The sequence below is a fragment of the Microbispora sp. H10670 genome (assembly GCF_014161385.1).
Classification (GTDB): Bacteria; Actinomycetota; Actinomycetes; order Streptosporangiales; family Streptosporangiaceae; genus Microbispora; species Microbispora triticiradicis.
The window spans coordinates 173,015-230,685 of record NZ_JABBWW010000009.1 but is presented as its reverse complement, the minus strand read 5'-3'; the positions used below and the strand labels follow the sequence as shown (position 1 = coordinate 230,685).

Genomic DNA, 57,671 nt, shown 5'->3' with positions numbered 1-57,671 from the left:
ACGCTCCCGCCCCGGACCAGGAACACGGCCAGGGCTGCTACAACGACGAGCGCGTGCGGCAGGCCAGGGCCGTGCTCGGGCTGATCGACAGCATGCACCTGACCAGCCCGCTGGTGATCGGCGACCTCAACGCGTACGGCGAGGAGGACCCGATCCACACTCTGGAGCAGGGTGGGCTGGTCAGCCTCACCAAGCGGTTCGTCCCCGAGGCCCTGCGCTACAGCTACCTGTTCGACGGGCTGTCGGGCGAGCTCGACCACGCCCTCGCCGGCGGCGAACTGGCGAGCCGGGTCACCGGGGCGACGATCTGGCACGTCAACTCCGACGAGTCCCGCATCCTCGACTACAACACGGAGTTCAACCCGCCGGGGCTGTACCAGCCCGACGCGTTCCGCTCCTCCGACCACGACCCGCTGCTCATCGGGCTGGACCTGCCCGGCGGCAAGGGCTGACGGTCCGCACGTGAAGGAAGGGGCCCCCGGAGACGGGGGCCCCTTTCCATGCCGCCGCGGGACCTGCGACGCCGCGGGACCTGCGACGCCCCAGGACGGGCCCGGCGCAGTGGGCGGCTCACGCGTTGGGATCGACGAAGTCCCGCTTGGTCTCCGGCGGCTCGCCCGGCTTGCCGCCGGCCCTCGGGTAGCGCAGGTCGAAGGCGGGCCGCTCGGAGCGGATCGGCGGGATCGACACGAAGTTGTGCCGCGGCGGCGGGCAGGAGGTGGCCCACTCCAGCGAGTTGGCGTGCCCCCACGGGTCGTCGACCGTCACCCTCTCCCCGTGCCGCCAGGTCCAGAAGAGGTTGTAGATGAACGGCAGGGTCGAGAGCCCGAGCAGGAACGCCCCGACGCTCGACACCTGGTGCATCCAGGTGAAGCCGTCGTTGGCCGAGTAGTCGCCGTACCGCCGGGGCATGCCCTGCGCGCCGAGCCAGTGCTGGATGAGGAACGTCAGGTGGAACCCGATGAACAGCATCCAGAAGTGGATCTTCCCGAGGGGTTCGTTCAGCATCCGCCCGGTGAACTTGGGCCACCAGAAGTAGAAGCCGGAGAACATCGCGAAAACCACCGTGCCGAACACCACGTAATGGAAGTGGGCGACCACGAAGTAGGTGTCGGTCACGTGGAAGTCCAGCGGCGGAGAGGCCAGGATCACCCCGGTCAGCCCGCCGAGCAGGAACGTCACGAGGAACCCCACCGCCCACAGCATGGGCGTCTCGAACGTGAGATGGCCCCGCCACATCGTGCCCGTCCAGTTGAAGAACTTCACCCCGGTCGGCACGGCGATCAGGAACGTCATCAGCGAGAAGAACGGCAGCAGCACGCGCCCGGTGGCGAACATGTGGTGGGCCCACACGGTCACCGACAACGCCGTGATCGCGATCGTCGCGCCGACCATCCCGACGTACCCGAACAGCGGCTTGCGGCTGAACACCGGGATGACCTCGGTGATGATGCCGAAGAACGGGATCGCGATGATGTAGACCTCGGGGTGGCCGAAGAACCAGAACAGGTGCTGCCAGAGCAGCGGGCCGCCCGTCTGCGGGTCGTAGATGTGCGCGCCGAGCTTGCGGTCGATCTCCAGCGCCAGCAGCGCGGCGGCGAGCACCGGAAAGGCGAGCAGGACGAGGATCGAGGTGAAGAAGACGTTCCACGTGAAGATCGGCATCCGGAACATGGTCATGCCCGGCGCGCGCATGCACATGATCGTCGTGATGAAGTTGACCGAGCCGAGGATCGTCCCGAGGCCGGACAGCGCCAGCCCCATGATCCACAGGTCTCCGCCGAGCTGCGGGGTGAAGGGCGCGGTCGACAGCGGCGTGTAGGCCGTCCACCCGAAGGTCGGCGCCCCGCCCGCCAGCGACGACCCCACCACCATCAGCCCGCCGAACAGGAACAGCCAGTAGCTCGCCATGTTCAGCCGGGGGAACGCCACGTCCGGAGCGCCGATCTGCAGCGGCATGATCGCGTTCGCGAACCCGGCGAACAGCGGGGTGGCGAACAGCAGCAGCATGACGCTGCCGTGCAGCGTGAACATCATGTTGTACTGCTGCAGGGTGACGAACTGCATCCCCGGCTCGAAGAGCTCCGCGCGGATGATCATCGCTTCGATGCCGCCGACCAGGAAGAAGCAGAACGCGGTGACCATGTACAGGTTGCCGATGACCTTGTGGTCGGTGGTCGACAGCCACGAGGTGAGACGGGCGCCGGGGCCCCGGTGAGGCACCAGATCACTCGGCCGTACGGCGTGGGTCGTCATCCGCCTGCTCCTTCGGACGTCAGCTCAAGGGGGTCTCCTGCCCGGTGACATGAGGCTCACTGCGAATGGAATGCTTGAATCGTCCGGCTGGTTATGCCCGCTGAAGACCGACTGAAAGGAGTCGCCCATGGCAACCGTCGAGGTGACCGAGAAGAACTTCAACGACATCGCCGACAACGGCATCGTACTGCTCGATTTCTGGGCGTCCTGGTGTGGCCCCTGCCGATCGTTCGCACCGATCTTCGAAAAGGCGTCGGAAGAGCACGCGGACATCACGTTCGGCAAGATCGACACTGAGGCGCAGCCGGGCCTGTCGGAGGGGTTCGAGATCACCGCGATCCCCACGATCATGGCGATCCGGGACGGCATCGTGGTGTTCGCGCAGCCGGGCGCGCTTCCCAAGCCCGCGCTCGAGGACCTGATCAGTCAGCTCCGCGCGCTGGACATGGACTCCATCCGTGCCCAGATCGAGGCGGAGGCCAAGAACGGCTGAGGCGCCGGGCCGCGCCGGGCCGTGTCGGCCCGGCCCTCCCGTCACCCCGGACGCGGACCGGCCGGGGCGACGGTGCCGGTCTCAGCCGGACGTCAGCTCCGGACTTCAGCTGGAGCGGTAGAGCTCCGCGACGCGGAAGGCGAGGTCGAGCGACTGACCGCGGTTGAGGCGGGGGTCGCAGGCCGTCTCGTACCGCAGCGCCAGGTCCTCCTCCACGATCGCGTGCCCGCCGCCGACGCACTCGGTCACGTCGTCGCCGGTGAACTCGATGTGGATGCCGCCGGGGTGCGTGCCGAGGGCGTGGTGGACCTCGAAGAAGCCCGCGACCTCGTCGAGCACGTCGTCGAGCCGGCGGGTCTTGTGGCCGCTCGGCGCCTCGAACGTGTTGCCGTGCATGGGGTCGCACACCCAGGCCACGGTCGCGCCGCTCGCGTTGACCTTCTCGACGAGCGTCGGCAGCGCGTCGCGCACCTTCCCGGCGCCCATCCGCGTGATGAAGGTGAGCCGCCCCGGCTCGTTGTCCGGGTTGAGCTTGTCGATGAGCGCGATGGCCTCTTCCGGCGTGGTCGTCGGGCCGAGCTTCACGCCGATCGGGTTGCGGATGCGGCTGAAGAACTCCACGTGCGCCCCGTCGAGCTGCCGGGTGCGCTCACCGATCCACACCATGTGCGCCGACACGTCGTACGGCAGGCCCGTACGCGAGTCGATCCGGGTGAGCGCCCGGTCGTAGTCGAGGATAAGGGACTCGTGGGAGGAGTAGAACTCGACGGTGTGGAACTCCTCGGGGTCGGCCCCGCAGGCCCGCATGAACGCGAGCGCCTGGTCGATCTCCCGCGCGAGCTGCTCGTAGCGCCGCCCGGCCGGGGACTCGGCGACGAAGTCCTGGTTCCACGCGTGCACCTGGCGGAGGTCGGCGTACCCGCCCTTGGTGAAGGCCCGCGCGAGGTTCAGCGTGACGGCCGAGGAGTGGTAGGCGCGCAGCAGCCGGTTCGGGTCGGGGCGGCGGGCCTCGGGGGTGAAGTCGAACCCGTTGACCATGTCACCCCGGTAGGCGGGCAGCTCGACGCCGTCGCGCACCTCGGTGGGCTTGGAGCGCGGCTTGGCGAACTGGCCCGCCAGCCGGCCGATCTTGACGACCGGGACGCGGCCGGCGTAGGTCAGCACGATCGCCATCTGCAACAGCGTCTTGAGCTTGTTGCGCACGTTCTCGGCCGTGGCGCCCGCGAAGGTCTCGGCGCAGTCGCCGCCCTGCAGGACGAACGCCTCGCCGCGGGCGACCGCGGCCATGCTGTCCTTGAGCTGGTCGCACTCGCCCGCGAAGACCAGCGGAGGCAGGCCGGCCAGCTCCGCGACGACCTTGTCGAGCTCACCGCGGTCGGGCCAGTCGGGCTGCTGGGCCGCGGACAGGTCACGCCAGGTGTCGAGGTTCGATGCGCTCACGGACACCAAGGTTATTGCACCGCGTCCCCTGTGGCCCCCTCCTTGTCCATCTGCTGAGATCCTTTCACTCGTGGCGGAAGACGGACGTGCTCGGGAAGCACGCCGAGGCCGATGAATCTGGGCAGCAGCGAGCGGACCACCGGCACGCGGGTGAGATCGGGAATCGTCCGTACGGAACCGGAGGCGAGGGCGGGCCGGACGAACCGGTCCTGCACCACCCGCTGCGCGGTCTGGACGACGACCGTGGGTATCCGGCGGCGGCGCTGCACCTTCGCCAGCAGCGCCGACGGCGCCCGGCCGTGCAGCAGGGCCGGTCCGACGATGTTGGCCGTCGCCACGGCGTCCTGCACCGCGAGGTTGATCCCGACGCCGAAGACCGGCGACATCGCGTGGGCCGCGTCGCCGATCAGCAGCAGGCCGGGCAGGTGCCAGCGGGAGATCCGGTTCACCTCCACGCGCAGCACGCCGGCCTCGTCGATGGAGCGCAGTTCGTCCACCCGGCCGCCGAGGAAGGGCAGCAGCCGCCGCACCCGGTCGCGCAGTTCCGCGACCCCCTGCGCCCGCAGCGCCTCGAAGCCGCCCTTGGGGATGACGTAGGCGAGCTGCCAGTGCGTCTCCCTCACGATGGCGACCATGAGCTCGCCGGCCGACGCCCGCAGGAACGGCTGCCCCGGATCGCCGGCCTCGCGCGACAGCCGGAACCAGACGACGTCCATCGGCGCGCCGAACCGCCGGGGCGCGAGACCGGCCGCCTGCCGCAGGACGGAGTTCCGGCCGTCCGCCGCCACCGTCAGCGTGGCCCGGATCTCGTGCTCCGCGCCGTGCTCGTCGCGGTAGCGCACCCCCCGGACGGCGCCGTCGTCCCGTACGAGGTCGGTGACCGTGGCGTTCATCAGCAGGCGGAAGTTGGGGTAGCGGCGCGCCTCGCCGGTCACGAGGTCGAGGAAGTCCCACTGCGGGACGAAGGCGATGTACTTGTACCTGCCGGGCAGCCTGCTCAGGTCGGCGATGCGCACCCGGCCCTCGTCGGTCTCCAGGGACATGGTGTGCGCCTCGAAGTGCGGCAGCCGGTGGAACGCCTCGGCCAGCCCGATCTCGTGCAGCACCTGAAGGGTGGAGGGATGGATCGTGTCGCCGCGGAAGTCGCGCAGGAAGTCCGCGTGTTTCTCCAGGAGCGTGACGTCGACGCCCGCACGGGCCAGCAGCAGCCCGAGCACGGCCCCCGCGGGCCCGCCGCCCGCGATCACACATGTCGTGTCCATAATTCATCACCCGTTGAGATTGTCGCACGAGCGGCTCGGGGACTCCATACCCGGCAGGCCACCAGATGGTGACCCGCCGGGGAGCGGGAGAGGTGTGAGGGGAAGCGGACCTACCGGAGCGGACCCCGGCACGCTATTTTGTGATCAGTAGAGTCGGCTGTGAGGAGTCGTCGTGATTGCTCGTGTCCCCCGCGCGCCGCGTGTCGCGGCCGGAGCGATGGTCCTGGCCTTCGTGGCCTCGGTGACCGTCGGCGCCCCCGCGGCCGTCGCGGCGACCGGCGACGCCGAACCGCACACCGGCACCGGCTGCGGCTCGCAGTCCCTCGTGCTGGACGCCTGACCCGGAACGGACCACACCCCCGTGACCCTGGGTGGTCACGGGGGTGTGGCGTGCCCGTCGGACGGTGTGACGGGCCGGGCGGGAGCCCGGTTCAGACGCGGGCGTGTGGCCCGTGCTGTCGCAGGCCGGCCCTCAGGGTGTCGAGGCAGCTCGCGAGTGATCGGGTGGACAGGTCGCGGATGCGGCCGTAGGACTCCTCCGGGTACTGCCGGGGGCCGTCCTCCACGAGCATGATCAGGTAGAGGTAGACCCGGTAGAGGGCGAGCCGGATCCGGGCTCCGTCGCCGAGGTCCGCTTCACCGCCCTCCGCCCGGTAGCCGACGAGCAGCGGGTCGTCCTCGCGTAACTCGCCGAACAGGGTGGGAGTGACGAAGTCGGCCAGGGGATCGCCCCAGAAGGCCCTCTCGAAGTCGATGACCGCCTGGATGCGCCGGTCGCCGTCGAGGAACACGTTGCCGGGCCACACGTCGAAGTGGACCAGCGCCGGGGTGACCACCTCGTCGAGGACGTGCGTGTTCCTGTGGACGAGCCCGGCGATCTCCACGATCGTCGTGGGGAGCCGGGTGTTGTAGTGGACGGCGTCGTCCAGCACCGCGCCCATCATGACGAGGAACGCGTCCCGCCACGTCCGGCCGGTCAGCCCCGCGTACGGGTAGCCGAAGACGCCGGTGCCCGGGATCGCGTGCAGCCGGGCGAGATGGCGGCCCAGCTCGAACCGGACCGCGTTCTCCTCCGCCGGGCCGAGAGGGGTGTCGCTCCACGAGTTGCCGTCGAGGGCGGACAGGACGAGGTAGTCGCCGCCGAGCGCCGGGTCGTCGAACGAGGCGCGCAGCAGGTCGGGCATCGGCAGCCCCGCGGGCTTGGCCAGGTGGTAGACCATCGCCTCGGTGCGCAGCAGATGCCGTTCGTAGGTCAGCATCCGGAGGTCCGGCGGCGGCCCCACCTTGAGCACCACCTGGCGCCCGTCGTCCAGCCGGAGCCGCCACACGGCGTTGGCGAAGCCGTCGGTGAGCTCTTCCGAAGAGGTCAGCCCGCAGCCCAGCGCGTCACGGGCGATCTCGCCGAGCTGCGCGGGGGACAGTCGTCTCTTGGTCCTGCTGTCCATCAGCCTTCCTCGTTGACGGCCGCGATGGTCCACGTGGCCTCGTGCTTGTCCCCCGGCTGCAGGACGATCAGATCGGTGCCCGAGTTGAACGCGTCGGGCGGGCAGGTCATGGGCTCCACGGCCAGCCCCTGGTGGCCGAGCCCCGTACCGGTGCAGATCTGCACCCACGGCATGACCGCCGGGTCCCAGGTCAGGTCCACCCCGCCCTCCGGGCCGCGCACGCGCACCCGGCCGTCCGCCACGCCGGTGAAGGCGTGGTCGACGGCGGTCTCCCCGATGACACGCGGGGCCCTGAAGTCGTACGGCGTGCCCGCCACGTCCACCAGGTCGGTGGGGGCGAGCAGCTCGTCGGTGAGCAGCACCCGGCCGGCCGGAAGCTCCAGCTCGTACGTGGTCACGTCCGGCCCGGCGAGCAGCCAGGGGTGCGGCCCGCAGCCGTACGGCGCGGCGTTCTCGCCGACGTTCTGCGCGGTGAGGGTGGTGGACAGGCCCTCCTCGGAGAGCGCGTGCCGCACCTCCAGGGCGATCCTGTGGGGATAGCCCTCGACCGGCTCCACGATGTACGTCAGCCGGACGTGGCCGTGGTGGTCCTCCACCACGAGCAGTTCCGCGCACTCCCAGTCGCGGTCGGAGACCAGGCCGTGCAGGGCGTGACCGCGGTCGGGCTCGTTCACCGGCAGATGGTGACGCCGTCCGTCGAAGGCGTACTCGGCCCCGACCACCCGGTTCGGCCAGGGAGCGAGCATCGTGCCGCTGTAGTAGGGGACCGGCCCGCCCTCCGGCCAGCTCGTCACCAGGTCGCGGTCTCCGTGACGCAGCACCCGGAGCGCGCCGCCCCGCTCGCTGATCGTGGCCTGGTAGCCGCCGCCGGTGATCGTGTAATCAGGCACGGGGGGAGTCCTTTCGCTGACGCGAGGTCAAGAAACGGGTCATCTGCCGGTGTGCAGGGACTTTATCCCAGCTCATCGCCCTTGATCCAAGCGGGGTGGGGGATGAGTGGGAGCGCTCCCACCGGAGGTAAAGCTAAGTCTTTCCGACGAACGCGTCAACTTATTCCGGGATTGTGGTGTAGATCGGTATAACGGCTTTGAATTTGCCGTTCGACGGCGTCTTGCTGCACGTGCATGGGAAACCGCCCACCTGACCGGGCTGAAAGTTTCAGCCGCTCACGGCACGTGTCGCCGCCCCTCGCCGGGCGAGGGCCGGCGGGCGGGCGCGGGACACGCGGGCGTGCGCGCCGTGCTCTCCGGGCCGGGCGGCCCGGAGCGATGGGCAGGGCATGCCGAGCCCGTGGGCCCGGCAGTGGACGGGCGGCCCGGAGTCAGGGCCCGCCGAGCCGAGCCGGATCCGGCGAGGGCCGGCCGGCCGGGGCGGAACCGGCCGGGTGGATGGCACAGCCCTGCGGGGCGGGCTGCGGGGTGGGTCCGCGGGGCGCGGGTGGCACGGCCCTGCGAGGCGGGTGGCACGGGTTGCGGGGCGGGTGCCGGGCGGGTGCCGCCGCAACCGCGCGGAGCGCGGCCCTCGCGCCCTCGCGTCAGCGCAGTTCGCCGCTCTTCACGACGTCGCGGTACCAGAGCGCGCTGTCCTTGGGGGTGCGCTTCTGCGTCGAGTAGTCCACGTAGACGATGCCGAAGCGCTGGCTGTAGCCCTGCGCCCACTCGAAGTTGTCGAGCAGCGACCACACGTGGTAGCCCTCGACCTGCGCGCCGTCCTCCATGGCGCGGTGCATGGCGGCCAGGTGGTCGCGCAGGAACGTGATGCGCCGCTCGTCGCGGACGCGGCCGTCGGGGCCGGGCACGTCCTCCGTGGGCAGGCCGTTCTCCGTGATGATCATCGGTACGCCGGGGTAGTCGCGCTGCACCCGCACCAGGATGTCGTGGAAGCCCTCGGGGTAGATTTCCAGCCATTCGGCCTGGGTCCGCTCGTGCAGGAAGACCCGCTCGCCCTTGGCGTCCACGAAGATCGGCGTGTAGTACTGCACGCCGAGGATGTCGATGGGCTCGCTGATGACGGCGAGGTCGCCGTCCAGGATGTGATCGGCCATCGGGCCGCGCTCGGAGATCCAGCGCAGCGTGTCCTCGGGGTAGGAGCCCTTGAAGATGGGGTCGAGGTAGAGCCGGTTCTCCAGGCCGTCCTGGTGGCGGGCCGCCTCAAGCGCCTCGGGAGTGTCGTCGGCCGGGTACGTCGGGTGGAGGTTGAGCGCCGGCCCGATCCGGCGTCCCGCGTGCCGCTCGTGCAGCACCCGCGAGGCGAGGCCGTGGGCGAGCAGCAGGTGGTGGCAGGCGACGAAGGCGCGCGCGTCGTCCTTGAAGCCCGGCGCGTGCTGGCCTTCCCGGTAGCCGCAGTCGACGACCGTCTTGGGCTCGTTGATCGTCAGCCAGTCCCTGATCTCCAGGGCGTCGAAGCAGATCTCGGCGTACTCGGCGAAGCGCTCGGCGGTGTCCCTGTTCTCCCAGCCCCCTCGGTCCTGCAGCTCCTGCGGCAGGTCCCAGTGGAAGAGCGTGGCCATCGGCCGGATGCCGCGTTCGACGAGCCCGTCGACGAGCCTGCGGTAGAAGTCGAGGCCCTTCTGGTTGGCCTTGCCCGAGCCGGTCGGCTGGATCCGCGGCCACGCGATCGAGAAGCGGTAGCTGCCCAGACCGAGATCGGCGATCAGGTCCAAGTCGTCGTTGTAGCGATGGTAGTGGTCGGCGGCCTGGTCACCGTTGTCGCCGCCGAGCACGTTCCCGGGAACCGCGCAGAACGTGTCCCACACCGAGGGCCCGCGGCCGTCCTCCGTGGTCGCGCCTTCGACCTGGTACGCCGCGGTCGACGCACCCCAGACGAAGTCGGTCGGAAACCGTGCGGGTGAGTTCATGAGAACCTCCGGTGGATACCCCCGCCTTCGGGCGGGAGCGGAATCGGACCCCTTGCGGAGCGGGGCATGTGCAGGCGGTTGTCTGCCAGGCGGAACGCCGTACGAACAATCGTGCGAACCTTGGCCGGGCGGGTGGCATGATGTGCGGCGTGGCGCAGATCGTGAGGCGGGCTTAGCGGTACCGCTTCTACCCGACTCCGGAGCAGGCGTGCGAGCTTGCCCGGACGTTCGGGTGTGTGCGCTTCGTCTACAACAAGGCGCTGGAGGAACGGAGTCGCGCTTACACCTTGGAGGGCCGCGGCGTCTCCTACGCGGAGTCCTCGGCCATGCTCACGGTCTGGAAGCGCACCGAAGAGTTGGCGTTCCTGGGTGAGGTGTCCTGTGTGCCGTTGCAGCAGGCCCTGCGGCACCTGCAGGCAGCGTTCGCGAACTTCTTCGCCAGGCGGGCCATGTACCCCACCTTCAAGTCGCGGAAGAAGTCGCGGGCGTCGGCCGAGTACACCCGCTCGGCGTTCCGTTACCGGGACGGCCGGCTCACGCTGGCGAAGATGGACGGTCCGCTGGACATCGTGTGGTCGCGTCCGCTCCCGCAGGGGGCGGAGCCGTCCACGGTGACCGTGAGCAGGGACCCGGCCGGGCGGTGGTTCGTGTCCCTCCTGGTCGAGGAGACGATCCACCCCCTCGCCCCCGCAGGGGACGTGGTGGGTGTGGATGCGGGGATCACCAGCCTGGTGACCCTGTCCCGCCCGATCCCCGGTCTGACCGACGAGAACGGAAAGGTCGCCAATCCCCGGTATGAGCGGGCCGGTCGCAGGCGCCTGGCCAAGGCCCAGCGCTCGCTCGCGCGTAAAGCGGCGAACAGTGCGAACCGGGCCAGGGCCCGGCTGAAGGTCGCCCGCGCCCACGCCCGGATCGCCGACCGGCGCCGGGACTTCCTGCACAAACTCAGCACTCGGCTCGTCCGCGAGAACCAAACGGTCGTGATCGAGGACGTCACCGTCCGCGCCATGGTCAAGAACCACTCGCTGGCCCGCGCCATCTCCGATGCGAGCTGGCGGGAGCTGCGATCGATGCTTGAGTACAAAGCACAGTGGAACGGGCGGGAACTGGTCGTGATCGACCGGTGGTTCCCCTCCTCCAAGCTGTGCTCGGCCTGCGGGGCACTGCAGAAGTCGATGCCGCTGAACGTCCGCACCTGGAAATGTGCCTGCGGCGCGGTTCATGACCGGGACGTCAACGCCGCCAAGAATGTCCTCGCCGCCGGGCTGGCGGAGAGGTGAAACGCCTGTGGAGCTGGTGTGAGACCTCGACGAGAGCCCTCTCGGACGAGGCGACCGGCGGTGAAGCAGGAAGCCCGCCCGGTGACGGTCGGAATGCCCTCCCTTCAGGGAGGGGATGAGGTCAACCATTCTCGGTGAGGAAACGCGCGGGGGATTCGAGCGCCGACCGGAGTTCGCCGAGGAACTCCGCGGCGTCGCGGCCGTTGACGAAACGGTGGTCGTACGCGAGGCCGATCGCGGCGGTCTTCCGTACGGCGAAGCCCGAGCCGTCGGGGACGACTTCCGGGCGGGGCGCGGTCAGCGAAAGCGCGCACGTCTGGCCGGGGAAGACGATCGGGACGGCGTGCACGATGCCGTCGCTGGTGTGGAGGGTGAGCGTGATATTGCCTCCTTCGAGGTCGCTTTCCCGGAAGGACCCGGTGAGGGCCGTCTTGCGGAAATCGACCAGGTCGCGGGCGATCTCGGCGAGCGGCCGGTCGGCCACGTCACGGACGACCGGGATGAACAGCCCCCGGCCCACGTCGACGGTCACGCCCACGTTGGCGGCGGTGGCCCGCCGCAGGCGCGGGCGAGGGCCGGGGCCGGGCTGGGCGAAGAACACCGGGAAGCGGTCGAGCAGCCCACCCGTCGCCTTCACCACCATCTCGGGCAGGCCGACCAGGGCGCGCAGCCGCCGGGTGAGGTCGCGTGCGAGCGACAGCACCTCGGTCACGTCGACGCTCATCACGGTGAAGGCCGCGGGGATCTCGCGCCGGGACCGCTCGACGACCTCGGCCGTCCGCTGCTGCGCCCGGGACAGCGTGATCCACTCCGCGTCGTCGTCCCGGCCCGCGCCGTCGGGCGCCGCCTCGGCCAGGGTGAACCCGGCCCGGCCCGCACCGTTCGGGGTCGAGCCGGCCGTGGCCGAGAGGCCGTCCACGTGCCCCGGCGCACTGGGCCGGTCGCTCCCGGACGCGCCTCCGCTCGTGGCGGTGATCCCGGTCCCGGCGGTGCTCCCGGTGGGGGAGGGGCGCGCCGGGGCGCCGAGCAGTTCCTCGACGTCGGCCCGCCTGATCACCTTGCGGCCCAGGGCGTACACCCGCTCCATGGCGACGCCGTGCGCCTCGATCAGCTCGCGGGCGGGCATGGTGACGACGACGCCGGAGCCGTCGCCCGCGCCGCCGGGACCGACAGGAACGCCCGGAACGGAGTCGCCGGGCGCCGCCGGGAGGCCCGGCCCGCGCGGGTCGCCGCCCGCGCTCTCCGCGCTTCCCGTACTCCTCACGGTGCCTGCCGGGTCTTCCGGGGCGGCCTCGTCACCCGGCCCGAGCAGCTGGGCGATCACCTGCCCCGGCTCGCACTCGGCGCCCTCGGCGAGCAGCCGCCGCAGGACGCCGTCCCGCGGGGCGACGACCTCCTCGGTGGCCTTCGACGTCTCCAGCAGCACGACCGGATCGCCGTCGCGCACCGCCTGGCCGTCCTCGGCCAGCCACTCGACCAGGACGTACGTCGTGTCGTTGTTGTTGAGCTTGGGCACGGGGAAGCCGGTCACGACAGGGCCTCCCGAACCGCGGCCCGGATGTGGCCGGCCTGCACGAGCACCTCGCGTTCGAGATGGGGGGCGGCGGGAATCACGCTGTCCGCCGAGTTGACCAGGGTGATCGGGCGGCGCAGGCGGCCCCACAGGCGCGGGTAGAGCGCCGTGGCCACCTCGGCCGCCCAGGTGCCGCCCTCGGTGCCGTCGTCCACCACGCAGACGTGCGGCGCGTCCTCCAGCCCGGGCAGGTGGGGCACCGGGTAGAGCTGGGCCGGCACGAGCAGTTCGCAGACCAGTTCGTCCTCCAGCAGCAGCGCCCGCATGGCGTCGAGCGTCCGGTGGACGAGCCCGCCGTGGGTGACCAGCGTGCAGTCGGGCGGGCCCGCGCCGTCGACGTACACCCGCGCCACGTCGTCGGCCACCTCGAACCGGAACAGGTCGCCGGTGTCGTGCATCTGCCGCGTGTAGAGGACCTTGTCCTCGAAGAACAGGCAGGGCCGGGCCAGCTCGAACATCCGGGTGAGCAGGTCGCCGGCGTCGTGGAACGGCGTCATCTCGAACAGGGACAGCCCCGGCACCCCGATGAAGTGCTTCTGCGGGTTCTGGCTGTGGGTGGGGCCGTAGCCGCGGTTGCCGCCCGTGGGGCAGCGGACCACGAGCGGCACCGGCACGGGCCTGCCGTACATCGAGGTGGACTTGGCGGCGAAGTTCGTGATCTGGTCGAACGCCAGGGCCACGAAGTCGGAGAACATGATCTCGACGATGGCCTTGTCACCGGCCAGGGCCAGCCCGGCGCCGACCCCCGCGATGGCGCCCTCGCTCAGCGGAGTGGACCGCACCCGGGAACCGAACCGGCTGGACAGTCCACGGGTCACCTTGAACGCGCCGCCGTACGGGTCGCTGACGTCCTCGCCGAGCAGGTGGACCGAGGGGTCGGACTCCATGAGATCGTGCAGCGCCTGGTTGAGGTGCTCGGAGACTCTGGTCACGACCGGCCCTCCGGCGACGGAGCGGAGGGTGCGGCGGAGGCGGACCAAGCGGCGGGCCGGGCGGAGACCTCGGCGACCACCCGTTCGACGAGGTCTCGCTGCTCCCCGTCGATCCGGGCGAACCGCTCGGGATCGGCCTCGGCGTACCGGTCGTACCAGTCGGACTCCCGGACCCGGCGGATCTCCTCCGGCGAGCGGGTGTCGTCGCCCTTGCTGTGCGGTCCGAGACGGTGCGTCGCGAACTCCACGACCAGCGGGGACGGCTCGGCCCGTACGGCGTCCACCAGCGGGGCGAGGCCCGCCCTGATCTCCTCGACGTCGGTGGCGGCGATGTGGTGGTGGCGGACGCCGAAGGCCGCCGCCCGGGCGGCGATCGTGCCGGCCATCTGGACGGACGTCGGGGTCGACTGGGCGATGCCGTTGTGCTCCACCACGACCAGCAGCGGCACCCGCCACAGGGACGCCATGTTGAGCGCCTCGTAGACGGCGCCCTCACCCCAGGTGCCGTCTCCGATGTACGCGCAGGCCAGCGCGCCCGTGCCGGCCAGTTTCAGGGCCACCCCGGTCGCCACCGGCAGGCTCTCGCCCTGTACGCCGGTGGACAGGAAGCGCTGGTGGTAGATGTGCTGGCTGCCGCCGACGCCTCCGCACAGAGCGCCCTCCCGGCCCATGATCTCGGCGAGCAGGCCGTCCGGGTCGGGATGGCGGGCGAGGAAGTGGCCGTGCCCGCGGTGGTTGCTGAACACGAAGTCGTCGTCCCGGAGCAGGGCCGAAAGGGCGACCGGGACGTACTCCTGCCCGAGGCAGGTATGGGTGGTGCCGCTCAGCACACCCCGCTCGAACAGGCGGAGCAGGGCTCGCTCGAAGTGCCGGATGAGAAGCAGCGAGCGGAGATCCTGGTCGCTCACGGCGGGCCGTGGGCTCCGAGGGGGTGCGGCGGCGGTGACGGTCAAAGGTGGTCCGCTCCTGGTGCGTCACTGACGGAGGGGCGCGCTCGGTCACCGGGTTCCCGGCCTAGGGACAGGAGCACCCATTCTGGGAGCGCTCCCACGGAGCGTAGGTGGGGTAAGGGGTGCTGTCAATCCTCGGCGATAGGGCGATTTGGCTGGTTGTAGCCCATATTGTCCGCGATCTGCGGCAATATCCTCACATTCCCCGTCCTGGGTCTAATAACGGACAGAAACTTCCATGACTCTTGACGAACGAAAGGTCCCATCCCTAGCCTCCGTTGCCGTGGGAGCGTTCCCACTTATGCGTCTTGTTTGAGGGGGGTTACCGGCGCGAAGAGCGGCGAAATTCGCGCCGCGCGCGCCGGCATCAGGCGGGAGGCCCGCCGGCGGTGATTCGGTCACCGCCGTGTCGTCGGCCGCCCGCATATCCGCACCGGCCCGCCGGCGTGCCGGTGCGCGAAGCGCACAGAGGAATGCCATGTTCATAACGCAGGATTCACCCGAGGTGCCGGCGCCGTGACCCGAACCGGTCTCTCACCTGCCAAGCAGGCCCTGCTGGCGCAGCGGCTCAAGGCCGGGAAAGCCGCGAGGGTCACCGTGCCGCCGCGGCCGGCCGGCACCCACCCGCCGCTCTCGCACGCCCAGGAGCGCCTGTGGTTCCTGGAGCAGTACGCGCCGGGCACCACCGCCTACACCGTCGCCTTCGCCGTACGGCTGGAGGGCGGCGAGATCGACGAGACGGCCCTGGAGCGCGCGCTCGCCGAGGTCGCCCGGCGTCACGAGAGCCTCCGCACCCGGTTCGTCACCACCGACGACGGCACCCCGGAGATCGTGCTGGACGACGATCCGCCGGTCGGGTTCCGGGTGTCCGGCGACGCCGCCGCCGTGCACGAGATCGTGCAGGAGGAGCTGGACCGGCCGTTCGACCTCGCGAACGGCCCGCTGCTGCGGGTGCTCCTGGTCCGGCTCGGCGCCCGGGAGCACGTGCTGGTCCTCACGATGCACCACGCCGTGACCGACGGCTGGTCCTGCGACATCGTGATGGAGGAACTGCTCGCCCTGCACGAGGCGTACCGGACCGGGACCGAGGCCGATCTCGCCGCCCCGCCGGTGCAGTACGGCGACTACGCGGTGTGGGAACGCGGGCGGACCCACGACGACGACATCCGTTACTGGCGGGAGCGGCTCGCCGGGCTGCCGCCGCTGGAGCTGCCGACCGACCTGCCGCGCCCGCCGGAGCAGGGCGCCGCGGGCGCCGCCCACCGCTTCGTGCTCGACCGCGCGCTCGCGGACGCGCTGACCGAGCTGGGCCGGGCCAACGGCGCGACGCTGTACATGACGCTGCTCGCCGCGTTCGAGGTGCTGCTCGCGCGGTACTCCGGTCAGGACGACTTCGCGGTGGGATCCCCGGTGTCCGGACGCGAACTGCCGGAGCTGGAGCGGGTGGTCGGACTCTTCATCAACTCGCTGCCGATGCGGGCCGACCTGTCCGGCGACCCGGCCTTCACCGAGCTGCTCGGCCGGGTGCGCGAGACGGCGCTGGACGCCTACGCCCACCAGGAGCTGCCCTTCGACCGGCTCGTCGGCGAGCTCGGGGTCGAGCGCGACGTGAGCAGGTCACCGGTGTTCCAGGTGATGTTCGCGCTGCAGAACTACCGGTCGGCCCCGCTGAGCGGGCAGGGCCTGACCCTGTCGGCGTATCCGTTCGAGGTGACCGCGAGCCGGTTCGACCTCGGGCTGTACCTGATGGATCTGGGCGACGGCCTGCACGGCAACCTCACCTACCGCACCGAGCTGTTCCGCCCGGCCACCGTCGCACGCCTCGCGGAGTGCTTCGAGAACCTGCTGAGGTCGATCGTCGCCGCCCCGGACACGCGGGTGTCGGACCTGGAGCTGCTCCCGGAGGCGGAGCGGCGCCGCGTGCTCGGCTTCGCCGGCGCGCCGGTGGACGGGCCCGCCGCCGACGCATCCGGCGCGACCCCGGCGGCACCCGAGCCCACCGCCGCGCATGCGCACGAGCCGGCCCCGGCGCGGTTCGCTGAGCCGCCGGCCGCCGAGCATGCGCATAAGCCGATCGCCGCGCGTCCGCATGAGTGGAACGCCGTGAGCCTGCACGAGGTGATCGCGGCGCAGGCGGCCCGCACTCCGACCGCGACCGCCGTGGTGTGCGGCGACGACGCTCTCACGTACGCCGAGCTGGACGCGGCGGCCGACCGGCTCGCCCGGCGGCTGCGCGCGCTCGGCGCGCGGCGCGACGACCGCGTGGCGATCTGCCTGGAGCAGTCCACCGGGCTCGCGGTCGCGGTGCTCGGCGTGCTGAAGTCCGGCGCCGCCTATCTGCCGCTCGATCCGGAGCACCCGAAGAGCCGGCTCGGCTACGTGCTGGCCGACGCCGGGGCCGCCCTCGTCGTCACCAGCGCCGACCTGCTGGACCGTCTCCCGGACGACGTCACCCCCGTGTACCTCGACGACGACCGCGCGCCGGAGCCGCCCGCCGCCGACGGGGAGACCGGGACGCCGGGCGACCTCGCGTACGTGATCTACACCTCCGGCACCACCGGGCGGCCCAAGGGCGTCGCCGTGCAGCACCACGAGGTGCTGGTCTACCTCGCCGGTGTGCGCGAGAGGCTGGAGGTGGAACCCGGTTCGTCCTTCGCCCTGCTCCAGTCGCTCGCCTTCGACTTCGGCGTCACGGTCTTCTACCTGTGCCTGATGACCGGCGGCACCCTTCATCTGGTGCCCTCGCGCACCGCCGGCCCGGAGCTGGCGGAGATCTTCCGCCGGACCGGGATCGACTACCTCAAGATCACCCCGTCCCACCTCGCCACTCTGCTCGCGTCGGTGAGCGAGGCCAACCTCCCCGCGTCCGGAAGCGAGGCCGCCCTCCCCGCGTCCGGTCAGCCCGCCGGCGCCGGACCGGCCGACCTGCTGCCCAGGAAGCTGCTGCTGCTGGGCGGTGAGGCCGCCCCGCGCGGCTGGGCGGCGGAGCTGGAGGCCACGGGTCGTTGCCGGGTCGTCAACCACTACGGGCCCACCGAGGCCACCGTCGGGGTGACCACCTACGACGTCGCCCGGCTCCCGGCTCCCGACGGCCCGGCCGAGGCGAGCGTGAGCCTGCCGATCGGCTCGCCGCTGCCCGGGGCGCGGGCGTACGTGCTGGACGAGCGGCTGCGGCCGGTCCCCGCAGGGGTGCCGGGCGAGGTCTATCTCGGCGGCGACCGGCTGGCCCGCGGCTACCTGAACCGTCCGGGTCTCACCGCCGACCGGTTCGTCCCCGACCCGTACGGTCCGCCCGGGGCGCGCATGTACCGCACCGGGGACCTCGGCCGATGGTCCGACTCCGGCGACCTCGAGTTCCTGGGCCGCCGCGACCTGCAGGTGAAGATCCGCGGCTACCGCGTCGAGCTCGGCGAGATCGAGTCGGTGCTGACCGACCACCCGGACGTCGCCCAGGCCGTCGTCGAACCGCGCGGGGAACAGCTCGTCGCCTACCTCGTCCCCGCCGCCGGAAACGCGACCGGAAGCGCGACCGGAGGCACGGCCGGACCGGCCGCCGGGACCACGCCCGGGAGCACACCGGACGGCGGGCCCGGGGAACGGCCTGCGGAGCGGCCCGGCGAACGGCCCAGCGCCGCGGCAGTGCGCGCCTGGCTGGCCGACCGGCTGCCCGCGTACATGATCCCCTCCAGGTACGCCTGGCTGGACGAGCTGCCGCTCAAGTCGCACGGCAAGGTGGACCGCTCGCGGCTGCCCGAGCCGGAGGCCGACGTCCCGGCGGCCGAGTACGTCGCCCCGGAGCCCGGCCCCGAGGAGGACGTGGCGGGCGTCTGGGCGGAGGTGCTCGACGTCGAGCAGGTGGGGGCGCACGACGACTTCTTCGCGCTGGGCGGCCACTCGCTGCTCGCGATGCGGGTCATCGCCCGGCTGCGCAGGGCGTACCCGGACCGGCCGGTCACCGTGCTCGACGTGTTCAAGCACCGCACCGTCCGCGAGCTGGCCCGGCTGCTCACGGCCGAGGGGGACGTGCCGCGCTCCCTGCTGCATCGGCTCACCCCCGCCCGCACCGCGACCACCACCCTGGTCTGCGTGCCGTACGGCGGGGGCAGCGCGGTCGTCTACCAGCCGCTCGCCGACGCGTTGCCCGCCGACTGGGCGCTCTACTCGGTCGCCGTGCCGGGTCACGAACTGGGCGAGGAGCCCCGGCCGTTCGACGAGGTCGTCCTCGGCTGCGTGGCCGAGATCGCCGAGATCATGGAGCGTAACGGCGGTTCGCTCGTTCTGTACGGCCACTGCGGCCTCGGCGTCATGCTGTCCGCCGAGATCACCCGGAAACTGGAGGCGGACGGCCACACAGTGGACGCGCTGTACCTCGGCGGCGTGTTCCCCTTCGCCCGGCCGGGTCGCGGCATGAGCTGGATCGGGACGTTCTTCGATCACCTCACCAGCGACCAGCAGCGGGTGAACATGCTCACCGCGGCCGGGCTCGACGTCGAGGACCTCGGCCGGGAGCAGATCAAGCTGATCGTGCGCAACCGCCGGGAGGGCACCCGCGCCGCCGAGCGGTACTTCACCCGGATCTTCGAGGAGGGCGGCGGCCCGGCGCTGCGCGCGCCGGTGATCGCCGTGGTCGGCGAACGCGACCCGGCGGCCGAGTTCTACCAGGAACGCTACAAGGAGTGGCACTGCCTGTCGGACGAGACGGCGTGCGTCGTGCTCGACGAGGCCGGGCACTTCTTCCTGCGATACCGGAACACCGAGCTGGCCGACATCGTCACCGGCACGCACACCGCCCTCGCCTCCGGGCGCACCGAGGGGATGGAACGGGACGAGAGCCGCACCTGGTGGCTCCAGGGCGTCTCACGACGACCCGAAGCCGAGGCGGGCGCCAGTCAGAAGAGCGCGGACGGCGTGATCCAGGACGGCTCGGCAGGCGCTACACGGAACGGTGCGCGGGGCGTCGGCCATGACGGCCCGACGGTCACCGGGCGGAACAGCGCGCAAGGCCCCAGCCACGAGGGTCCGGGAGCCACGGGTCCGGAGGCCACCGGTCAGGGCGGCTCGGCTGGCACCGCGCGGGACGGCATGGCCGGGCGGGACGGGCAGGCCGGTTCGGCGGACTCGTCTCCACGGGTCGGCCCGCCTCCCAGCATGCGCCGCTTCCTCGTCGTCGCGGCGGGCCAGCTCGTCTCGATCACCGGCTCGGCGCTGACCGAGTTCGCCATCCCGCTGTGGATCTATCTCACGACGGGGTCGCTGGCCAGGTTCGCGCTGTTCTCCGTGCTCGGCCTGCTGCCCGGCATGCTCGTCGCACCTCTGGCCGGCGCCATCGTCGACCGGTTCGACCGGCGCAGGGTCATGCTCGCCGGTGACCTGGCCGCCGGCGGCACCCAGCTCGCGCTGGGGGTGCTGCTGTGGACCGGCAACCTGCAGATCTGGCACATCTACCCGCTGCTGGTCTGCCTGTCCATCGCGCTGACCTTCCAGCGGCTCGCGTACGGCTCGGCGATCCCGCAGCTCGTGCCGAAACGGTTCCTCGGGCACGCCAACGGCGTCGTCCAGATGGCCGCCGGCACCGCGCAGCTCATCGTGCCGCTGATCGCCGTCGGGCTGATGGCGGCGATCGGGCTGGAGGGCATCCTCGTCATCGACGTGGCGAGCTACGCCGTCGCCACGCTCACCATCCTGCTGGTCCGCTTCCCGGCGACGATGGCGTGGAAGCGGCGGGAGAGTGTGCTCGCGGAGATGATGGGCGGCATCCGCCACTCCTGGGGCAACCGCGGCTTCCGCGCGATGCTGTTCTACTTCGCGGTGCTGAACGTCTTCCTGTCCCCGCTGTTCCTGATGATCTCGCCGCTGGTGCTGTCGTTCGCGTCGCTGGCGGAGGTCGGCCGGGTGTCGTTCGCGGGCGGGCTCGGCGCCTTCCTCGGCGGCCTGGCCATGGCCGCGTGGGGCGGGCCGCGCCGCCGCAGGCTGCACGGCGTGCTGCTGTCCACGCTCGCCCTGTCGGTGTTCTGCCTGCTGACCGGGCTGCGCGCGGACCTGTTCCCGATCGCCGCCGGGGCGTTCGGCATGTCGCTGTGCCTCACCCTGCTGAACGGCGTCTACGCCACGATCATCCAGGTCAAGGTGCCGCAGCGGTTCCACGGCCGGGTCATCGCGCTGAACACGCTGGTCGCCTGGTCCACCCTGCCCATCGGGTTCGGCCTGGTCGCGCCGTACGGCGCGCAGGTCTTCGAGCCGCTGCTCGCCCCCGGCGGACCGCTCGCCGGGACGGTGGGCGCGGTGCTCGGCACCGGGCCCGGCCGCGGGATCGGCTTCATGTACGCCTGCTTCGCCCTGGCGATCGCCGCCGTGGCACTGGTCGGCATGCGGATCGGGGTGCTGCGCCGGTTCGACGACGAGGTGCCCGACGCCCTGCCGGACGACGTCGTCGGCTACCAGGCCCTGACCCGGCGGATCGCGTCGGTCCGGGCGGCCGGCGCCGGCCGGAAGGACGGTGCGGGAGAGGGCCCGGCAGGCGGCCCGGCAGACGGTGCGGTGGACGTCCGGCCCGCGCCGGGACGGGCGCTGCTCGACGCGGCCGCCCCGAATGAGCCGGCCCCCGTGTCGACCCTCACGTCCGGCCGGGCAGCCGAGAAGGAGCAGGTATGACACGCACGACGAGGACGCGGAGGACGCCCACGCTCACCGTGCCGGAGTTGCTGCGGCTGCGCGCCCAGCAGGAGCCGGACGGCGTCGCGATGATCGTGGAGGGGCAGGGGACGCTCACCTTCGCGGAGTGGGAGCGCAGGTCGGCGGCGCTCGCCGCCGGGCTGGCGGAGAGGGGTGTGGCCCCGGGCGACCGGGTGGCGGTGCACTTCGGCAGCCGCGACTGGATCGACTTCGCCGTGGCGTTCTGCGGGGTGCTCGAAGCGGGCGCGGTGGCCGTGCCGATGTCCGACCGGCTGGCGCCGGCCGAGATCCGCTACATGATCGGGCACTGCTCGGCGTCGGCGGTGCTGCTCGGCAGGGACCTCACCCTGCCGCCGGACCGCTCCGGCGCGGCTCCGGGCCCGGCGGCGCCGGAGCCGTGGACCGCGACCCCGGCGGAGCTCGAGTCCGTCGCCGGGCCCGGCTCCCGCCCGGCCGCGCCGCCGGTGCGGCCCGGCGACCTGGCGCAGATCCTCTACACCTCGGGCACGACCGGCCGGCCCAAGGGGGTCGGCGCCAGCCACGCCAACCTCGCCTACGGGTGTGTCACGCAGCCCAGGCACCGCAGGTTCGCCCACTCGCGGCACCTGCTGCACGCCTTCCCGATCGGCACCAACGCCGGCCAGACCATGCTGATCAACGCGCTGGACGCCCGTCCCACCGTGCTGACCCCCGCGCGGTTCACCCCCGGCAGGTTCGCCCGGCTCATCGAGACGTACCGTCCCGGCACCGTGTTCCTGGTGCCCTCCATGGCGGTCGAACTCCTCGACGCCGGGTTGCACGAGCGGCACGACATGTCCGGCGTGGTGCTGCTGGGCTCGGCGGCGGCGGCGCTGCCCCCCGCCCTGGCGGAGCGGCTCGCGGCGGCCTTCCCGAACGCGACGGTGACGAACTACTACACGTCCACCGAGGCGGCCCCCGCCCAGACCATCATGATCTACGACCGGGCCCGGCCGGCCGCGCTGGGACGGCCCGCGTTCGACGGGTCGCTGCGCATCGCCGACGAGGAGGGCAACCCGCTCCCGCCCGGGGAGACCGGCGAGGTGTGGATGCGGTCGCCCGCCGCCAGCAGGTCCTACTACGGCGACGAGGAGGCCAGCGCCCGCGCGTTCCGCGACGGCTGGGTGCGGATGGGCGACGTCGGATACGTGGACGCCGACGGCTACCTCTACCTCGTCGACCGCGAGAGCGACGTGGTCAAGACCGGCGCGTACAAGGTGTCCACGCTCCAGGTGGAGGCGGCGCTGTACGAGCACCCGGGGATCGCCGAGGCGGCCGTGTTCGGCCTCCCGCACCCGGTGCTGGGCTCCGTGCTGGGCGCCGCGGTCGTCGCCAGGTCGGGCCCCGCAGCGGTGGCGGCGACGGTTCCGGGGCCGGTATCAGCGCCGGTCTCAGGGCCGGTTCCGGGGGCGGGGCAGGGGTTGTCGGCGAGCGAGGTACGCGCCTTCCTGATGGACCGGCTGGCCTGGCACGAGCTGCCCGAACGCATCCTCGTGGTCGACGACCTGCCCAGGAACCAGTCAGGAAAGGTCATCAAGAAGGAACTGCTCACGTTGCTGGGCGACTCCACGATCAGCAAAGAAGGCGAGTGAGATGTCACCGACGCTCACGGGCGAGGGGGAGCAGGCGTCCCTCGCACAGCACGGCATGTGGGTGACGGAGCGGATGGGCTGCGGCGGTCAGGTGTACCACATGCCGCTCGCCATCCGCTTCGACGGCCCTCTCGACACGGACCGGCTGCTGGCCGCCTGCCACGACGTGGTCGGCGCGCATCCCCAGCTGGCCACGGCCCTGGCGGAGCGGGACGCCGTACTGCGCCCGGCCCTGGCCGCCGTTCCGCCGCCGATCGGGTTCGAGGACGCCTCCGGGCGTGAGGCCGGCGAACTGGTCGACCGCGAGGCGTCCCTCGACCTGGACCTCGGGACCGGCCCGACGGCCCGGTTCAGGCTCTTCCGGCTCGCGCCGGAGCGGCACCTCCTGGTCGTCGTCGCCCACCACGCGGTCTTCGACGGCATGTCGAAGGACCTCCTGGTGCGCGGCCTGGCCGACGCCTACGCAGGGCTGCCGCTCCCGGTCCTTCCGCTGACGTACGGCGAGGCCGTCGAGCGGGAGAACGCCCGGGTGGCCGAACTGCTCGACGAGGCCGCCGCGTTCTGGCGGGACCGCTGGCAGGACCGGCAGGACCTGCGGCTCCCCGGGCTGTCGGGGGTCTCCACCCGGGCCGCCGCGGGAGAGGCCGTCGACTTCGCCCTTCCCGCGGGCCTCGCCGTCGCCGCCGAGAAGATGGGCGTCACCCGGTTCGAGCTGGTGCTCACCGCCGTGCACACCCTGCTGGCGGCGTACGGCAACGAGGACGCGGCGGTGTCGGTGGACCTGTCCACCAGGACCGAGGAGACGCGGGACCACATCGGCCTCTTCGTGAACGAGCTTCCGGTGCGGGCCGGGACCCCGAGCGGGACGTTCGCCGACTTCGCCCGGTCGGTGCGCGGCGAGCTGCGGGCCGTCTACCGGTTCCGGCAGGTGCCGCTCGCCCGCGCGGTCGGCGGCGTGAGCCCGCGCACCGCGCTGACGCCGGTCTCGGTCAGCTACCGCGGGCGGGACGGGAACGCGCCGGAGTTCCCAGGCGTGGCGGCGTCGGTCGACTGGATGTCGTTCAACCACGCGGTGCGCGGCACGCTGCACCTGCAGGTGGTCGACGCGCCGGACGGCATCACGGCCCGGCTGCAGTTCAACCCGGCGATCCTCAGCCGCTCCGGCTGCGAGTCCCTGGTCGAGCACCTGCTCGACCTCCTGGAGGCGGTGGCCACCGCCCCGGACACCGAGATCTCCCACCTGCCGCTGCCGGCCCCGGTCGAGGTCACGGTCGATGTCCCGGCCGGGCCGTCCTCCGTACGGACCGAGGCGGAGCCGGCCGCGGTGCCGCGCGCCGGCGAGGCGGACGCCACGCCCTACCTGGCGGAGGTCGCGGAGATCTGGAGCGAGGTGTTCAAACGGCCCGGCATCGGGCCGGACGAGGACCTGTTCGACCTCGGCGGGCACTCGCTGACGATCGTCGAGATCATCGCGAAGGTGCGCGAGCGCATGGACGTGGAGCTGTCCTTCGACCTGTTCTTCGACGAGCCGACGATCGCGGGGGTCGCCGCGGAGGTCGCCCTCCTGCGGGAGGAGGCATGCTGAGGGAACGCCTCGCCGAGCTGGTGTCCAAGGCGAGCGGCGGGGACCTGGCCGCCGCCGACGTGCTTGCCGCCGACTGCAGCCTGCCCGCGCTCGGCCTCAACTCGCTCGCCTACCTCCGGCTGATCGACATGGTGGAGACCGAGTTCGACTGCGACGTCGACCTGGACGGCGGTTACCTCGACACGCTCGACGGCCTGGCCGGGCACATCGCCGCGCACACCGGCGAGGACGGTGCCGGGGACCGTGACGGCGGTGGCGACAGCGGCGGGCACGACGACGGGCACCCCGGCGGGCAGCGGAGGTGACCGGCAGCCCGCCGGCGACGCGGACGCCCGGCCTCACCGCGCTGCCGCCCCGCACCGTGGAGTTCCGCGGCGCGCGGGGCGGGCAGGCCGCGCTGACCTGGGGGCAGCAGGGCATCTGGCGGTCCACCCAGTGGCTGGACGACGGCGATCCCTACTTCAACCTGCCCTGGGCCCTGCCGGTGACCGGCGCCGCCGATCTCGACGCCGTGCTGCGCGCCGTCGGACGTCTCGTCGAGCGGCACGAGACGCTGCGCACGGCGTACGTCCGGGAGGGCGCACGCCCCGGGACCGGCACGCAGGGGAGCGCCGGGGCGGGCACAGAGGCGGGCGCCGGGGCGGGGGCCGTCCAGCGGGTGAGGCGGGAGGGCCGGCTCACCGTGGGCGTGTACGAGGCGGCGGCGAAGCCGATGACCGCGGCCAAGGCGCTGGCCGCCGAGCTGGCCGCGACCGGGTTCGACTACGCGGCCGAGCTGCCGGTCCGGTGCGCGGTGGTCTGCCTGAGGGGCCGGCCGCGCGCGCTGGCGCTCGCGCTGTCCCATCTCGCGCTCGACGGCTGGTCGCTGAACATGGTGGCCGCGGAGTGGCCGCGGCTCGTCGCAGGGGAGGACCTGCCCGTCCCGGAGTGGCAGCCGCTCGACCAGGCTGCCTTCGAGCGGTCGGACCCGCCGCCCGGCGCCCAGGCGCTGCGTCACTGGCGGAGCGGTCTGGCGGCCGCGCCGCGCTCGATGTTCGACTTTCCCGAGCGGGAGCCGGAGGAGCCGCGCTTCGTCCGTTACGGGATGGACTCCCCGGCGGCGGCCGTCGCCGCCGAGGCGCTGGCCGCCCGGCACGGCGTGACGACCTCCAGCGTGCTCACGGTCGCGAGCGCCGCCCTGCTGGCCGCCGTCACCGGGCACTCCACGGCCGCGCTGCAGCTCATCGTGTCGAACCGGCACCACCTCCGTACGGGGGCGATGGCCGGGCCGGCCGCACAGGACGGGCTCTGCGTCATCGACCTGGGCGCCGGCGATCCGGCGTCCGGCGATCCGGGGGCCCGCACCTTCGCCGAGGCGCTGGGGCCGGGGCACCGCAGGACCATGGCGACCTACCGGAACGGGCACTACGACCCCTCGCTCGTGCTCGCCGCCCGGGACGCGGAGGCGTGGAACCGCGGCGCCGACATCGACCTGGACGCGTTCTTCAACGACGTCCGGCAGGGCGGCCGCTGGTCGGGCCTGCCGGACGTCGACCCCGGGGACGCCGCGTCGCTCGCCGCGCTGCGGGGCCGCACCAGGACGTTCTTCGTCGGGGCCTACTCGAAGGTCAAGGCGAAGATCTTCTTCGCCACCGGCCCGGCCCCGTCCACCTGCGAGTTCTTCGTCCTGGTGGACACGGCCTTCCTGCCCGGGCGCGTCGCCGAGCGGATGCTCGGCGGCCTGGAGGAGCTGCTGGTCCGGGCGGTCTCGGCGGACGTGCCGCTGGACCGGGTCGCGGAGGTCGCCGGCCTGGAGCCGGTGCGGCGCCCCGCCGGATGGACGCGGATCGGCCCCGACTGGGTGAACCTGCCGGAGACCGAGGCGCTGCTGCGCCGGGTCTGCGCACCCGGACCGGCCGCGGTCGCGGTGGAGCCCGGCGACGACGGGCCGCCCCGGCTGACCGGCTATCTCGTGGCGCGTCCCGGGCTGGACACGCCCGACGCCGTCCACGCCGCGGTGATGCGGGCCGCGGCCGGTCGCACCGGCGTGCTCGCCCCCCGGCACTACGTGCTGTGCCCGGCGCCGCCGGCCGGCCCCTCCGGCTGGCCGGACTGCCCCCGCCTCACGGAGGGCGGCGGCCGGGTCCCTGCTTCCGCAATGACTGCTTTGGGAAGGTGACATGACCGAATCCCCGATGCTCGTGGTCGTCAACGACGAGGAGCAGTATTCGGTGTGGTGGAGCGACCGCGAGCCGCCCGCCGGGTGGCGGTCCACCGGCTTCACGGGCACCCGCCAGGAATGCCTCGACCACATCGAGACGGTGTGGACCGACATGCGCCCGCTGAGCGTACGCGGCAGATGACCGGGCGGATGACCACCGCCGACCGCCGCGCGGCGCTGATCGAGAAGCTGGCCGGGCTGCCCCCCGAGCGCCGGGCGGCGCTGCTGCGCTCCCTCGGGGGTGCGGCGGACCCCGGCGGGGAGGAGTGGCCGCTGTCGCCGGGGCAGGAGCGCCTGTGGTTCCTCAGCCGCTTCGACCCCGCCGACACCAGCTACAACCTGCCCTGGTCCGTACGGCTGCGCGGGCCGCTCGACACGGCCGCGCTGGCCGCGGCGTTCACCCGGGTGACCGAGCGGCACGAGGTGCTGCGGACCCGTTTCCGGCTGCGCGGGGACGCCCCCGTGCAGGTCGTGCTGCCGCCCGCGCCGACGCCGGTGGAGGACCTCGCGACCTCCGGCGAGGCGGGTCCCGACGGGACGGGGGTCGAAGAGGCGTTGCGGGAGTTCGCCGAGCGCCCGTTCGACCTGGAGAACGAGCCTCCCCTGCGGGTCGGCGTGGCCCGGCGGAGAGAGGACGATGTGGTGCTGTGCATCGTCCTGCACCACATAGTGGTGGACGGCTGGTCGCTCGACGTGCTCATGCGCGAGCTCGCCGAGTGTTACGCGGCGACGCGCGAGGGACGTGAGCCCGTCCTGGCGGAGCTGCCCATGCAGTACTCCGCCTTCGCCGTACAGGAGAGGCGGCGGGACCACACGGCGGGTGTGGAGCACTGGGCGGGCCGCCTGGCCGGAGCCCCCTCACTCGACCTGCCGGCCGACCATCCCCGGCCGTCCCGGTGGTCGGGGCGCGGCGCGCGCGAGGAGCTGCTGCTGCCGCCGGAGGAGGTCACCCCGCTGGAGCGGGTGGCCAGGAAACGGCGCTGCACGTCCTTCATGGCCCTGGTCGCCGCCTACCAGGCGACCCTGGCCCTGGCCTCGGGCCAGACCGACTTCTGCGTCGGCGTCCCGGTGTCCCGCCGGACCCGCAGCGAGCTCGCTCCGCTGATCGGCTACTTCGGCAACACGCTGGTGCTGCGGGCCGACCTGTCCGGCGATCCGGCGTTCCACGAGCTGCTCGACCGCGTGCGGGAGGCGACCCTGGCCGGGATGCGGCACGCGGACGTGCCGTTCGAGCACATCCTGGCCGCGCTGCGCGTCCCCCGCGACGTCGGCAGGCCGCCGTTGTGCCAGGCCATGTTCAACCTGCACAGCGACCTGCCCAAGGACGACCTGCTGGGGACCCGGTTCGCCGACCTCGACGCCGAGGTCCACACGATCCCGCCCAGCCACACCAAGTCCGAGGTCTCGCTCGACCTGTGGCGCGGACCGGAGGGGCTGGGCGGCGTCTTCGACTACAGCGCCGACCTGTTCACGCCCGCGACCGCGCGCCGCCTCGTCCGCGGTTTCGCCGAGGTCGTACGGCGGGCCGGGGTCGACCCGGACACCCGTCTGTCCGCGCTGAGCGGCGCGTTCTCGAATTGAAAGGTGCATGACAGTGAGTGACGCGGTGAGCGGCGTGCCGGCTCCCTCGGATGCCGGGCGGCCGGGAACGGACGCCGCGACGGCGCTCGCGCTGATCCGCCGGTGGCGTGACGAGAGCCCCGGCGCGGTCGCCGTGAGCGGCGACGGCGGCGTGCTGACGTACCGGGAGCTGCTCGACAGGGCCGACCGGCTGGCGGCGCTGCTGCGCGCCCGCGGCGTCGGGCCGGAGACGCCGGTGGGCCTGTGCCTGGAGCGGTGCCCCGGCATGGTCGTCGCGCTGCTCGCCGTGTGGCGGGCCGGCGGCGCGTACGTGCCGCTCGACCCGGCGTTCCCGGAGGACCGGCTCCGCCACATGCGCGAGGACGCGGGCATCCGGCTGGTGCTGGCCGGGCAGGGCGTCGACTCCCGGCTGCTCGACGGCGTCCCGGACGTCGTCGAGCTGGCGTGGGACGGCGTGCCGGTCGCGGGCCGGGGGCGGGACGGCGAAGGTGACGGTGCCGGCGAGGGGCCGGTGGGGGATCTCGCCTACCTCATGTACACCTCCGGGTCCACCGGCCGGCCCAAGGGGGTCGCGGTCCCGCACGGCGCGGTGGTCAACCTGCTGGAGTCCTTCGCCTCGCTGCTGGAGCTCACCCCGCGCGACGCCTGGCTCGCGGTCACCACGCTGTCGTTCGACATCTCCGTGCTGGAGCTGCTCCTGCCGCTGACCTGCGGAGCCCGGGTCGTCGTCGCGTCCGCGCACGAGACGACGGACGGCCGGGCTCTGCGGTCGCGCGCCGTGACCGACGCCGTGACGATCATGCAGGCGACTCCGGCGAGCTGGCGCATCCTCATCGAGTCCGGCGGCGTCCCCGGGAACATCGCGACCCGCCTGTGCGGGGGCGAGGCGCTGCCCCGCGACCTCGCCGACGCCCTCCTCACCGACGGCGCCCGGCTCTGGAACGTGTACGGCCCGACCGAGACGACGGTCTGGTCGACGGCCGGGCGGGTCGCCCTGACCGACGAGAGCGGGCTGCCCGCCCCCATCGACCTGGGTGAGCCAATCGGCAGGACGACCGTGCACATCCTCGGGCCCGACGGGCGTCCGGTGCCGCCCGGCGAGGCGGGGGAGCTGCACATCGGCGGAGCCGGACTGGCCAGGGGTTACCGCGGCATGCCGGGCCAGACGGCGGACCGGTTCCGGCCCGACCCCTTCTCCGGCACGCCCGGGGCCCGCCTGTACGCCACGGGAGACCTGGCCGCGCTGGAGAACGGCAGGCTCCGTTACCTCGGGCGGGCCGACCAGCAGGTGAAGGTGCGCGGTTTCCGGATCGAGCTGGGCGAGATCGAGACCGTGCTGCGGGCCGCGCCGGAGGTGGCCGGCGCCGCGGTCGGCGTCCACGCCGGCCCCGACGGCCTCGCGCGCCTGGTCGCCTACGTCGTGCGCGCCGCCGGAGAGCACACCGCCGGACAGCACACCGCCGGAGAGCACGTCGCCCGAGAGGCCGCGGGGGAGACCGCGGCCGGGGAGACCTTCCGGGAAACCGGCTCGGACGCCGACGAGGCGGGCCTGTGGGCCTCCCTCCGGGACCGGCTGCGCCGCAGCGTCCCCGAATACATGGTGCCGGCGCGTCTCGTGGTGCTGGACGCCCTGCCGCTCACGCCCAACGGGAAGCTCGACCGCGGCGCCCTGCCCGCGCCGGAGTGGACCCGCGCCGGGAGCCGGCCGTACCGGGCCCCGTCCACGGCGCTGGAGGAGGACCTCGCGGCGCTGTGGGGCGAGGTGCTGGGCATCGCGGAGCCGGTCGGCGTCGACGACGACTTCTTCGAGCTGGGCGGGCACTCGCTGACCGCCACCCAGATCATCGCCAGGGTCCAGGCGCGGTTCGCGATCGCGGTGCCGATCGTGGAGCTGTTCGAGAACCCCACGGTGGCCGGGCTGGCGGCGGCGATGGACCGGCTCGACGACGACGACTTCGACCTCGCCGAGATCGCCGCGCTCCGCGACGAACTCGACGGCCTCAGCGCCGAGGACCTCGCGGCCGTGCTCGACGGGATGTCGGACCGATGAGGGCGCCGCTGTCGCCGGACCAGGAACGGCTCTGGCTCCTGCAGAAGCTCGATCCGCGCGACGCCTCCTACACCATGTATCTCGTACGCCGGCTGCGCGGCCCCCTCGACCGGGACGCCCTCGAAGGGGCGATCGCCGACGTGGTGGCCCGGCACGAGGGCCTGCGCACCCGGTTCGAGGAGGAGGACGGCGTCCCCTGGGCGGTCGCGGAACCGGCCGGGTCCCCGCCGCCGGTGGCGTGGCCGGCCGCGACCGGCGAGGAGCACGCCGGGCGGCTCGTCGCCGAGCGCGTCAACGCGCCGTTCGACCTCGCGGAGGGCGTGCCGCTGCGCGTGGCGGTGATCGGGATCGGGCCGCTGGACCACGTCCTGTGCGTCACGATGCACCACATCATCGGCGACGGCTGGTCGCTGGGGATCCTCCTCGACGACCTGGCGGAGTGCTACACCGCGCGGCTGCGCGGCCGCGCGCCGGAACTGGCGCCGCTGCCGGTCCACCCGTCCGACTACGCCCGCTGGCAGCGCCGCCGCGCCGAGCGCGCGGTGCCGTACTGGCAGGAGCGGCTGGCCGATCCGCCGCCGGCCGACCTGCCGTACGGCATCGGGGGCACCGTCGGCGGGGACGCCGACGGCGCGGAGGGCGGTGAGGGCCACGGGCAGGGCGGGTTCCAGATCGTCCGGGTCGGCCCGGAGGTCGCGGACCGGCTGGACCGGCTGGCCCGCGAGCACCGGACCACCCTGTTCACCGTGCTCATGGCGGCCTACCAGGTGCTCCTGCACCGCCACTCCGGCCACGACGACGTCCTCGTCGGGACGGTCGTCGCCGGGCGCGAGCGGGTCGAGCTGGAGCCGCTGATCGGCTACCTCACGCAGACCGTCGTGCTGCGCGGCGACCTCGGCGGGGATCCCGCGTTCAGCGAGCTGCTGCGGCGCACCGGGCGGGAGGCGCTGACGGCGATGAGCAAGACCTCGGTGCCGTTCGAGCGGATCGGGCACCCCGCCCAGGCGCTGATGCCGACCGTGTTCATCCTGCACACGCAGGACGTGGGACCGACCCGCCCCTTCGGAGACCTGTCCGTCGGCTTCTTCCCCGACGGCTTCCGGCAGGTGAAGCTCGGCCTCTACACCGAGGCCTGGCGGGACGGCGCCGGGATCACCGTGTCGTTCGGCCACGACGGGTCCAGCGGTTCCCCGCACGAGGCGGAGGCCGTCCGCCGGCTCGCCGAGCGCTTCCTGCTCCTGCTCGCCTCGGCCGCCGACGGGCCGGACCGCCGGATCTCCGAGCTGCGCCTCTGGACGGGGGACGACGAGGCCGACATCCGCACCCTGGCCGGCGACGGCGTGGACGTCCCCGGGCCGACGGTCCCCGAGATGATCGCCGAGACCGTCCGCCGCACGCCCGAGGCCGTCGCCGTGGTCTGCGGGGAGACCGAGGTCACGTACGGCGAGCTGGACCGGCGGGCGGACCGGCTCGCCGCGGCGCTGCGCGGGTCCGGCGTCCGCCCCGGCGACGTGGTCGGCGTCCGCCTGCCCCGATCGGCCGAGGCGATCGTCGCGCTGCTCGCCGTCTGGCGGGCCGGTGCGGCCTACCTGCCGTTCGAGCCGGACGAGCCGGACGAGCGGATGGCCTTCTCGCTCGCCGACGCCGGGGCGACGCATGTGATCACGACCCGTACGCCGCCCGCCGGGCTCACCGCCGTCGACCCGGCGGGCGGGCTCGCCGAGGAAGAGGCGGCCGCCGGCGAACGGCGGCCGGACGGAGAGGGGCCGGACGGGCCGGGCGGGACACGGCCGGAAGACGTCGCCTACGTCATCTCCACCTCCGGCTCCACCGGCCGCCCCAAGGGCGTCGCCGTCGAGCACCGCGCCATCGCGGCCCGGATCCGGTGGATGCGCGGCGAGTACGGCCTGACGCCCGGCGACCGCGTCGTCCAGTTCGCGTCGCTGAGCTTCGACACCCACCTCGAAGAGGTGTTCCCGACGCTCGCCGCGGGAGCGACCCTGGTGCTGCTCCCCGGCGGGGCGGCGACGCTGCCCGACCTGCTGGCCGCGCCGGGCGGGGAGCGGATCACGGTGCTCGACCTGCCCACCGCCTACTGGCACCACCTGGTCGAGGAGATCGACCAGATCGCCTGGCCGCCCGCGCTCCGCCTGGTGATCATCGGCGGCGAACAGGCGTCCGGCGGCGCCGTGACGCGCTGGCGCCGCCGGTTCGGCGACGGCGTCCGCCTGCTGAACACCTACGGCCCGACCGAGGCCGCGGTCATCGCGACGTGGGCCGACCTCGGCGCCGACCTCGGCGCCGGCCTCGGTGCGGCGCCGCACGGCAGGCCGCCGATCGGCCGGCCCGTCGGTGCGACGACGGTCCACCTGCTCGACGCCGCCGGGGCCCCGGTCCCGCAGGGCGCGATCGGCGAACTGGTCGTCGGCGGAGCCGGCGTGGCCCGCGGCTACCTGCGCCGCCCCGCGCTCACGGCCGCCGCCTTCGTCCCCGACCCCGCAGGGCCGCCGGGAGCGCGCAGATACCGCACCGGAGACCGGGCACGCTGGAACCAGGCCGGCGAGCTGGAGTTCCTCGGGCGGCTCGACGGGCAGCTCAAGGTGCGCGGCTTCCGGATCGAGCCGGGCGAGGTCGAGGCGCGGCTGCTCGACCATCCCGGGGTCGGCCAGGCCTTCGTGACGGTCCACGCCGAGGAACTCGTGGCGTACGTGACCGGGACCGCGACGGGGGAGGAGCTCGCCGCGCACCTCGCGCGGACCCTGCCCCGGCATCTCGTCCCCACCGCCTGGGTCGGTCTCGACGCGCTGCCGCTCACCAGCCGCGGCAAGGTGGACCGCGCGGCGCTGCCCGCGCCGGTCCGGGGGCCGTCGGCCGGGCACGTGCCGCCGAGCTCGGACGCGGAGCTGCTGGTGGCCGAGGTCTGGGCCGAGCTGCTCGGCGTCGCCTCGGTCGGCGCGGACGACGACTTCTTCGCCCTCGGCGGGCACTCGCTGCTCGCGACGCGGATCGCGGCCAGGCTGCGCCGTACGACCGGGGTGGAGGTGCCGGTCCGGACGATCTTCGAGCGGCGCACCGTGGCCGACCTCGCGGTCGCGCTGGAGGACCTGCTCGTCGCCGAGCTGGAGGGCATGTCGGAGGAGGAGGCCGAGCGCCTGCTCTCGTCCGCCGACGGCTGAGCCCTGCTCAGGGGACGGGCTCGCGAGCACGCGAAACGAGACCGCCGCACACCCCGGGGGTGTGCGGCGGTCTCGCGGTAGGGCTCCCGTCAGGCGGAGGCGCGGATCACCAGGTGGGTGTCGAGTATGACGACCGGCTGCTCCAGCGGCTCGCCGTTGATGCGGGCGATCAGGAGCTGGACCATCTGCCGGCCCATCGCCTCCGTCGGCTGGTGCACGCTGGTCAGCGGCGGCTCCGTGTGCAGGGCGACCTTCGAGTCCTCGAAACCGATCAGCGCGACGTCGTCCGGCACCACCATGCCGTTCTCCTTGAGCACGCGCAGCGCCCCGACCGCCATGGGGTCGGACGCCGTGAACACCGCGTCGAGATCGGGATGCCGGGCCAGCAGCTCACGCATGGCCGCCGAACCGCTCTCCTCGGAGAAGTCGCCGTACGAGACGCGTTCGCTCATCCCGGTGGCGAGCAGCGCGTCGCGGTACCCGGCCAGACGGTCGACACCCACGCCCATGTCCTGGGGACCGGCGATGGTGGCGATCCGGCTCCGGCCCTTGGAGACCAGATACTTGACCGCCTGCCGCGCGCCCGCGCGGTTGTCCATGTCGACGAAGCTGTAGGGGTTCAGCCCGACGGGCCGGCCACCGAGCACCGTGGGGACGCCCAGATCCTCCAGCCGTCCCGGCAGGGGGTCGGCGCCGTGCACCGAGGTGAGCAGGACGCCGTCGACGTGCTGCCCGGTCAGGTAGTGCTCCAGGCGGTCGTGCTCGGCGCGGTTCTGCGCCATCGTGAGGATCAGCTGGAGGCCGGTCTCGCCCAGCGCCGAGCCGATCCCGCGGATCAGCCCGGCGAAGTACGGTTCGTCGAAGACGCGCTGCTCCGATTCCGACACCACCAGGGCGATGGTGTCGGTCCGGTTGGTCACAAGGGTACGCGCCGCCCGATTGGGCACGTAGCCGAGCTCCTGGATCGCCAGTAACACCGCGTCGCGGGCACGGTCGCTCACCTTCGGTGAGCCGTTGATGACCCGCGACACGGTGCCGCGGCCGACACCGGCACGCGCGGCGACCGCTTCCAGAGTCGGCCGACCTCCGGAACGGCGGTCCCCGTTCATCTATACTGCCCCCTTATCGCGTCTGCGCTTATTGTGCCCGACCCAGCAGGCCGCCGTGCCTGATGGTGTCGGCATACCACAACGCGCTCGATTTCATCGTCCTCGCCTGGGTCTCGTAGTCCACGTAGACGAGGCCGAAGCGCTTGCCGTATCCCCACGCCCACTCGAAGTTGTCCATCAGGGACCAGGCGAAGTAGCCCTGGAGCGGGACGCCGGACTCGATGGCGGCGTGGCAGGTGCGCAGGTGCGCCTCGATGTAGGCGACGCGATCGGGGTCGTGCACGGTCCCGTCCTCGCCGAACACGTCGTCGTACGCCGCGCCGTTCTCGGAGATGTAGAGGGGGACGCGCGGGTAGTCGTCGGCGAGCCGCCGCAGCGTCTCGTACAGCCCGCTGTCGTCGACCTCCCAGCCCATCGCGGTGACCGGGCGGCCGGCGTTGACGAACCCGACGTGCTCGCTGCCGATCCACGGGGACCCGGAGTCGGTCGGGGCGGCCGCGGCCGAGACGGCGCCGCCGGGGGCGCCCGACACGGTGAAGCGGCTGTAGTAGTTGACCAGCAGCATGTCGAGCGGAGCGCCGATCGCGGCCAGGTCGCCGTCCTGGATGAAGGACATGTCGGAGATGTGGCTCAGGTCGGCCAGCACGTCCTCCGGGTACGCGCCCTTGAGCAGCGCGTCGAGGAAGAACCGGTTCTGCAGCCCGTCGATGCGGCGGGCGGCGTCCTGGTCGGCCTCGCTGGCGGTGGCCGGCGTGACCGGGTAGAGGTTCACGCACCCGCCGATCTGCGAGCCGGCGTTCTGCGCCCGCATCGCCTGCACGGCCAGGCCGTGCGCGAGGTTGAGGTGGTGCGCGGCGCGCAGCGCGGAGGCCGGCTCACGCCTGCCCGGCGCGTGCTCGCCCGAGGCGTACCCCAGGAACGCCGAGCACCAGGGCTCGTTGACCGTGCTCCAGTTCCTGACCCGGTCGGCGAGCTCGGCGTGGACGGTCGCGGCGAAGTCGGCGAAGCGCTTCGACGTGTCCCGCGCGGGCCACCCGCCCGCGTCTTCCAGGGCCTGCGGAAGATCCCAGTGGTAGAGCGTCAGCCACGGGTCGATGCCGTAGCTGAGCAGCTCGTCGACGAGCCTCTTGTAGAAGTCGAGGCCCTTGGCGTTGTACGCGCCCGAGCCGTCCGGCTGGATCCGCGGCCAGGAGACGGAGAACCGGTAGGCCGTCAGGCCGAGGTCGGCCATCAGCTTCACGTCGTCGCGGTACCGGTTGTAGTGGTCGATCGCGGTCTCGGCGTGGTCGCCGCCGACGATCCGGCCCTCCTGACGGCAGAAGCTGTCCCAGATCGAGGTGCCCCGCCCGTCCGCGGTGAGCCCACCCTCGATCTGGTATGCGGAGGTCGCGGCGCCCCAGACGAACCCGGTGGGGAACATCAGGCCGGCCGCCTCCGCCTCTGGTCGTGTGTCTTGCGTTGTCACGCCTTGACCGCACCTTCCATGAGTCCGCCGATGATCTGTCGGCCGAACAGGATGAAGACGACGATGAGCGGGAGAATCGACATCAGCGTGCCGCTGAAGATCAGCACGTAGTCCGTGCCGTACTTCGCGTTGAGCGAGTTGATGGCGACCTGAACCGTCGGGTTGTCCGGGGTCAGGACGATCAGCGGCCACATGAAGTCGTTCCAGATCAGCATGAACGTGTTGATGCCCAGCACCGCCATGCCCGGCCGTACGGCCGGCAGGACGACGTTGAACCAGATCCGCAGGGTGGACGCGCCGTCGACGCGGGCGGCCTCGACCAGTTCGTTGGGCACGGCCTGCTGGGTGTACTGCGTCATGAGGAAGACGCCGAACCCGTTGAGCAGGTAGGGCAGGATCACCGCCTTGATCGAGCCGACCCATTCGAGGCTGACCATGAGGCGGTAGAGGGGGACGATGCCCATCTGCTGCAGGGGGACCATCATGGTCAGCAGGACCAGCAGCAGGAGGACCTTGCCGCCCCGGAAGTTCAGCCGGGCGAACGCGAAGCCGGCGAACGTCGAGATCAGCACCACCGAGACCGTCACCGTGGCGGCGATGATCAGCGAGTTGGTGAGACCGGCGAGGTAGTGCGCGTCGGGGTTGGTGAGCACCCGCTGGATGTTCTCCCCGAGGTTGCCGCCCGGCAGGAACGGCGGCGGCATGTCGGTCGCCTCGGTGTTGGTGCGCGAGGCGATGACGATCATGTAGTACAGCGGGAACGCCGAGATGATGATCGTGACCGCGAGGATGAGCCTCGTCATCGGCGTGGCGTTCCAGAGGCCGGAGGCCCCTCCCGGCGCCTTGGCGCGGCGCCGCCGCGTGGAGGCGGGCGCGGAGAGCGTGGTCACTTGTTGCCCCCGATCCGGCGGATGAGCAGGAAGTTGATGGCCGACCCGACGAGGATGAGCAGGAACAGCAGCCAGGCGGCCGCGGAGGCGTAGCCGTAGTCGAACTCGCGGAAGCCCTGCTCGAAGATGAACATCGACACGGTCTGGAACTGGCTGTCGCTGCCGCCGTGGACGTTGCCGTTGTAGAACGTGGTCGGCTCGGAGAACAGCGTGAGACCGCCGATGGTGGAGTTCAGCACCACGAAGATCATCGTGGGCCGGAGCATCGGGATCGTGATCTGCCAGAACTGGCGCCGCCGGGACGCGCCGTCGATCGAGGCCGCCTCGTAGAGGTCTTTGGGGATCGTCTGCATGCCGGCCAGGAAGATGATCGCGTTGTAGCCGGTCCAGCGCCAGTCGATCATCGTGGCGATGGCGATCCAGGAGGGGAGGCGCTGGGCCTTCCAGTCGATGGGGTCGGCCCCGAACCAGCCGAGAACCCAGTTGACCACGCCCCAGTCACGGCCGTACAGCTGGGTGAAGACGACCGCCACCGCGACGACCGAGGTGACGAGGGGGAGCAGGACGCCCAGCCGGACGAACAGCTGGAACTTGATTCGCTTGTTCAGCGCGTTGGCCAGCAGCAGCGCCAGCAGAATCTGCGGGACCGTCGCGATGACGAACATCGCGAGCGTGTTGACGACGGCCTTCCAGAAGTCGGCGTCGCCGAGCATGGCGGTGTAGTTGCCGAGGCCCGTCCACTCGACCGTACCGGTCAGGTCGTAGTCGAAGAACGAGTAGTACAGGGTGAACCCGAGCGGGAAGAGCCCGAAGATCAGGAAGAGCAGGTAGTAGGGAGAGACCAGGAGGTAGGGAGCGGCCTTGAGGTCCAGCCAGGTCAGGAAGGACCGGCCCGATCTCGGCCGGACGTGCCTCCGGCCGGGCGGCATCGGTGCGCGGGTGGGTCGCCCGGCGTCGACGTGCAGGCTCATAAGTTACCTTTCGGGTGAAAGCAGGCGACCGGCCCGCCGGCGGGGTGCCGCTGCGGCGGGCCGGTGCTCACCTGGCGGGCAGGATCAGCCCGCGGCCTTCACTGCGTCGTCGACCAGCTTCTTCCAGCCGCTCGCGTACGGCACCGAGCCGTCGTCGATCGCCGAGACGACCGACTCGACGGCGTTCTTGACCTGGGCGTGCTTCACGCCGAGGAAGACCGGCTGAAGCGCCGAGGCGGACTTGGCGAAGATGTCGCCGACCGGAGCGTCGTTGAAGTACTCGTTCTTCGCGCCCTGAACGGCCGGGTCCTGCTGCGCCTGGACGTTGCTCGGCATGTTGCCGGCGAAGTTGAAGACGCTGACCTCGGCCTCCTTGCCGGTCAGGTAGTCGAGGACCTGCGCGGCCTCCTTGGGGTGCTTGGACTGCTTCGGCACCGCGAGCCAGGAGCCGCCCCAGTTGCCGCCGCCGCCGGGCACCGCCGCGACGTCCCACTTGCCCTTGAAGTCCGGTCCGGCGCCGCCGTCACCGCTCACCGCGCCGAGCATCCACGACGGGCAGCCGAGGGTGGCGAACTGCGACTTCTTCATGCCGGTGTTCCACTCGGGCGTGAAGTTGCGCAGCTTGGCCGTGAGGCCCTCCTGGCTGATCTTCTGGGCGAATTCGTAGGCCGACTTGACCGCGGGGTTCTTGTCGACGATCAGGTTGTTGTCCTTGTCGAAGTAGGAGACGTTGCCGTTCTTGGCGGCCTCCTGCACCAGGACCACGTTGTAGAGCGTGTTGGTGCCGTCGACGAACTTGGTGTCCTTGATCTTGTCCTGGAACTTGTGGGCGACCTTGACGAAGTCGTCCCACGTCGGCCAGAGCTTGCTGACCTCGTCGCGGTCGGCCGGCAGGCCCGCCTTCTCGAACAGGTCACGGCGGTAGCAGAGGCTCATGCCGCCGACGTCGGTGCCGAGGCCGAACAGCTTGCCGTCGGCGGTGACGCCGTTCTCCCACTTCCAGTCCGCGAAGTCGGCCTTGCGGTTCTGCAGGCCGAACTCGCCGAGGTCGGCCCACCACTCGGGGTGCGCCTTGGCGAGGCCCATGCCGCCCTCGTCGATGCCGACGACGTCGCCGGCGCCCGCGCCGGACTGGAGCCACTGGATCATCTGCGGCCAGTAGACCTGCTCGAACTGGTCGGTCAGGTTGTCATACTTGATCGTGATGTCCTTGTGCTCGGCGTTCCACTTGTCGACGGCCTCCTTGTAACCGAAGTTCTTGCCGCCGCCGAACGTCTGAAGCGTGATGGTCACGGGACCCGCCGCCGCGGTGGAGCCGCCGCCTGCCGCGTTGTCGGCGGGCTTGTCGTCCGAGCCGCAGGCGGTGGTGACGCCGAGCGTCAGCGCCGCCACCGCGGCGACCGCGAGCAGCCTGCCGCGGCGCGAGTTGTTGAACATTCTTCCGGACCCCTCTCAGGTGGTACCCGAATCTCTTGGGAGGTTCATCCCAGGCCGGTCCCCGACGTCACGGCCCGCGATCAATGGTTGTGCTTGTATGTGTGAGCACTGTTGGGAGCGCTCCCACGAAGGGTCCTCTATGAGCAACGCGGGCGTCAATATGCCGAAACCTAACTGTTACTCCCCGGGGGGTTAGGGGTTCCAAAAGGGATGTTACGGTACATACTACGCATGGGAGCGCTCCCATCACCATATGGGCAGAAATGAATACCGGTTGCCCCAAACCTGTGGCCGGAGTCGCCGTTATGCCGAGCCGTCTCCGACGCCGGCGGCGTCCGTCAGCGCGCAGGTCATCCCGGCGCAGGCCCGGAGCAGCGCCAGCCGGGCCGACAGCACGGCGACGACGCCGGGCTCCGCCGAGCCCGCGATGTTGCGCAGCTCCGCCGGGTCCTCCCACAGGTCGTAGAGCTGCCGTTCCCCGGTCTCGTACTCCACGTACGCGTAGCGGCCGGTGCGCAGCACGGCGTAGCTCGGCGGCGACTGCGGTGAGTAGGAGGGGTGGTAGAACTCGACCAGGACGGCGTCGCGCCAGGGCACGTCGAGCCCGCGCAGCAGCGGGACGAGCGAGCGGCCCTCCGCGGAGAGCGGCACGGACGCTCCGCCCAGCTCGGCGAACGTCGGCGCGAGGTCGACGGACGAGGCGAGCCCGTCGATCACGCCCCCGGCCGGCACGCCGGGCCCGCGCACCACCATCGGGACCCGGATGTCCTCCTCGAAGGGCGTCGTCTTGCCCGGCCTCAGCCGGTGCTGGCCGAGATGGAAGCCGTTGTCGGAGGTGAAGAAGATATAGGTGTCGTCGAGCCGCCCCGCCCGGGTGAGCGCGTCCACCAGGGCGCCCACCATGTCGTCCACGCCGAGCATCGCGCGCAGCCGGTCGCGGTGGACCCGGTCGATCCTGCGCACGTCGGCCTCGGACAACGGCGTCCGCTCCTGCAGCCATCGGGGCTCGGCGGACAGGTCGGCCTGGTCGAACGACGCCGTCCGCGGCGCTTGCTCGTCCGCGAAGGCGGCCGCGTGACGCGGCGCGTGGTGCGCGGGCAGATGCGGCGCGACGGGGGCGAGGTAGAGGAAGAACGGTGCGCTTCCCGACGAGGTGAACGCCGCCGCCTTGGCGCTCAGCACGTCCTCCAGGTAGTCCTCCGGAGCGTCGCCGTACCGCCGGATCGTCCCGTTGTCGTTGAGCGCGTAGCCGTACTCCTGGTAGAGGCGGGTGACCGGCACGGCCCACTCGTCCCAGCCGGGCGGGACGTACGTGCGCGGCGCTCCCTGAGGGTAGTTGTTGAGATACTTGCCGAAGAGCGCGGTCCGGTAGCCGGCGTCGTGCATCCACGTCCCGATCGTGGACGCCTCCAGCGGCCGGAACTTCGTGAACCCGCCGGTCGGCGCCCGGTTGCTCTCGACCTGGTGACTGTGCATGAACTGCGAGCGGAGGATCGAGGAGCGGGAGGGGCAGCACCAGGGATTGGTGACGAAGAAGCGCGACAGGGTGGTGCCCTGGCTCACCAGCAGATTGCCGATGTTGGGGAACCGGCTGAGATCCGCCGCGTCGAGGTCGTCGGTCAGGATCAGCACGATGTTGGGCCGGTGCTCCGGCGGGGCGGGCTCGACCCGGGCCGCGCCGGTGAGCCCGAGAGCCAGCAGGAGCGCCGCGGCGACCCCTGCCCACAGCTTCGTCGATCGTCGCGGTTGCGGCACGGCAGCAACCATATCCCCCTGGCCGCCTGGGGAAACGCACGCAGGGTGACCCTGTGGACGCGCCGCGTCCGGTTCGGGAGGCTTCGCCGTGACATGCGTCCCCGGCCCGGCCATGCCTGTCCACTCTTATTGCGCTCACGCTGGGCCCGTCCCCTCACGCTGGGCCCGTCCCCTCACGCCGGGCCCGCTGCGTGCCCGCGCCGGCTGCGCTCACCCCGGGCCCGCCCCCCAATGCCGCGCCCCGCTCCGGGGATGCGCGCACCCGGCCCGTACGCGCCGCCCTCCGCGCGGCGGGGTGCCGGGGGAGGGCGGCGCGACCGTTCTCTATAGGGCGTGCTTTCTACGGGCGAGTTCCATAGGGCGCGGGCCGGTCTTCCTGTCCGGCGGGCCGGTGTTCCTATCCGAAGGTGGCGGGGTCGGGCCCGAGGCGGCGACCGGCGTCGAGGGCGTCGATCGCGGCCATGTCCTCCGCGCTCAGCTCGAAGTCGAAGACCTCGATGTTCTCCCTGATGCGCGAGGGCGTCACCGACTTCGGGATCACCACGTTGCCGAGCTGGAGGTGCCAGCGCAGCACCACCTGCGCGGCGGTCTTGCCGTACCTGCCGCCGATCTCGGCGAGAACCGGCAGGTCGAGCAGGCCCCGGCCCTGGCCGAGCGGGCTCCACGCCTCGGTGGCGATGCCGTGCCGCGCGTGGAACTCGCGCAGCTCCCGCTGGGCGAGCTGCGGGTGCAGCTCGATCTGGTTGAGCACGGGGACCACGCCGGTCTCGGCGAGCAGGCGCTCCAGCGTGTCCACGGTGAAGTTGGACACCCCGATCGCCCGGACCCGCCCGTCGGCATACAGCTTCTCCAGGGCCCGCCACGTCTCGACGTACCGGTTCTGCTTCGGCGAGGGCCAGTGGATCAGGAAGAGGTCGACGGTCTCCAGGCCGAGCCGCCGCGTGCTGCCGTCGAAGGCGCGCAGCGCCTCGTCGTAGCCCTGCTGGTCGTTCCACAGCTTGGTGGTGACGAACAGCTCCTCGCGGGGGATGCCGGAGGCGCGCAGGGCCCGGCCGACACCCTCCTCGTTCTGGTAGAGCCTGGCCGTGTCGATGCTCCGGTATCCGCATTCGAGCGCCGTCGTGACCGCCTTCTCCGCCTCGTCGTCGGCCACCTGCCAGACGCCGAAGCCGAGCCGGGGCATGGGAACGCCGTTGTTCAAGTCGATGTCTTCCATGCCCCCATGCTGCCCCAACGCCCCGGCATGATCCCTTCGGGGTCCGTTCACCCCGAGTTCCCGCGTACGTCGCATGGGGTGGCTAGGGTGAGCGCGTCGTGAACGAATCCTCACGCGGCGTGGATGACGAGGGACGGCGCCACGCCGCCGGGCAGGGGCAGGCCGTCGCATGGGTGGAGTCCCCCCTGCAGCTCCTGTGCGTCGTCGAGGCGCACAGTGCGGGGCTCCTCGGCAGCATCACCCGGGTGGTGCCTCGGGCCGGGCTGCCCGCACTCCGGATGACCCGGCGTGAGCTGGGGCGGCTCGGGCTGCCCGAGGGGCTGGAGTTCGCCGAGCCGTCCGAGCGGATTCCCCGGCCGAGCCGCACCTGGGCGGTGGGCGACGCCTTCTCCGGGCGGGTCCAGCTCGCCCTCGTGACGGCCGTTCCCGGGCGCACCGTGCTCGTGGACGACGGGCTCGCCACGATCCGCCTCCTGGAGTTACTGGTCGCGCGGCGCCCCCTGCTGCGCGCCCGCGCGACGGCGAGCTTGGGCCGGAAGGTCCTGGGCGCGGCGGCGGGGCTCCGCCTGCGCACGCGCCGTCCTTCGGTCTTCACCGCGCTTCCCGTGCCCCCCGGCCTCGCCGAGGAGGTGGAGGGCGCGGGCGTCCGGCTCGTCCGGCACGACTTCGCCTGGCTGCGCGCCCAGCCCGCCGACCGGCCGCCGCCGGAGCGCACGGTCGTGCTCGGCACCTCGCTCGTACGCAACGGGCTCATCCACCGCGACCGCTACCTGCGCTGGCTGGAGCGGATCGAGGAGCCCGTCGCGTACTTCCCCCACCGGCGCGAGGACCCCCGCGACCTCGACCGGGTGCGCCGCATCGCCGGCCTGACCGTGTACGACGCCGGAGCCCCGGCCGAGATGACGCTGCGCGACCTGCGGCCCGGCCAGCGGGTGCTGAGCCTGCCGTCCACCGCCGTGACCTCGCTGCGCGTGCTGCTGTCGGCCCGGGGCGTGCCGGTGGAGGCCGTGGACGTGCCGGACGACTGGTGGACCTCCTCGGCCGCCCCGTCCCTCCGTTCCCATCTCCAGTTGTTCGCGCACCAGCCCCAGCAGGTGAGCGGGGCGCCGCCGGACTCTCCCCGTACAAGTGAAGGAAAGGTCGCTCCTTGACCCGTCTGCTCGCCGTGGCCGACTCCGATTCGTACCTCAAGTGGGCCGCGGGCCTGCTCGACGCGCTCCCGGAGGACTGGACCACGGACCTGGTCGTCGTCCGTACCCCCATCGCGCCCTCGGCGGCGCAGATCGCCGCCGCGGTCAGCGGCACCCGGGCCGGGGCCGCGGGGCGGGAACTGCCCGCGGTGCTGCCGGCGCGGCAGTTGCGGCGGACCGCCGAACGGTTCCGGCCCGACGTCGTGCTGCTCGCCTGCACCGGACCCGTCGTGGACGCGCTGGCGGCGGAGACGCTGGCCGGGCTGCGGCCCCGCCCGGTGCTGGTGTCGGGGCTGCCCGGCATCTCCGTGCCCGCCACGGAGAAGGCCTGGCTGTTCCGCAGCGGCTGCGACCTGTTCGTGGTGCACAGCGGCCGCGAGGTCGCCGAGTTCTCGGCCATCGGCCGGGAACTGGGCGGGGGAGGGGCGGTGGCGCTCGCCCGGCTGCCCTATCTGGACCTCGGCGGCCTCGGAGCGGACACCGGCGGGGGCGTCCGCGACCGGGTGGTGTTCGCCACGCAGGCGAAGGTGCCCCGCCGCCGCGAGGAGCGCGAGGACGTCCTGCTCGCCCTGGCCGCGCTCGCGGGGGCCCGGCCGGACCTGGACGTGGTGGTCAAGCTGCGGGCCCGCGACGACGAGCGGCAGACGCACAACGAACGCCACCACTACGAGCGGCTGTGGAACGCGCTGGCCGACGAGGGCCGGGTGGATCGCGACCTGGTCCGCTTCGCCGCCGGGCCGATGCACGAGCACCTGTCGCGCGCGGCCGGGTTCGTCACGGTCAGTTCGACGGCCGCGCTGGAGGCCATCGCCGGGCACGTGCCGCTGCTCGTGCTGTCGGACTTCGGGGTGAGCGCCGAGATGATCAACTTGGTGTTCGAGGGCAGCGGCTGCCTCGGCACGCTCGACGACCTGGCGAAGGCGGACTTCCGCACGCCGGACGCGGAGTGGTGCCGGGCCAACTACTTCCACGACGCCTCGGCCACCGACTGGACCGGCCGGGTGGCGGCGTTGGTCTCCGCGGCCCGCGCGGGCACGCTGGAGCCGGCCCGCTCGCTCCTGGACGGTCCCGAGCACGCCGCCGCCCGCCGCCGCGCCCGGCTGCGCCTGGAGGTGCCGCCCAAGGTCCTCCGGTACGGCTACCGCGCCAAGCGCCGCATGCGCCGCTACCTCAAGGCCCTCTAGACGACCGCGTCCGCCGCCCGGAGCGCCCGTCGCAGCGCCTCCGGGCCCGCCGGCAGCAGCGGCAGCCGTACGCCGGGGGCCGGGATGCGGCCCTGCGTGTGCAGGACGGCCTTGACGACGGTGGGATTGGGCTCGGCGAACAGGGCCGCCGACAGGGCCGCCAGGCGGTGGCCGAGCGCCCGGGCCCCGGCGGCGTCGCCCGACCGCCACAAGGTGATCAGTTCGGCGAACCGCGCTGTGGCGAGATGCGCCGAGGCGAGGATCCCGCCCTGCGCGCCGAGCGCCAGCAAAGGTGAGATGACGATGTCGTCACCGCCCAGCACCGCGAAGCCCTCCGGCGGATCCGCCAGAAGCTCGACGGTCTCCGCGTCGATCCCACCGGCGGAGTACTTCACCCCGGCCACACCGGGCAGCCCGGCGAGCCGCCGGAGGGCGTCGGCGGACAGGTGCTGGCCCGTCCGGTACGGCACGTGGTAGACGACCAGCGGCACCGGACTCGCCGCGGCGAGCGCGGTGAAGTGCGCGACCACCCCGGCCTCGCCGGGCCGCACGAACGGCGGCACGAGCGTGAGGGCGGCGGTCACCTCGGGACGGCGGCGCAGCGCCGTCAGCGCCTCCGCTGTGTTCGCGCCGACCAGAAGCTCCGCCGAGCGGGCCCGGCAGACCGCGGCGACCACGTCGAGGACGGCGCGCCGCTCGCCGTCCGTCAGCGAAGCCGGCTCCGCCGTGGTGCCCAGCGCGACGACGCCCGTCGCGCCGGCGTCCAGCACGTCGTGCGCCAGGGCTTCCAACACTGTCAGGGCGACGGCGCCCTCGACGTCGAAGGGGGTGATCAGTGGGACGTACAAACCGGTCAGTGTCATGACGGCAGCGTCCGGCTCCGCGATCTATAAGAACAATTTAATTCTCCTGAATTTATTTATTAGCACCTCTAATCTTGGCATCAATGCTGCGTTCCTTTCAGGGGAGCCACTCCTGGAGTCCGGCGAGATGCCCGAGTTCCGCCTCGACGCGCCGCCGGTCGTCGGCGGTGAGCTCCAGACCACGCAGATCGGTGAGCCAGGGATCGGCGGGCTCACCGAGGACCGTGGACAGGTCGAGGAGGTGACACAGGGCGATGGCCCGCTCGACCGGCAAGGCGTCCGCGCCGTGCCTGCGCATCGCCGACTTGAGCGCACGGAAGGCCTGCAGGTCGTCGTTCTTGAACTCCCGCAGGATCCGGGCGTTGTCGAGCGCCTTGGCCAGTCCCGTCAGCTTCTTCGACCCGCCGTACTCCAACTCGGCCGGCTCGTCGCGCTGGATGAATATGATCGAATTCCCGGACGGATCCATCAGCGTGAACCGGGACGCGCCGGGGCGGTAGCGGGTGATCCGCGGCAGGCCGGAACTCAGCACCTTCCCGTGGACGCGGCGCATCGCCGCGACGAACGCCGCGTGGTACGGCGCCACGGCGTCGACCATGACGAGGCAGCCGCCGGACTCCTCCCGGGCCGGATCCAGGTCCTTGGGCGCCGGACCGAAGTGCAGCTGGAATCCGCTCCACCGCAACGCCAGATAGACATAGGGCTTGCTCTGTTTGTAGGTCGCCTCGAATCCCAGCGCCTCGTAGAACGCCAGGGTCTCCTCCACCGACGCGCACGGCATCAAGGGCACCGTCGTCTCGTTCGGCCGGACCGCGGGCTCGCTCAAGTCACTCACCTTCCTGTCGCCCGGCGATGGTTACAGCCTTCGGCGGCACTCGCACATGGATCGCTCCAGACGCCGTGCCTCATGTCACCAGGTGCGGCGGGAGCGCTGGAGCCGGGAAGGTCACGGGCCGGAACCTGTCCCGCGCGGCACCGAGGGCGGCTATCACATTGGGCAGGTCGTGCAGGGTCTGTTCCCGGGTGCTCCGAACCAGGAAGAAAGTCTCGTCGCGATGCAGCGGAGGAAAGAAGCCGGAGTAGCAGAGTTCTGCCTTCGCGAAACCATACGCGGCCATGAGGTCGCGTCTCTGAGCACTGTTCGAGAGCACGATTCCCGTGTCCCAGTCGCTTTCGAACAGCTCCATCGTGAGGATCTTCGCCATGGGGAGGAGGATTCCCGGTATTCCGTTTCCCCGCCAGTCCGGGTGGACCCAATGTCCACCGTAGTGCGCCACCCTGCCGGAGATGACCGGCGTATTCGGAGGCAGAAGAAGATTCAGTGGCCCTCCCATCTCCGAGGGGAGCGGGTCGAACCACAGCCGCATGGAGCTCATGTGCTGCGCGAAGTCGTCCGTACGGATCATTCGAGCGGCGATGCACGCGACAGTCCGTGCGTCGTGGTCCCTGACGTCCAGCCAGTAACTGTTCCCTGGGGAAACGGGGCTGTGTTCCGGGTCATAAGTAGGATTTATGCCGTCTGTCGCGGGCGCTGTTCGCATGTGACGGACCCAGTTCGAGAGGTCCTCGTCGTGTCTCAGAGTCAGCCCTCGCCGGCTGAACCAGGCTTCACACTCACGAAGGAGATCGTCCAGTACCGTGGCGGCTTCTATCCGTCCACGGCCTGTCTCCGGGATCTCGTGGAGCAAAATCCGTACCTCCGAACCGGTGGTGTCGCATGGTGCAGCGGGTCGCCCTTATCCGAGTGACCGCGGTCTGTCGGTAGGGGCCGGGCTCCTGGGCTGAACCCACTGTGGCCATCGCCTTGCGAGATCCGGGCGGGGCCGGCCGTCGTGGGAGATCACCAGTACCTGTTCGGGATGGGTGTGGGTGTGGGCGAACGCGACCAGCGACTGCAGCGCGCCTCTACCGGGGGCGTCCGCTCCGGCTGCGGTGGCCAGCGGGATGTCCGCCTGGTAGCGGTGGAAGAGATCCCGCTCGCCCACGTTCTGCAGGGCGTAGTTCCGCCATCCCGGAACGGGGTCGCCTCGCCTGGCCTGCAGTCCCACGACCGCGTACCCGAGCGGGGCGAAGACGCGGTGCAGTCCCGCGACGGTGGCGCCGGTGCCGAACCCGCACACCAGGTGGCGGATGCCGGGCCAGTCCGCGCGGAGCTGCCGCAGAAGACGCCACGCCCATCGCTCCACGTATCCCACCAGGGCCGGGTTGGTGAACTGCCTGGGCCAGTACCAGCCCGCCCGTTCGTACTCCAGGCACACCTCGTGTGCTTCGCCGATGCTCGTGATCGTGTGCACCCGGCCACGGAAGCCGCGCCGGGTGAGGTGATCGCGGCCGGACGCGTCGGCGACGGCGACGGTCGGCAGTCGTCGTCTTCTCCCGAGCAGGTCCAGGGCGAGCGCGGTCGAGGAGCCGGAGATCTCGACGAATCCCCGGGCGGCCCGGGGAACCGCGTTCAGGCACAGCTCGTACGTCAGGTGTTTGAGGCTGCCGGATTCGTACATCCCGCCCCACAGCACGGCGGGGCCGTCCTCCTCGGGCCGGGTGAGGGGGAAACGAGTGGGCGTGGCGTTCATGTGGGGGAGACGCAGCCGGCGACCGGGCCTCGGACATAGCGGTGGTCGAACAGGTCCACGTACAGGTATTCGGGGTGGGACACCATCTGATCGCGTCCCAGCAGGATGCCGCGCATCATCTCGCCGACCATCATCCCGGCCGCGGTGGTGGCTCCGAGAACGCAGGTGGGAGCGTGTCCGCGTCCGGCGAAGCAGGCGTCCCAGTACTCCTGGACGACGTAGCTGCCGAGCCCGGGAACGATCTTGGTGAGGTCGACGCGTCCGTCCGGGAGAATGAACAGGTCTTCGTAGAGGGGCGCTTCGGGCTGGAAGACGTGCAGGGCGGCGCCGAATCCCAGCATCAGGCCGGTCATGACGACGACGCCCCGCTTGCGGCATTCCTGATGCAACCATTCCTTGGCCCGGGCGCCGGCGATGTCGATGGTCTCCACCACGTAGTCCACCGGCTTGCCGTCGAATCCCGACAGAAGCGAGTCGATGTTGTCCTCCGTCACGCCCTCGGCGGCCTTGCGAATGCGCAGCTCGGGGTTGATGTCCTGGCACATGTCGCCGACGACCTCGATCTTCGGCTGACCAAGGGTGCTGTCGAAGCAGCCGATCTGGCGGTTGGCGTTGTGCACCTCGTAGACGTCGAAATCCGCCAGCGTCACCCAGCCGAAGCCCAGGCGGGCCAGATCCACCGCGCACTGCCCGCCCGCGCCGCCCACCCCGGCCACGAGAACATGGGTGTCCGCGACCTTCCGCATGGACTCCTCGTCCAGGATTCCCAGATTACGTTGAAGCCGGGGATTCACGGTGAAGCCTTCCATGGGCAACCTCATTTCGCACACGGTGCCATTCCACTGTGGAGTGCCGCAGCGCCCTCGGCAGGCCGAGTCTGTGTTTCGAGCCGGAGGGCGTGCATCTGGATCCTGCCGAGGAAACGCCTCACGGAATGCCCGACGGGCGTCTCGGTGTTCGTCTCAGCGCAGATGCGCGCGGCTCACGGATATAGGAGAGGAAGACGGCGGCCGCCGCCCTCCTCGGAATGACGGGCCGCCCTTTGACGTCCACGGCGACTGTCATCGGGTTCCACGCCGACATCCTAGGCATACCCGATGTGACACTGTCAAGATTCTCGTGACCAGCGCGAACGTCGTTTCGCTCGGGCGAGTGGGCCGGGCGCTCACTCGCGCACCGGCCCGATGCGCCGTGCGCGGGAAGCCGGCGCCACGGGGGTGCGCGACGATCCGCGACTTCGGCTTCGCGCGGTTAAGGATAATTCCAGGGCCTTTTAAGGGCAGCCATAAGTGATCCTCAAGCATGCTCGCGCACCATGGGTGCAGGACATCACGTGAACGATTCGAATTCTCGCTGGGAAATCGTCGTTCATGTGGCACGCGCTCCTTCATGAAGGGCAGGAAGAAAATGAGAACCCGTCGTCTGGCCGCAGCGGCGCTGGTAGCCGGTGGGCTGGCTTTCGGCGCCGTGACCGGCTCCGCCACGGCCGCCTCCGCGCAGGCCGCTGAGACGTGGCACCTCACGGGGTACTACCAGTATCGCGACCAGTGCTTCAGGGCCGGTTTCCAAGCCATCACCAGCGGCGGCATCGTCCAGGACTTCAAGTGCGAGCTCGCCGGCTCCCGATACGCCCTCTATCTCTACTACTGAACCGCTGACGACTCCGTTCCGGGCCGGCGTTCGCATTGGCCCGGAACGGAACCGCTACCCGGCCCGGAAGCCTGTCGTTCAGGGCCGGCCTGGACGCCCTGCCGCCTCGGCGGTTACTCGCTGACGGCCGCCCGGCTGCCCGAGGCCTGACACAGGCTTCGTCCGGATCGGACCCGCGTCATCGACAAGGGGAGACACTCCGTGGACGACAAGATCTTTCAGGCCGGTTCCACCGCGGAAGCGCAGTCCATCATGGAGGAGTATCTCGAACGGATCTCCCGGCACGAGGTGGTGCTGAGCGTACGAGCCTCGGCTCTGGACCTGCTGTCCGTCCGCACGGGCGAACGCGTGCTCGATGCCGGGTGCGGGCTCGGAGAGGTGGCACGGGACCTCGCCCGGTTGGTCGGGCCGACCGGATCGGTCATGGCCGTGGACCTCAACCCGGCGATGCTGGCGGCCGCGCGGAGAAGGCACGTCGGCGTCCCGGAAGCGGGAACGATCACCTACCGGATCGGGGACGTCGCCTCCCTCGACCACTCGGGCGCATTCGACGTGGTGTGGTGCGAGCGCGTCCTGCAGCATGTGGCCGACCCCGGCTCCGCCGTCCACGCCCTGGCCCGGATGCTCGGCCCCGGCGGGCGTCTGTGCGTCATCGACGTGGACTGGAGCGGGCTGGTCGTCGACGGAGTGGACCAGACCCTGACCGCGCGGGTTCTGCACGCCTTCCGCGGCAAGGTGTCCCACCCGACCGTCGGCCGTACCCTGCGACGCAGGCTTCTCCGAGCGGGACTCGTCGATCCCGTCCTGCGGGCGGTCCAGGCGGTGTCCACGCGTCTGGCCGACGCGGCGTCCGTGGTCCCCGTTCTCGACCGGCGGGAATCAGGCCTCGTCCCGGACGTCGACAGGTCCCTGTGGTTCCGGTCACTGGACCTGGCCGACGCGAGGGGAGAGCTCACGATCGCCCTCCCGATCTACGTGGCCGTGGCCAGGAGACCGCGGTAGCCGGGGCCGCTCGCTGAGCCGGGCGGCCGAGCCTGAAAGACCGGTTGTGAATCTCTCGACGGGCAGCGGTCCGTGGTGGCGGCCGCTTAAGCCACCCGCGGGACGGTGTCCTTAAGCGGCCCATCAGTAATCGAGAAGGCCGCTCGTGTTCTCTGTGCAGGCGGGCCTCGGCGGTCGCCGAAGACGTCCCGACAAACATCGGATATGAGGGTTGCGGCGTGAGCGAGAACGGTGCGGGCATGGCGGAGCGCGCGGGCGCGGACATCCACCTGCTGGAGGATGTCGCCAGGGCCGCCTTGCACCGCAACGCGGCCGGCGCGCCCGGTGCGGAGGATGAGTGGGAGATCCGCCACCGCACGCCGTGGACGTATGTGACCCCCAAGGGCGCGGCGACACCGGCACAGGGCTGGAAGCTCCACGTGTCGGCGACACAGTTGTCGGCTCCCGTCGTGCTGGCGCGGGTGGTCGAGGTGCTGGCCCGCCACCGTTGCCCGTTCAAGTTCGCGGCCACCTTCGCCGATCTGGCCGGTCTCACGTCCAGGGGCGCCAGGCGAGGATCGGTCGGCAAGTTCGTCACCGTCTACCCGCCCGGAGACGAGGCGGCGACGGTGATCGCCGAGGACCTGCACACGGCCACCCACGGCCTGCCCGGCCCGTCCATCCTGTCCGACCGGGCGTACCGGCCGGGCAGCCTGGTCCACTACCGCTTCGGGGTCTTCACGGCCCAGAACGTGCTCGACAACGACGGCACCTACAGTTCGACGCTGACCGCTCCCGACGGCGCCCGTGTGGTCGACCAGCGCAACGCGTGGTACTCCCCGCCGGAATGGGCCACCTGCCCGTTCGAGTCTGGCCAGGCCCCGGTGCGGTCCACCGCACCGGAGGCCGTTCTGCTGGCCGGCCGCTTCGTGGTGCGCCAGGCGATCCGCCACAACGCCAAGGGCGGAGTCTTCCTGGCGGAGGACCGGCTCTCCGGGGGCCACGTCGTCATCAAGCAGGCTCGCCCGCACATCAGCTCCACCCTGCAGGGACACGACCAGCGCGACCAGCTCCGCCACGAGGCGCACATGCTCGACCTCCTCGCGCCGCTGGGCATCACGAGCCGCAAGGTGAGCCTGTTCGAGCAGGGGGACAACCTGTTCCTGGCGCAGGAGCATCTCGAGGGCACCATGTTGACGACCTGGGCCGCCGAGGAAAGACTCACGGACCCCGGCCGCCGGCAGGGCCTGGCGGTGACCGTGGTGCACGAGCTGGTCCGCCTGGTCGACGCCGTACACGAGCGGGGCTTCGTGTTGCGGGACCTGACACCGAACAACGTCATCGTCGGCCCGGACGGCGACTGCCGGCTGGTCGATCTGGAGATGGCCGCCACTCCCGGCACCCCGGTGTCGAGGGCGTACACACCCGGGTACGCGCCGCCCGAGCAGGCCCGCGGGCCCAGGTACGGTCCCGCGCCGGGGATCGAGGTGGACCTGTACGCCCTGGGAGCGACCGTTTTCTATCTGACCACGGCCTGCCGGCCGATGCTCGGCGACGACGAGCCGCCCGGGAGCCGGTCGTGGGACTCCCGCGTGCGGGCGCTGTGGGACGTGGCGAGTGCGGGCAACGCCCTGGCCCAGGCGATGGCACCGATGATCCTGGGCCTGATGCGGGAGGACCCGGCCCGGCGCTGGGATCTGCGGCGGGTCGAGAAGTTCCTCGCCAAGCTGGACACGGAGCCCCGGCCGTTCACGGCGCACGTCACCGGTTACCGCCTCGGCGTCGCGGAACAGGACCGCCTGCTCCACGACGGAGTCACGTACACGCTCCGGCGGATGAACCGGGAGGCCGCCGCCGATCCGGCCGGCAGGGGGCATCTGTGGCCCGTCATGGAGTTCGGGGCGACCTCGGACCCCTGTGCCGTCCAGTACGGCGCCGCCGGGGTCCTCACGCTGCTGGCCTCGGTGACGGAGCACGGGGGCGTTGGGAGCGCCGGGCTCTCGTCCTGGCACGCCGATGTCACCGCCACCCTGAGGGACGCGGCGGAATGGACCGTCCGGCGTCTGGTGAGCGAGGCCAGGCCCTCGCCGGGGCTGTACTTCGGCCGGGCCGGTATCGCCTGGGGCCTCCACGAGGCCGGTCGCGCGCTCGTCGACGACGGGTTACGCTCGGCCGGCGTCGACCTGGCGCTGGGCCTGCCGGTCGCCTGGCCGAATCCGGACGTCTGCCACGGCCTCGCCGGGACCGGGCTGGCCCTGCTGCACTTCTGGCACGCCACCGGCGACGACCGGTTCCGCGACATGGCCGGCCGGTGCGCGGATGCCCTGCTCGCGGCCGCCGAGCGTACGCCCGGCACCGTGTTGTGGAAGATCCCCGAGGACTTCGCCTCGGCGCTGGCCGGTGCGGTCCACTACGGCTTCGCCCATGGCGTGGCCGGGATCGCGACCTTCCTGCTCGCCGCCGCCACCGTTCTCGACCGCGACGACTGCCTGGAGACGGCCCTGCTCGGCGGGCGGACGCTGCTGGCCGCGGCCCACCACACGGGCGACGCCGCCTGGTGGACGGAGTCTCCCGGCAACACCATCAGGCAACCGTACTGGTGCAGCGGGTCGTCAGGGGTGGGCACCTTCCTGGTCCGGCTCCACTCCGCCACCGGCGAGGCCCGGTTCCTGGACGCCGCCAGGGCGGCCGCGATCGCCGTCCACTCCTCCCGCCTGTCCTCCGGAACCGTCGCCTGCCACGGCCTGGCCGGGGAGGGCCAGTTCCTGCTCGACATGGCCGACCTGCTCGGCGAACCCGCCTATCGCGCCCAGGCCGAGGAACTCGCCGCATGCCTGTGGGCGCGCGCGGTGACACGAGACGGGCTGCTGGTGGTGCCGGACGAAAGCGGCGACAAGGTGAGCTTCGGCTGGAACACCGGCCTGGCGGGCGTCCTCGATTTCCTGTGGCGGCTGCGCCACGGCGGCGCCCGTCCCTGGATGGCCGACGTCCCGGCCCGCCCCACCGTGCCGGCCCGAGGCGGGGAGGCGCGATGAACGCGCCGACGACGAGCGCGGTGATCGGCGGGGCGCTGGGACCGTCGCATCCCCCGCAGGTGTGGCGGATCAACTTCCGCTTCTCCGGAAGCGGACGGTACGCCGTGTGCCTCACCGCCCGGGACCGCGACGGCCTGGCTCCCGAGCTGTGGGATCTCACTGGTATGCGTCCTCGGTCCCGTGTCCTGCGCCTGCGGGACGGTGTGAGCCCGTGGAGCGCCGCGGTGCCGACCGGCGACGGAAACATCCTGGTGAACAGCGTCGAAGCCGGAGGTCCCCGCCGGGTCCTCCTCGCCGTCCCGGCCGCGACCGGCTCCGCCACCTCGGTCCGGGAGCTGCTCACCGTCCACGACGGGGACCTCGCGCTGGTGGCCGGCCGGACGTCCGGAACCGCCGCCCTGGCCCTGCTGAGGATCCCGGGGCGAGCCACGACCGTGTGGCGGCTCCCCGGTTCGCCCGAACGCCCCGAACAGGTCGCCGACGTGCCGAGCTTCCTGTCCGGAGGCGTTTGGCTCGACGAGAGCGGGGGCCTCCTCGCCCTGGCGAGCTCGCAGGGCCGGGCAACGCGAACCGTCGTGCTGGATCCGTCCCGCGGCACCGTCTCCCCCCTGCCCGGCCTGCGCCAGGGCGAGCATCTGCTGCTCGCCGCTCCATGCGGCGGAGTCCTGCTGACGGCCCTCGAGAGCGGAGGCGTCCACCGGCTGGGAATCCGCCGGCGGGACGACGACGGGCCGACCGTCTTCCCCGAGGACCTGAACGCCGTCGAGGGCATGGTCAGGCCGCTCGCCCTCGACCCGGCCGGAAGGCGTCTCGCGCTGTCGGTCACCCGCGGCGTCCGCTCCGTCGTCCTGCTGTACGACCTGGAGGAGGGCGGCCTCCGGGAGATCGGCCCGGCGACCGGCAGCCTGTTGCCGGCCGCCTGCTGGAACGAGGACGGGCTGCACGTGGTCCACTCCGCTCCCGACCGTCCGCCACGGGTGGTGTTTTTGTCCGATTCCCGTGAAGCGCATCTCGTGGCGGACGGCGAACGTGCCCCCTGGGCGCCCGCGGTGGTACGCCGCTTCGACGGACCAGCCGGCCCTCTCGAAGCCGTCGTCTACGGTGATCCCGTCCGCGCCGCGCGTGTGGTGCTCGCCCTCCACGGAGGGCCCGAGGCCGCCTGGCAGCTCACCTACGACCCCCTGTTCCAGCGCCTGGCCGCGGAGGGCATCGCCGTGGTCGCCCCCAACCAGCGCGGCAGCACCGGATACGGAGCCGCCCACCGCGACGCCATCCGCGGCGCCTGGGGCGGGCCCGACCTCGCCGACGTCCTCCATGTGGGGCGGACCCTGGCGGCCGAGCGCGCGCCCGGCGGCTCCCGGCCGATCCTGTACGGCCCGAGCTACGGCGCCTACCTCGCGCTGCTGGCGGCCGCCGCCGAACCGGACCTGTGGTCCCGCGCCGCCGTCGTCGCACCGTTCCTGTCCGGACGGGAACTGTACGCCGATGGGCCGGCGATGGTGCGCAACCTGCTCGACCGCCTCGGCGGCCGTGAGGAGATCACCGGCGACGCGCTCGGTCCCCGTGACCTGCTCCGCCTGGCCGACCGCCTCCGGCTGCCGCTCCTGGTCATCCACGGCGAGCGGGATCCGATCATCCCCGTCGGCCACTCGCGACGACTCCGCGACCGGATGGCCAGGGCACCTCACCAAGGTGCCCGGCTGACGTACCTGGAGGTGCCGGGTGCGGGGCACGACCCGTTGACCGGGCCGGATCGTCACCTCGTCCTCGAACGTCTCGTCACCTTCCTCCACGCCGCGCCACCCTCCGCCTCGTCGACTGGCTAGGCCGGCTCGCGGCGGAGGGACGACGGGGGACCGGCGTCCTCGCCGCATGCCGCTTCCGGCGGCACCACGAACCCGCCGGCGGCACCGCCAACCCGGTGCCGCCGGTGGAACCAGAAAGAGCCCACATCGAAGTGGGCTGCCCGAGAAAAGGAGAACACCGATGGAACTCGACATCACCGCGCTGGACATGCTGCCCGCTCCCCAGGAGTCCGCGCTCCAGCGGTGCAACGTCACCTTCAGCACCTGCAACGACGAGTACGGCACCTGCGGCACCACCCTCTGACCCCGGCTCCTGGCCTTCGGTCAGGGCCCTTACCCGGCGATGCCGGCCCTCTCGGGCCGGCATCGCCCCCGCCTGGCCAGTACCGGACAGAAGGAGGATGTCAGATTTCCGTGCCGGAACAAGCCGAAGAGCAGGTGAAGCAGAAACACGGCGACCGCCTCATCGCCTCGCTGGTCCGCGGGACGTGGGCGCCGCTGGCGGTGGCCGGGGTGTCCGCGGCGGCGTCGATCGGCATCTCTCTCGCTCTGCCCGCGGCGCTGGCCGCAGCCGTGAACTCTGTCCTCGCCGGCCAGGCCTCGCCGATCGCGTGCGCCTCCCTCGCAGTCCTCCTCGTGGCCGACGCGTTCGTCGAGATCACCACGCACATCGCCGGCATCACCTCCGTCACGTCCGCGACCAGCCTCCTTCGCCTGCGCGTGATCGACCGCCTTCTCCTGTCGGACGTGGGCGGCGCGGCGGCACTTCCGGCCGGAGAGCTCACCAATCGCCTCGTGAGCAATACGTCGACCGTCGGCTACGTCCCCGTGACGGTGGTGGGCGCCGCCGCGGGAGCCGTCACCTCTCTCGGCGGGGCCGTCGCGCTCTTCGCCATCGACTGGCGGGTGGGGCTCGCCTTCCTGGCCGGCGTTCCCGTCGCGGTCGTGGTGACGCGCGTGCTCGTCGCCCGGATCTCGAGCCTGTACGGCGCCTATCAGAGAGCCCAGGGCCGGCTGGCCGCACGCCTCACCGAGACCCTGGCCGGAATCCGCACGGTACGGGCCGCGGGCACCGCCTCCCGTGAGATCACCCGCGTGCTCGAACCGCTGCCCGAACTCAGCGCCGCCGGGCGCGCCCTCTGGAAGGCGCAGGCGCACAGCGTGTGGCACCTCACGCTGCTACTGCCGCTCATGGAACTCCTCGTGCTGGCCGTGGCGGGTCTCGGCATCGCGCAGGGCCGGCTGCAACCGGGCGTGCTCCTGGAGACAGCCGGCTACACCGCACTGGCCCTGGCTTTCGTCAAGCAGATCGATCCGCTGCTGAGCCTGGCCTACGGCCGCTCCGCGGCGGTTCGCGTGCACGACGTGCTCGCCCTTCCCGCCCTGGCCTCCGGTGGCGCGCCCCTGGCCGAAGGCCCCGGAGCGCTCTCGTTCCGCGGCGTGACCGTGATGCGTGGGCAGACTCCCGTCCTCGACGACATCGACCTGGAGATTCCCGCAGGGGCGCTGACCGCCGTCGTCGGCCACTCGGGCGCGGGCAAGACCACCCTCGCTTCGCTGGCCGGACGGTTGACGGACCCCGATCACGGACAGGTGCTCCTCGACGGCACACCCCTCGGCGACGTCGATCCCGGCCTGCTGAGGAGCGCGGTCGCCTACGCGTTCGAACGCCCGGTGCTCCTCGGCGGCGACATCGCCTCGGCCATCGCCTACGGCGCTTCCGTCAGCACCCCCGAGGCTGTCAGCGCGGCCGCGAGGGCGGCGGGCGTGGACGATGTCGTCCGTCGACTTCCCCTGGGGTACGCCACCCCGGCGGCGGACGCACCGCTGTCCGGTGGTGAGGTGCAGCGGCTGGGACTGGCCCGCGCCTTCTTAAGGCGGGGCCGTCTGACCATCCTGGACGACGCGACCTCCAGCCTGGACACGGCGACCGAGGCTCAGGTGACCAACGCGCTGGTCGACGCCATGCGAGGGCGGACCCGTCTCGTCATCGCCCATCGCCCGGCCACGGCCGCCCGGGCCGACCTGGTCATATGGCTCGACGGCGGCCGGGTGCGGGGCCGCGGCGCCCATCGGGAGCTGTGGCGCGACCCGGCGTACCGCGCCCTCTTCGCCTCCGGCGACGATCCGGGCGCCGTCGATCCAGGCGACGACACGGCCGCGGCCGCTGCGGAGGGAACCGGCC

At 72.0% G+C, this 57,671-nt stretch carries 41 protein-coding genes and 1 pseudogene (2 of these 42 running past the window's edge); 21 read left to right on the top strand and 21 right to left on the bottom strand.

Annotation, left to right across the window (positions count from 1 at the left end):
* Positions 1-452, top strand: partial view of an ExeM/NucH family extracellular endonuclease gene (locus HHX33_RS15995; RefSeq protein ID WP_182875294.1) — the final stretch only. The gene continues 2,035 nt to the left of window position 1, outside the view; the window shows 452 of its 2,487 coding nt (coding positions 2,036-2,487); the start codon falls outside the window, past its left edge; its stop codon occupies positions 450-452.
* A gap of 118 nt (positions 453-570) precedes the next feature.
* Here the strand turns inward: HHX33_RS15995 and ctaD are convergent, their stop codons facing one another.
* Positions 571-2,256 (bottom strand): cytochrome c oxidase subunit I, encoded by a 1,686-nt coding sequence (gene ctaD / locus HHX33_RS15990; RefSeq protein WP_182875293.1) that lies wholly within the window; start codon positions 2,254-2,256, stop codon positions 571-573.
* A gap of 127 nt (positions 2,257-2,383) precedes the next feature.
* On the opposite strand from ctaD, the gene trxA reads away from it, so the two are divergent.
* Positions 2,384-2,749 carry a thioredoxin gene (trxA, locus tag HHX33_RS15985; protein WP_111701033.1) on the top strand — a complete coding sequence of 122 codons (366 nt, stop codon included), beginning with the start codon at positions 2,384-2,386 and terminating at the stop codon, positions 2,747-2,749.
* A 105-nt stretch (positions 2,750-2,854) separates the two neighbouring features.
* On the opposite strand, the gene HHX33_RS15980 is transcribed toward trxA, so the two are convergent.
* Together HHX33_RS15980 and HHX33_RS15975 are read right to left on the bottom strand one after the other, a co-directional pair.
* Positions 2,855-4,189 carry a class II 3-deoxy-7-phosphoheptulonate synthase gene (locus tag HHX33_RS15980; protein WP_396700325.1) on the bottom strand — a complete coding sequence of 445 codons (1,335 nt, stop codon included), beginning with the start codon at positions 4,187-4,189 and terminating at the stop codon, positions 2,855-2,857.
* Positions 4,190-4,200: 11 nt separating this feature from the next.
* Positions 4,201-5,451 carry an FAD-dependent oxidoreductase gene (locus HHX33_RS15975; RefSeq protein WP_182875291.1) on the bottom strand — a complete coding sequence of 417 codons (1,251 nt, stop codon included), beginning with the start codon at positions 5,449-5,451 and terminating at the stop codon, positions 4,201-4,203.
* Between the two features lie 172 nt (positions 5,452-5,623).
* Between HHX33_RS15975 and HHX33_RS15970 the strand changes: the two genes are divergently transcribed.
* A complete protein-coding gene (locus HHX33_RS15970; RefSeq protein ID WP_165900698.1) occupies positions 5,624-5,791 on the top strand; it encodes a hypothetical protein in 168 nt (55 codons plus the stop codon).
* A gap of 91 nt (positions 5,792-5,882) precedes the next feature.
* Here HHX33_RS15970 and HHX33_RS15965 read toward each other — a convergent pair whose 3' ends face one another.
* The 3 genes from HHX33_RS15965 to HHX33_RS15955 form a co-directional block, all read right to left on the bottom strand.
* Complete coding sequence (locus HHX33_RS15965) at positions 5,883-6,896, bottom strand: phosphotransferase family protein (RefSeq protein WP_182875290.1); 1,014 nt, start codon at positions 6,894-6,896, stop codon at positions 5,883-5,885.
* Positions 6,896-7,786: an aldose 1-epimerase family protein gene (locus tag HHX33_RS15960; RefSeq protein ID WP_182875289.1), complete on the bottom strand. Its 891-nt coding sequence runs from the start codon at positions 7,784-7,786 to the stop codon at positions 6,896-6,898. Before HHX33_RS15960 ends, HHX33_RS15965 begins: the two co-directional genes overlap by 1 nt.
* A 644-nt stretch (positions 7,787-8,430) precedes the next feature.
* Positions 8,431-9,753 (bottom strand): GH1 family beta-glucosidase, encoded by a 1,323-nt coding sequence (locus tag HHX33_RS15955; protein ID WP_182875288.1) that lies wholly within the window; start codon positions 9,751-9,753, stop codon positions 8,431-8,433.
* A 140-nt stretch (positions 9,754-9,893) separates the two neighbouring features.
* On the opposite strand from HHX33_RS15955, the pseudogene HHX33_RS15950 reads away from it, so the two are divergent.
* Positions 9,894-11,171: pseudogene (locus tag HHX33_RS15950) on the top strand (RNA-guided endonuclease InsQ/TnpB family protein).
* On the opposite strand, the gene HHX33_RS15945 reads toward HHX33_RS15950, so the two are convergent.
* From HHX33_RS15945 to HHX33_RS15935, 3 genes are read right to left on the bottom strand one after another with little or no spacing between them, the layout of a single operon-like run.
* Positions 11,155-12,564, bottom strand: a complete 1,410-nt coding sequence (locus HHX33_RS15945; RefSeq protein ID WP_182875287.1) for a 2-oxo acid dehydrogenase subunit E2 — start codon at positions 12,562-12,564, stop codon at positions 11,155-11,157. The pseudogene HHX33_RS15950 and the gene HHX33_RS15945 sit on opposite strands and share 17 nt — an antisense overlap.
* Positions 12,561-13,538, bottom strand: coding sequence for an alpha-ketoacid dehydrogenase subunit beta (locus tag HHX33_RS15940; protein WP_182875286.1), 978 nt, complete (start codon positions 13,536-13,538; stop codon positions 12,561-12,563). Before HHX33_RS15940 ends, HHX33_RS15945 begins: the two co-directional genes overlap by 4 nt.
* Positions 13,535-14,446 (bottom strand): thiamine pyrophosphate-dependent dehydrogenase E1 component subunit alpha, encoded by a 912-nt coding sequence (locus HHX33_RS15935; RefSeq protein ID WP_310741399.1) that lies wholly within the window; start codon positions 14,444-14,446, stop codon positions 13,535-13,537. The genes HHX33_RS15940 and HHX33_RS15935 overlap by 4 nt, the downstream gene beginning before the upstream one ends.
* Positions 14,447-15,004: 558 nt before the next feature.
* On the opposite strand from HHX33_RS15935, the gene HHX33_RS36090 reads away from it, so the two are divergent.
* The 9 genes from HHX33_RS36090 to HHX33_RS15880 are packed head-to-tail and all read left to right on the top strand — an operon-like array spanning position 15,005 to position 33,362.
* Positions 15,005-21,139, top strand: a complete 6,135-nt coding sequence (locus HHX33_RS36090; protein ID WP_310741398.1) for a non-ribosomal peptide synthetase — start codon at positions 15,005-15,007, stop codon at positions 21,137-21,139.
* Positions 21,136-22,770, top strand: coding sequence for a class I adenylate-forming enzyme family protein (locus HHX33_RS15915; protein ID WP_182875284.1), 1,635 nt, complete (start codon positions 21,136-21,138; stop codon positions 22,768-22,770). The genes HHX33_RS36090 and HHX33_RS15915 overlap by 4 nt, the downstream gene beginning before the upstream one ends.
* 1 nt (position 22,771) lies before the next feature.
* On the top strand, positions 22,772-24,355 hold the full coding sequence (locus HHX33_RS15910; RefSeq protein ID WP_182875283.1) for a condensation domain-containing protein: 1,584 nt from the start codon (positions 22,772-22,774) through the stop codon (positions 24,353-24,355).
* The gene (locus tag HHX33_RS15905; protein ID WP_182875282.1) at positions 24,349-24,660 is read left to right on the top strand and encodes a phosphopantetheine-binding protein; all 312 of its coding nucleotides are present in this window, start codon (positions 24,349-24,351) and stop codon (positions 24,658-24,660) included. The genes HHX33_RS15910 and HHX33_RS15905 overlap by 7 nt, the downstream gene beginning before the upstream one ends.
* Positions 24,657-26,513, top strand: coding sequence for a condensation domain-containing protein (locus tag HHX33_RS15900; RefSeq protein ID WP_182875281.1), 1,857 nt, complete (start codon positions 24,657-24,659; stop codon positions 26,511-26,513). The genes HHX33_RS15905 and HHX33_RS15900 overlap by 4 nt, the downstream gene beginning before the upstream one ends.
* Position 26,514: 1 nt before the next feature.
* Positions 26,515-26,697: an MbtH family protein gene (locus HHX33_RS15895; protein WP_182875280.1), complete on the top strand. Its 183-nt coding sequence runs from the start codon at positions 26,515-26,517 to the stop codon at positions 26,695-26,697.
* Between the two features lie 8 nt (positions 26,698-26,705).
* Positions 26,706-28,136, top strand: coding sequence for a condensation domain-containing protein (locus HHX33_RS15890; RefSeq protein WP_182875279.1), 1,431 nt, complete (start codon positions 26,706-26,708; stop codon positions 28,134-28,136).
* Positions 28,137-28,149: 13 nt separating this feature from the next.
* On the top strand, positions 28,150-30,186 hold the full coding sequence (locus HHX33_RS15885) for a non-ribosomal peptide synthetase (RefSeq protein ID WP_182875278.1): 2,037 nt from the start codon (positions 28,150-28,152) through the stop codon (positions 30,184-30,186).
* Positions 30,183-33,362, top strand: coding sequence for a non-ribosomal peptide synthetase (locus HHX33_RS15880; RefSeq protein ID WP_182875277.1), 3,180 nt, complete (start codon positions 30,183-30,185; stop codon positions 33,360-33,362). The genes HHX33_RS15885 and HHX33_RS15880 overlap by 4 nt, the downstream gene beginning before the upstream one ends.
* An 89-nt stretch (positions 33,363-33,451) precedes the next feature.
* On the opposite strand, the gene HHX33_RS15875 is transcribed toward HHX33_RS15880, so the two are convergent.
* The 7 genes from HHX33_RS15875 to HHX33_RS15845 all read right to left on the bottom strand — a co-directional run bounded on the left by HHX33_RS15875 (position 33,452) and on the right by HHX33_RS15845 (position 42,205).
* Positions 33,452-34,471: a LacI family DNA-binding transcriptional regulator gene (locus HHX33_RS15875; RefSeq protein WP_111701018.1), complete on the bottom strand. Its 1,020-nt coding sequence runs from the start codon at positions 34,469-34,471 to the stop codon at positions 33,452-33,454.
* Between the two features lie 28 nt (positions 34,472-34,499).
* Entirely contained in the window at positions 34,500-35,891 is a 1,392-nt protein-coding gene (locus HHX33_RS15870; protein ID WP_182875320.1) for a GH1 family beta-glucosidase, read from the bottom strand.
* 41 nt (positions 35,892-35,932) lie between these two features.
* Entirely contained in the window at positions 35,933-36,826 is an 894-nt protein-coding gene (locus HHX33_RS15865; protein ID WP_182875276.1) for a carbohydrate ABC transporter permease, read from the bottom strand.
* Positions 36,823-37,797 (bottom strand): carbohydrate ABC transporter permease, encoded by a 975-nt coding sequence (locus HHX33_RS15860; RefSeq protein WP_182875275.1) that lies wholly within the window; start codon positions 37,795-37,797, stop codon positions 36,823-36,825. The genes HHX33_RS15865 and HHX33_RS15860 overlap by 4 nt, the downstream gene beginning before the upstream one ends.
* Positions 37,798-37,881: 84 nt before the next feature.
* Positions 37,882-39,234: an ABC transporter substrate-binding protein gene (locus tag HHX33_RS15855; protein WP_182875274.1), complete on the bottom strand. Its 1,353-nt coding sequence runs from the start codon at positions 39,232-39,234 to the stop codon at positions 37,882-37,884.
* 303 nt (positions 39,235-39,537) lie between these two features.
* Positions 39,538-40,989: a sulfatase gene (locus HHX33_RS15850; RefSeq protein WP_310741397.1), complete on the bottom strand. Its 1,452-nt coding sequence runs from the start codon at positions 40,987-40,989 to the stop codon at positions 39,538-39,540.
* Positions 40,990-41,386: 397 nt separating this feature from the next.
* On the bottom strand, positions 41,387-42,205 hold the full coding sequence (locus HHX33_RS15845) for an aldo/keto reductase (protein ID WP_182875272.1): 819 nt from the start codon (positions 42,203-42,205) through the stop codon (positions 41,387-41,389).
* 98 nt (positions 42,206-42,303) lie between these two features.
* On the opposite strand from HHX33_RS15845, the gene HHX33_RS15840 reads away from it, so the two are divergent.
* Both HHX33_RS15840 and HHX33_RS15835 read left to right on the top strand, forming a co-directional pair.
* On the top strand, positions 42,304-43,356 hold the full coding sequence (locus HHX33_RS15840) for a hypothetical protein (RefSeq protein ID WP_310741396.1): 1,053 nt from the start codon (positions 42,304-42,306) through the stop codon (positions 43,354-43,356).
* Entirely contained in the window at positions 43,353-44,579 is a 1,227-nt protein-coding gene (locus tag HHX33_RS15835; protein WP_111701009.1) for a DUF6716 putative glycosyltransferase, read from the top strand. The genes HHX33_RS15840 and HHX33_RS15835 overlap by 4 nt, the downstream gene beginning before the upstream one ends.
* Here the strand turns inward: HHX33_RS15835 and HHX33_RS15830 are convergent.
* The 5 genes from HHX33_RS15830 to HHX33_RS15810 form a co-directional block, all read right to left on the bottom strand.
* Positions 44,576-45,442 carry a dihydrodipicolinate synthase family protein gene (locus HHX33_RS15830; RefSeq protein ID WP_182875271.1) on the bottom strand — a complete coding sequence of 289 codons (867 nt, stop codon included), beginning with the start codon at positions 45,440-45,442 and terminating at the stop codon, positions 44,576-44,578. The two genes, HHX33_RS15835 and HHX33_RS15830, sit on opposite strands and share 4 nt — an antisense overlap.
* A gap of 97 nt (positions 45,443-45,539) precedes the next feature.
* Entirely contained in the window at positions 45,540-46,268 is a 729-nt protein-coding gene (locus tag HHX33_RS15825) for a glyoxalase (protein ID WP_182875270.1), read from the bottom strand.
* 79 nt (positions 46,269-46,347) lie between these two features.
* Positions 46,348-46,647, bottom strand: coding sequence for a hypothetical protein (locus tag HHX33_RS15820; RefSeq protein WP_182875269.1), 300 nt, complete (start codon positions 46,645-46,647; stop codon positions 46,348-46,350).
* 531 nt (positions 46,648-47,178) lie between these two features.
* Positions 47,179-48,015: a pyridoxal-phosphate dependent enzyme gene (locus HHX33_RS15815; protein ID WP_182875268.1), complete on the bottom strand. Its 837-nt coding sequence runs from the start codon at positions 48,013-48,015 to the stop codon at positions 47,179-47,181.
* Positions 48,012-48,824, bottom strand: a complete 813-nt coding sequence (locus HHX33_RS15810) for a ThiF family adenylyltransferase (protein WP_182875267.1) — start codon at positions 48,822-48,824, stop codon at positions 48,012-48,014. Before HHX33_RS15810 ends, HHX33_RS15815 begins: the two co-directional genes overlap by 4 nt.
* A gap of 598 nt (positions 48,825-49,422) precedes the next feature.
* Between HHX33_RS15810 and HHX33_RS15805 the strand changes: the two genes are divergently transcribed.
* From HHX33_RS15805 to HHX33_RS15785, 6 genes are all read left to right on the top strand, one after another.
* Positions 49,423-49,665 (top strand): hypothetical protein, encoded by a 243-nt coding sequence (locus HHX33_RS15805; protein ID WP_182875266.1) that lies wholly within the window; start codon positions 49,423-49,425, stop codon positions 49,663-49,665.
* 201 nt (positions 49,666-49,866) lie between these two features.
* Positions 49,867-50,667, top strand: coding sequence for a methyltransferase domain-containing protein (locus HHX33_RS15800; protein ID WP_182875265.1), 801 nt, complete (start codon positions 49,867-49,869; stop codon positions 50,665-50,667).
* Positions 50,668-50,885: 218 nt separating this feature from the next.
* Positions 50,886-53,681: a class IV lanthionine synthetase LanL gene (gene lanL / locus HHX33_RS15795; protein ID WP_182875264.1), complete on the top strand. Its 2,796-nt coding sequence runs from the start codon at positions 50,886-50,888 to the stop codon at positions 53,679-53,681.
* Entirely contained in the window at positions 53,678-55,507 is a 1,830-nt protein-coding gene (locus HHX33_RS15790; protein ID WP_182875263.1) for an alpha/beta hydrolase family protein, read from the top strand. The genes lanL and HHX33_RS15790 overlap by 4 nt, the downstream gene beginning before the upstream one ends.
* 160 nt (positions 55,508-55,667) lie before the next feature.
* Positions 55,668-55,790 (top strand): ALQxL family class IV lanthipeptide, encoded by a 123-nt coding sequence (locus HHX33_RS35005; RefSeq protein ID WP_208759005.1) that lies wholly within the window; start codon positions 55,668-55,670, stop codon positions 55,788-55,790.
* Positions 55,791-55,900: 110 nt separating this feature from the next.
* Positions 55,901-57,671, top strand: the 5' portion of a protein-coding gene (locus tag HHX33_RS15785) for an ABC transporter ATP-binding protein (RefSeq protein WP_182875262.1). Its footprint extends 44 nt past the window's final position; the window shows 1,771 of its 1,815 coding nt (coding positions 1-1,771); the start codon lies at positions 55,901-55,903; its stop codon lies off the right edge, out of view.

What these genes read in the sequence shown, in the direction of transcription:
- ctaD (WP_182875293.1), bottom strand. Translation starts at nt 2,256, where the DNA reads ATGACGACCCACGCCGTACGGCCGAGTGATCTGGTGCCTCACCGGGGC.
- trxA (WP_111701033.1), top strand. Translation starts at nt 2,384, where the DNA reads ATGGCAACCGTCGAGGTGACCGAGAAGAACTTCAACGACATCGCCGAC.
- HHX33_RS15975 (WP_182875291.1), bottom strand. Translation starts at nt 5,451, where the DNA reads ATGGACACGACATGTGTGATCGCGGGCGGCGGGCCCGCGGGGGCCGTG.
- HHX33_RS15965 (WP_182875290.1), bottom strand. Translation starts at nt 6,896, where the DNA reads ATGGACAGCAGGACCAAGAGACGACTGTCCCCCGCGCAGCTCGGCGAG.
- HHX33_RS15955 (WP_182875288.1), bottom strand. Translation starts at nt 9,753, where the DNA reads ATGAACTCACCCGCACGGTTTCCGACCGACTTCGTCTGGGGTGCGTCG.
- HHX33_RS15915 (WP_182875284.1), top strand. Translation starts at nt 21,136, where the DNA reads ATGACACGCACGACGAGGACGCGGAGGACGCCCACGCTCACCGTGCCG.
- HHX33_RS15910 (WP_182875283.1), top strand. Translation starts at nt 22,772, where the DNA reads ATGTCACCGACGCTCACGGGCGAGGGGGAGCAGGCGTCCCTCGCACAG.
- HHX33_RS15905 (WP_182875282.1), top strand. Translation starts at nt 24,349, where the DNA reads ATGCTGAGGGAACGCCTCGCCGAGCTGGTGTCCAAGGCGAGCGGCGGG.
- HHX33_RS15895 (WP_182875280.1), top strand. Translation starts at nt 26,515, where the DNA reads ATGACCGAATCCCCGATGCTCGTGGTCGTCAACGACGAGGAGCAGTAT.
- HHX33_RS15890 (WP_182875279.1), top strand. Translation starts at nt 26,706, where the DNA reads ATGACCACCGCCGACCGCCGCGCGGCGCTGATCGAGAAGCTGGCCGGG.
- HHX33_RS15880 (WP_182875277.1), top strand. Translation starts at nt 30,183, where the DNA reads ATGAGGGCGCCGCTGTCGCCGGACCAGGAACGGCTCTGGCTCCTGCAG.
- HHX33_RS15875 (WP_111701018.1), bottom strand. Translation starts at nt 34,471, where the DNA reads ATGAACGGGGACCGCCGTTCCGGAGGTCGGCCGACTCTGGAAGCGGTC.
- HHX33_RS15870 (WP_182875320.1), bottom strand. Translation starts at nt 35,891, where the DNA reads ATGTTCCCCACCGGGTTCGTCTGGGGCGCCGCGACCTCCGCATACCAG.
- HHX33_RS15860 (WP_182875275.1), bottom strand. Translation starts at nt 37,797, where the DNA reads ATGAGCCTGCACGTCGACGCCGGGCGACCCACCCGCGCACCGATGCCG.
- HHX33_RS15855 (WP_182875274.1), bottom strand. Translation starts at nt 39,234, where the DNA reads ATGTTCAACAACTCGCGCCGCGGCAGGCTGCTCGCGGTCGCCGCGGTG.
- HHX33_RS15845 (WP_182875272.1), bottom strand. Translation starts at nt 42,205, where the DNA reads ATGGAAGACATCGACTTGAACAACGGCGTTCCCATGCCCCGGCTCGGC.
- HHX33_RS15830 (WP_182875271.1), bottom strand. Translation starts at nt 45,442, where the DNA reads ATGACACTGACCGGTTTGTACGTCCCACTGATCACCCCCTTCGACGTC.
- HHX33_RS15820 (WP_182875269.1), bottom strand. Translation starts at nt 46,647, where the DNA reads ATGGCGAAGATCCTCACGATGGAGCTGTTCGAAAGCGACTGGGACACG.
- HHX33_RS15815 (WP_182875268.1), bottom strand. Translation starts at nt 48,015, where the DNA reads ATGAACGCCACGCCCACTCGTTTCCCCCTCACCCGGCCCGAGGAGGAC.
- HHX33_RS15810 (WP_182875267.1), bottom strand. Translation starts at nt 48,824, where the DNA reads ATGGAAGGCTTCACCGTGAATCCCCGGCTTCAACGTAATCTGGGAATC.
- HHX33_RS15805 (WP_182875266.1), top strand. Translation starts at nt 49,423, where the DNA reads ATGAGAACCCGTCGTCTGGCCGCAGCGGCGCTGGTAGCCGGTGGGCTG.
- HHX33_RS15790 (WP_182875263.1), top strand. Translation starts at nt 53,678, where the DNA reads ATGAACGCGCCGACGACGAGCGCGGTGATCGGCGGGGCGCTGGGACCG.
- HHX33_RS35005 (WP_208759005.1), top strand. Translation starts at nt 55,668, where the DNA reads ATGGAACTCGACATCACCGCGCTGGACATGCTGCCCGCTCCCCAGGAG.